Origin of the sequence: Ancylobacter moscoviensis (assembly GCF_007559435.1) — a bacterium.
Lineage (GTDB): Bacteria > Pseudomonadota > Alphaproteobacteria > Rhizobiales > Xanthobacteraceae > Ancylobacter > Ancylobacter moscoviensis.
Genome location: NZ_VMBP01000005.1, coordinates 339,677 through 397,347, shown reverse-complemented (window position 1 = coordinate 397,347; position 57,671 = coordinate 339,677). Strand labels below are relative to the sequence as shown.

General features: G+C 67.6%; 49 protein-coding genes (1 of these 49 cut by a window edge). 25 read left to right on the top strand and 24 right to left on the bottom strand.

Features of this window, described 5'->3' with window-relative positions:
• Positions 1-124: 124 nt before the first annotated feature.
• From FO470_RS16485 to FO470_RS16475, 3 genes are all read left to right on the top strand, one after another.
• Positions 125-1,003 (top strand): lipid kinase, encoded by an 879-nt coding sequence (locus tag FO470_RS16485; RefSeq protein WP_144344056.1) that lies wholly within the window; start codon positions 125-127, stop codon positions 1,001-1,003.
• Between the two features lie 176 nt (positions 1,004-1,179).
• The gene (locus FO470_RS16480) at positions 1,180-1,698 is read left to right on the top strand and encodes a hypothetical protein (RefSeq protein ID WP_144344055.1); all 519 of its coding nucleotides are present in this window, start codon (positions 1,180-1,182) and stop codon (positions 1,696-1,698) included.
• A gap of 318 nt (positions 1,699-2,016) precedes the next feature.
• A complete protein-coding gene (locus FO470_RS16475; RefSeq protein ID WP_144344054.1) occupies positions 2,017-2,922 on the top strand; it encodes a helix-turn-helix domain-containing protein in 906 nt (301 codons plus the stop codon).
• A 293-nt stretch (positions 2,923-3,215) separates the two neighbouring features.
• Here the strand turns inward: FO470_RS16475 and FO470_RS16470 are convergent, their stop codons facing one another.
• Both FO470_RS16470 and FO470_RS16465 read right to left on the bottom strand, forming a co-directional pair.
• Positions 3,216-3,929: an LrgB family protein gene (locus FO470_RS16470; RefSeq protein ID WP_144344053.1), complete on the bottom strand. Its 714-nt coding sequence runs from the start codon at positions 3,927-3,929 to the stop codon at positions 3,216-3,218.
• Positions 3,901-4,314, bottom strand: coding sequence for a CidA/LrgA family protein (locus FO470_RS16465; RefSeq protein ID WP_144344052.1), 414 nt, complete (start codon positions 4,312-4,314; stop codon positions 3,901-3,903). Before FO470_RS16465 ends, FO470_RS16470 begins: the two co-directional genes overlap by 29 nt.
• 89 nt (positions 4,315-4,403) lie before the next feature.
• Here FO470_RS16465 and FO470_RS16460 point away from each other — a divergent pair, with 89 nt between their 5' ends.
• Together FO470_RS16460 and FO470_RS16455 are read left to right on the top strand one after the other, a co-directional pair.
• On the top strand, positions 4,404-5,306 hold the full coding sequence (locus FO470_RS16460) for a LysR family transcriptional regulator (protein WP_144344051.1): 903 nt from the start codon (positions 4,404-4,406) through the stop codon (positions 5,304-5,306).
• Positions 5,307-5,382: 76 nt separating this feature from the next.
• Entirely contained in the window at positions 5,383-6,228 is an 846-nt protein-coding gene (locus tag FO470_RS16455) for an aldo/keto reductase (RefSeq protein ID WP_144344050.1), read from the top strand.
• A 22-nt stretch (positions 6,229-6,250) separates the two neighbouring features.
• Here the strand turns inward: FO470_RS16455 and FO470_RS16450 are convergent, their stop codons facing one another.
• Positions 6,251-6,463: a hypothetical protein gene (locus FO470_RS16450; protein ID WP_144344049.1), complete on the bottom strand. Its 213-nt coding sequence runs from the start codon at positions 6,461-6,463 to the stop codon at positions 6,251-6,253.
• 97 nt (positions 6,464-6,560) lie between these two features.
• Positions 6,561-9,074, bottom strand: a complete 2,514-nt coding sequence (locus tag FO470_RS16445; protein WP_144344048.1) for a hypothetical protein — start codon at positions 9,072-9,074, stop codon at positions 6,561-6,563.
• 423 nt (positions 9,075-9,497) lie between these two features.
• Between FO470_RS16445 and FO470_RS16440 the strand changes: the two genes are divergently transcribed.
• A complete protein-coding gene (locus tag FO470_RS16440) occupies positions 9,498-10,379 on the top strand; it encodes a response regulator transcription factor (protein ID WP_144344088.1) in 882 nt (293 codons plus the stop codon).
• Positions 10,380-10,395: 16 nt separating this feature from the next.
• Here FO470_RS16440 and FO470_RS16435 read toward each other — a convergent pair whose 3' ends face one another.
• Positions 10,396-11,004: a LysE/ArgO family amino acid transporter gene (locus FO470_RS16435; protein WP_144344047.1), complete on the bottom strand. Its 609-nt coding sequence runs from the start codon at positions 11,002-11,004 to the stop codon at positions 10,396-10,398.
• 95 nt (positions 11,005-11,099) lie between these two features.
• Here FO470_RS16435 and FO470_RS16430 point away from each other — a divergent pair, with 95 nt between their 5' ends.
• The 7 genes from FO470_RS16430 to FO470_RS16400 all read left to right on the top strand — a co-directional run bounded on the left by FO470_RS16430 (position 11,100) and on the right by FO470_RS16400 (position 17,317).
• On the top strand, positions 11,100-12,128 hold the full coding sequence (locus tag FO470_RS16430) for a LysR family transcriptional regulator ArgP (protein ID WP_144344046.1): 1,029 nt from the start codon (positions 11,100-11,102) through the stop codon (positions 12,126-12,128).
• The gene (locus FO470_RS16425) at positions 12,125-12,679 is read left to right on the top strand and encodes a sigma-70 family RNA polymerase sigma factor (protein ID WP_144344045.1); all 555 of its coding nucleotides are present in this window, start codon (positions 12,125-12,127) and stop codon (positions 12,677-12,679) included. Before FO470_RS16430 ends, FO470_RS16425 begins: the two co-directional genes overlap by 4 nt.
• The gene (locus tag FO470_RS16420; RefSeq protein ID WP_144344044.1) at positions 12,669-13,451 is read left to right on the top strand and encodes an anti-sigma factor family protein; all 783 of its coding nucleotides are present in this window, start codon (positions 12,669-12,671) and stop codon (positions 13,449-13,451) included. The genes FO470_RS16425 and FO470_RS16420 overlap by 11 nt, the downstream gene beginning before the upstream one ends.
• Positions 13,452-13,463: 12 nt before the next feature.
• On the top strand, positions 13,464-13,862 hold the full coding sequence (locus FO470_RS16415; protein WP_144344043.1) for a DUF2076 domain-containing protein: 399 nt from the start codon (positions 13,464-13,466) through the stop codon (positions 13,860-13,862).
• The gene (locus FO470_RS16410; protein WP_144344042.1) at positions 13,859-14,524 is read left to right on the top strand and encodes an exopolysaccharide biosynthesis protein; all 666 of its coding nucleotides are present in this window, start codon (positions 13,859-13,861) and stop codon (positions 14,522-14,524) included. Before FO470_RS16415 ends, FO470_RS16410 begins: the two co-directional genes overlap by 4 nt.
• 27 nt (positions 14,525-14,551) lie before the next feature.
• A complete protein-coding gene (locus FO470_RS16405) occupies positions 14,552-16,105 on the top strand; it encodes a TerC family protein (protein ID WP_144344041.1) in 1,554 nt (517 codons plus the stop codon).
• A 186-nt stretch (positions 16,106-16,291) separates the two neighbouring features.
• Positions 16,292-17,317, top strand: a complete 1,026-nt coding sequence (locus FO470_RS16400; RefSeq protein WP_186291996.1) for a GGDEF domain-containing protein — start codon at positions 16,292-16,294, stop codon at positions 17,315-17,317.
• Between the two features lie 19 nt (positions 17,318-17,336).
• Here the strand turns inward: FO470_RS16400 and FO470_RS16395 are convergent, their stop codons facing one another.
• Positions 17,337-18,974, bottom strand: coding sequence for a B12-binding domain-containing radical SAM protein (locus FO470_RS16395; protein ID WP_144344039.1), 1,638 nt, complete (start codon positions 18,972-18,974; stop codon positions 17,337-17,339).
• Between the two features lie 285 nt (positions 18,975-19,259).
• Between FO470_RS16395 and FO470_RS16390 the strand changes: the two genes are divergently transcribed.
• The 10 genes from FO470_RS16390 to FO470_RS16345 all read left to right on the top strand — a co-directional run bounded on the left by FO470_RS16390 (position 19,260) and on the right by FO470_RS16345 (position 34,479).
• A complete protein-coding gene (locus tag FO470_RS16390) occupies positions 19,260-20,321 on the top strand; it encodes a polysaccharide pyruvyl transferase family protein (RefSeq protein ID WP_244616507.1) in 1,062 nt (353 codons plus the stop codon).
• Between the two features lie 167 nt (positions 20,322-20,488).
• On the top strand, positions 20,489-21,721 hold the full coding sequence (locus FO470_RS16385) for an aminotransferase class III-fold pyridoxal phosphate-dependent enzyme (protein WP_144344038.1): 1,233 nt from the start codon (positions 20,489-20,491) through the stop codon (positions 21,719-21,721).
• Between the two features lie 41 nt (positions 21,722-21,762).
• Positions 21,763-23,373 (top strand): ABC transporter substrate-binding protein, encoded by a 1,611-nt coding sequence (locus FO470_RS16380; protein WP_144344037.1) that lies wholly within the window; start codon positions 21,763-21,765, stop codon positions 23,371-23,373.
• A 17-nt stretch (positions 23,374-23,390) separates the two neighbouring features.
• A complete protein-coding gene (locus FO470_RS16375) occupies positions 23,391-24,407 on the top strand; it encodes an ABC transporter permease (RefSeq protein WP_144344036.1) in 1,017 nt (338 codons plus the stop codon).
• Entirely contained in the window at positions 24,407-25,291 is an 885-nt protein-coding gene (locus FO470_RS16370; RefSeq protein WP_144344035.1) for an ABC transporter permease, read from the top strand. Before FO470_RS16375 ends, FO470_RS16370 begins: the two co-directional genes overlap by 1 nt.
• 10 nt (positions 25,292-25,301) lie before the next feature.
• Positions 25,302-26,300, top strand: coding sequence for an ABC transporter ATP-binding protein (locus tag FO470_RS16365; protein ID WP_144344034.1), 999 nt, complete (start codon positions 25,302-25,304; stop codon positions 26,298-26,300).
• Between the two features lie 2 nt (positions 26,301-26,302).
• Positions 26,303-27,295, top strand: a complete 993-nt coding sequence (locus FO470_RS16360; RefSeq protein ID WP_144344033.1) for an ABC transporter ATP-binding protein — start codon at positions 26,303-26,305, stop codon at positions 27,293-27,295.
• A gap of 63 nt (positions 27,296-27,358) precedes the next feature.
• Positions 27,359-28,111, top strand: coding sequence for a helix-turn-helix transcriptional regulator (locus FO470_RS16355; protein ID WP_246659618.1), 753 nt, complete (start codon positions 27,359-27,361; stop codon positions 28,109-28,111).
• Between the two features lie 529 nt (positions 28,112-28,640).
• On the top strand, positions 28,641-33,497 hold the full coding sequence (locus FO470_RS16350; protein ID WP_144344032.1) for a rhamnan synthesis F family protein: 4,857 nt from the start codon (positions 28,641-28,643) through the stop codon (positions 33,495-33,497).
• Between the two features lie 70 nt (positions 33,498-33,567).
• Positions 33,568-34,479, top strand: a complete 912-nt coding sequence (locus tag FO470_RS16345) for an NAD-dependent epimerase/dehydratase family protein (protein WP_144344031.1) — start codon at positions 33,568-33,570, stop codon at positions 34,477-34,479.
• A 46-nt stretch (positions 34,480-34,525) separates the two neighbouring features.
• Here FO470_RS16345 and FO470_RS16340 read toward each other — a convergent pair whose 3' ends face one another.
• The 11 genes from FO470_RS16340 to FO470_RS16290 all read right to left on the bottom strand — a co-directional run bounded on the left by FO470_RS16340 (position 34,526) and on the right by FO470_RS16290 (position 48,985).
• Positions 34,526-37,600 (bottom strand): efflux RND transporter permease subunit, encoded by a 3,075-nt coding sequence (locus FO470_RS16340; protein ID WP_144344030.1) that lies wholly within the window; start codon positions 37,598-37,600, stop codon positions 34,526-34,528.
• Positions 37,601-37,609: 9 nt separating this feature from the next.
• Positions 37,610-38,710: an efflux RND transporter periplasmic adaptor subunit gene (locus FO470_RS16335; RefSeq protein ID WP_144344029.1), complete on the bottom strand. Its 1,101-nt coding sequence runs from the start codon at positions 38,708-38,710 to the stop codon at positions 37,610-37,612.
• A gap of 228 nt (positions 38,711-38,938) precedes the next feature.
• Positions 38,939-40,390: a gamma-aminobutyraldehyde dehydrogenase gene (locus tag FO470_RS16330; RefSeq protein ID WP_144344028.1), complete on the bottom strand. Its 1,452-nt coding sequence runs from the start codon at positions 40,388-40,390 to the stop codon at positions 38,939-38,941.
• Between the two features lie 10 nt (positions 40,391-40,400).
• Positions 40,401-41,201: an ABC transporter permease gene (locus FO470_RS16325; protein WP_144344027.1), complete on the bottom strand. Its 801-nt coding sequence runs from the start codon at positions 41,199-41,201 to the stop codon at positions 40,401-40,403.
• A gap of 141 nt (positions 41,202-41,342) precedes the next feature.
• Positions 41,343-42,290 (bottom strand): ABC transporter permease, encoded by a 948-nt coding sequence (locus tag FO470_RS16320; protein WP_144344026.1) that lies wholly within the window; start codon positions 42,288-42,290, stop codon positions 41,343-41,345.
• Positions 42,287-43,327 carry an ABC transporter ATP-binding protein gene (locus FO470_RS16315; protein ID WP_144344025.1) on the bottom strand — a complete coding sequence of 347 codons (1,041 nt, stop codon included), beginning with the start codon at positions 43,325-43,327 and terminating at the stop codon, positions 42,287-42,289. Before FO470_RS16315 ends, FO470_RS16320 begins: the two co-directional genes overlap by 4 nt.
• 228 nt (positions 43,328-43,555) lie before the next feature.
• Entirely contained in the window at positions 43,556-44,725 is a 1,170-nt protein-coding gene (locus tag FO470_RS16310; protein WP_144344024.1) for an ABC transporter substrate-binding protein, read from the bottom strand.
• A gap of 129 nt (positions 44,726-44,854) precedes the next feature.
• Positions 44,855-45,766: a LysR family transcriptional regulator gene (locus tag FO470_RS16305; RefSeq protein ID WP_144344023.1), complete on the bottom strand. Its 912-nt coding sequence runs from the start codon at positions 45,764-45,766 to the stop codon at positions 44,855-44,857.
• A 220-nt stretch (positions 45,767-45,986) separates the two neighbouring features.
• Positions 45,987-47,258, bottom strand: coding sequence for an NAD(P)/FAD-dependent oxidoreductase (locus FO470_RS16300; RefSeq protein WP_186291995.1), 1,272 nt, complete (start codon positions 47,256-47,258; stop codon positions 45,987-45,989).
• Positions 47,255-47,977 carry a lysophospholipid acyltransferase family protein gene (locus tag FO470_RS16295; protein WP_144344022.1) on the bottom strand — a complete coding sequence of 241 codons (723 nt, stop codon included), beginning with the start codon at positions 47,975-47,977 and terminating at the stop codon, positions 47,255-47,257. Before FO470_RS16295 ends, FO470_RS16300 begins: the two co-directional genes overlap by 4 nt.
• A gap of 111 nt (positions 47,978-48,088) precedes the next feature.
• Positions 48,089-48,985, bottom strand: coding sequence for a LysR family transcriptional regulator (locus tag FO470_RS16290; protein WP_144344021.1), 897 nt, complete (start codon positions 48,983-48,985; stop codon positions 48,089-48,091).
• A 128-nt stretch (positions 48,986-49,113) separates the two neighbouring features.
• Between FO470_RS16290 and FO470_RS16285 the strand changes: the two genes are divergently transcribed.
• Both FO470_RS16285 and FO470_RS16280 read left to right on the top strand, forming a co-directional pair.
• Entirely contained in the window at positions 49,114-50,118 is a 1,005-nt protein-coding gene (locus FO470_RS16285; RefSeq protein WP_144344020.1) for an MBL fold metallo-hydrolase, read from the top strand.
• A 44-nt stretch (positions 50,119-50,162) separates the two neighbouring features.
• Positions 50,163-50,834 carry a pyridoxamine 5'-phosphate oxidase family protein gene (locus FO470_RS16280; RefSeq protein WP_144344019.1) on the top strand — a complete coding sequence of 224 codons (672 nt, stop codon included), beginning with the start codon at positions 50,163-50,165 and terminating at the stop codon, positions 50,832-50,834.
• Between the two features lie 32 nt (positions 50,835-50,866).
• On the opposite strand, the gene ade is transcribed toward FO470_RS16280, so the two are convergent.
• The 7 genes from ade to FO470_RS16245 all read right to left on the bottom strand — a co-directional run.
• Positions 50,867-52,579 (bottom strand): adenine deaminase, encoded by a 1,713-nt coding sequence (gene ade / locus FO470_RS16275; RefSeq protein WP_144344018.1) that lies wholly within the window; start codon positions 52,577-52,579, stop codon positions 50,867-50,869.
• Positions 52,580-52,617: 38 nt separating this feature from the next.
• Positions 52,618-53,577, bottom strand: coding sequence for an aldo/keto reductase (locus FO470_RS16270; RefSeq protein ID WP_144344017.1), 960 nt, complete (start codon positions 53,575-53,577; stop codon positions 52,618-52,620).
• 89 nt (positions 53,578-53,666) lie between these two features.
• On the bottom strand, positions 53,667-54,452 hold the full coding sequence (locus FO470_RS16265) for a DeoR/GlpR family DNA-binding transcription regulator (protein ID WP_144344016.1): 786 nt from the start codon (positions 54,450-54,452) through the stop codon (positions 53,667-53,669).
• A 102-nt stretch (positions 54,453-54,554) separates the two neighbouring features.
• Positions 54,555-55,676, bottom strand: a complete 1,122-nt coding sequence (locus FO470_RS16260; protein WP_144344015.1) for a thiolase family protein — start codon at positions 55,674-55,676, stop codon at positions 54,555-54,557.
• The gene (locus FO470_RS16255; protein WP_144344014.1) at positions 55,673-57,094 is read right to left on the bottom strand and encodes an AMP-binding protein; all 1,422 of its coding nucleotides are present in this window, start codon (positions 57,092-57,094) and stop codon (positions 55,673-55,675) included. Before FO470_RS16255 ends, FO470_RS16260 begins: the two co-directional genes overlap by 4 nt.
• A gap of 4 nt (positions 57,095-57,098) precedes the next feature.
• The gene (locus FO470_RS16250) at positions 57,099-57,656 is read right to left on the bottom strand and encodes a biotin transporter BioY (RefSeq protein ID WP_144344013.1); all 558 of its coding nucleotides are present in this window, start codon (positions 57,654-57,656) and stop codon (positions 57,099-57,101) included.
• Between the two features lie 10 nt (positions 57,657-57,666).
• Positions 57,667-57,671, bottom strand: the final stretch of a protein-coding gene (locus FO470_RS16245) for an energy-coupling factor transporter transmembrane component T family protein (RefSeq protein WP_144344012.1). Its footprint extends 607 nt past the window's final position; the window shows 5 of its 612 coding nt (coding positions 608-612); the start codon falls outside the window, past its right edge; its stop codon occupies positions 57,667-57,669.

Below are 57,671 nucleotides of genomic sequence, written 5' to 3'. Positions count from 1 at the left end.
TCGGCGCGCGGAAGAGAGTTCCAAGACCCCTTGAGTTGCCCCGGCGGAACAGTCGAGCCCCCTCGTCGCCGTGCCGCCACAGTCGTCACCCGATAATGCCGCCTCCTCCCATTCAGCGAGCCCCATGACAAGACGCCGCGCGCTCCTCCTCCGCAATCCGAAGGCTCGTCGTGGGCAGGAAGAAATCGGGCCCGTCATCCGCGGGCTGGAAGATGGCGGCCTCGACGTCCGGGTCGAGACGTTCGAGGCCCTGCCGGAGATCGCGCGCGACATCGTCCGGCTTCAGGAAGAGGCGGATCTGATCATCGTCTGCGGCGGGGACGGATCTGTTTCCTCGGCCGGCATGGCGGTGATGGAAAGCGGCCTGCCCATGGGGATCATCCCGATGGGCACGGCGAATGATCTCGCCCGGACCCTGGAACTCCCCGACGATCTGGTCGCCGCCGCCGCCGTCATCGTGAAGGGCGAGACGCGGAGGGTCGACCTCGGCACGGTCAACGGCCACGCCTTCTTCAATGTCGCGAGCATCGGCCTCAGCGCCAGGCTCGCCGAGGGGCTGGACCCGGTGCTGAAGAAGCGGTTCGGCCGGCTGGGTTATTCGCTCGCCGCCCTGAAGGTTCTGGCGAAGGCCCGCCGCTTCCACGCGACCATCACCGAGAAGGGGCAGGCGGTCGAAGTGGACACCTACCAGATCTCGGTCGGCAACGGACGCCATTACGGCGGCGGCAATGTCGTTCAGGAGGACGCGGAGATCGACGACGGCCACCTCGATCTCTACAGCCTCGAGATGACCAATCTCTGGAAGATGGCGCTGATGCTGCGCTCGTTCCGCTCCGGAACCCATGGTGCCTGGCGGGAAGTGCGAACGGCGCGCTGCGTGGAGTTCGACATCGCGACGCGCAAGCCCATGCCCGTGAACGCCGATGGCGAGATCGTCACCTCGACGCCGGCCCATTTCAAGGTTCACCCGAAGGCCATTTCCGTCTTCGCGCCGCTGATGTGACGGACTGAGTCGCGCTCTTTCCTCGTGGATGCCGCCTCGGCGGAGGGCTCTCGCCCGCGCCGGCCGGGCGGACATTGCCACGGCTCTCCGCGCCGAGCCCCCCTGCAAATCCGGGCGGACGGCACCATCTGTCACCAGAATATACCTAAGCTGCGGATGACAACCGGGGCCTCGGGATGATCAGCTTGCTTCGGCAGAGTCGTATTGCCACACCTCGACGACGTCCACGAAAGGGCGGCGTCAACAAACCGAGCCATCCCCCGGCACTCGAGCGCGAAGAACGCTACGGCATGCGTAACGCACGGATAGAAGAAGCCCTTTCCCATCTCGAAGCCGCCCTGGCCGATCATTCGCGCGATATCGCCAAAGCGAGGGGAATGACGCTGACGGACGAGGACCGCCGCCGCTACGTCGTCGCCAGCCGGCGCTCATGGGCACGCCTCGAGACAAGACGGCGGGAACTGGACGAGGCCACCGGCGGGCATGTGCCCGCTCCGGCGCCGCCGCCCTCCCCCTCGGAAACGGACGAATTGGCGGCGCTCCATGCCCATCTGCTCAAGGCGCAGCGCGACCTCATCCGCGCCACGGCACGCGCGGGCGCGATGCCGTCCGACAATGCGCTGCGAAAGATCGCCGACATCGCGGCCGCGATCGGCGCCATCGAGACGATGATCGAAAATCAGGCGAGAGGCTGAGGCGCCGGGAACCCTGCGTCCCCTCCGCCCCGGAGGGCGGGAAGCCTTTGTCTGCCATGCCTTACGCTGGCCCTCCGCGCCGGCTGACGCGCAATTCATGCTGCCGGTTTGATCGCACCCTGCTCCCAACTTATGAGCAGCGGAAAAGCGGCATCTTGTTAGAAACCACGCATCGATTGATATGTGGATTCCGATCCACGAAACCGGGAGGGCGACGCAGGAGAGGCCCTGCAACCCCGACCGGGGGCCCATCTGCCGCCGGGAGATCGAAAACGGCAGGTGGCGATCGGTTCATCTTGGGTGCGGGGAGATGCAGGCATGATGCTGCAGGGTGTGCCGGACAAGTGGGGACCCAAGTTCGAGTTCGAGGGCGGGGCTGTCACCCGCACGCATACGGGGCCGAACTCCATTCACTTCACAGCCCCCTCGCATATGGCCCTGGTGCTGTTCACCGCGCAGCCGGAACGCCAGATGGCGCTCAACAGCGACCGCCGGACGCCCGGCTTCGCACCCGTGGGATCGCTGGAGATCGTCCCGGCCGACAGCGAGCTCTTCGCACATTGGGGAGTGGAGAAGCAGAATCTTCTGGTCGCGGTGGAGCCCGAGCGCCTGCAGCGTCTGGCCGGCGCGGAGTTCGACAGGGACACGTTCGAACTGCGGCCGCCGAAGCTCGGCATCATCGACGAAAGGGCCCATAACCTCGCCCTGCACATGCGATACGAGGTCGAGAATGCCGAGATGGGCTGCGCGGAAAGCCTTGACGCGCTCGTCACGCTGTTTGCGACGCATCTGCTGCGCAACTATTCGTCGCTGAAGCCGACGATGCTGCGGCCGCACGCCGGGGGGCTCTCGCCGAGCGCCTGGCGGCGCGTGAACGACTACATCCAGGCCAACCTCGGAAAACCGCTGCCGCTGCACGAGCTGGCCGATATCGCCCGGCTTTCGCCGGCCCATTTCGGGCGGGCATTCAAGAGGACGACGGGGCAGACGACGCATCAATATGTGATCTCCGCGCGCCTCGCCTGCGCGCGGCACCTGATCATCAACACCGAACAGGCCCTAAGCGATGTCGCACGGCAGGCCGGCTTCAGCTCGAACAGCCATCTCGGCTCGATCATGCGGCAGATGTGGGGGGTCCAGCCCTCCTACTGGCGGAAGAACATTCACGAGGCAGACTCCGCGCCCGACCTGATGCCGACCGAAGCGGCCGAAGGGTCTTTGTGAATGTTTTCTGATAGTTAACTGCGATGTCGACAGACAGGCGCGTTGACTCTCCGGGCGCCTCGTTGGGTTATGCCGGGCAGTTTCGGCACGCGGCGACACCCGATGGGCGCGGCCGACCGGCCCCGCCTCCCCGCCTGTTCCAGCCGGCCTGGTCACGGGCGCAGCCCAATTGCCGGACCCACCTCCGGCCAACGCGGAGAGCGTCCCCCAAAGCTCCTCGCATATCGACTGGCCCCGCTCCTGTTTCGCAGGACGGGGCCTATTTTTCAGGGGAAGCGCGCAGGCCCCCCGCCCTATCCCAGGAGACGGGCGACAATCGGCGCGAGCAGCACGTTGAGCAGGCCGACCAGCACCATGACGAGACCGGCCACCGCGCCCTCGGTCTCGCCGAGCTGGTGCGCCCGGGCGGTGCCGGCGCCATGCGCGCCGACGCCGAAGAGCGCGCCGCGGGCGAGAGCCGAGACGAGCGGAACGCGCGCCAGGATCATGTCGCCGATGACGGCGCCGGCGATGCCGGTGACGACGACGAACACCGCCGTCAGGTCGGGAACGCCGCCGATGTCCCCGGACACCTCCATGGCGAAGGGCGTGCTGATGGAGCGGGGAAGCAGGCTGAGCAGGAGCGTGTGATCCAGCCCCACCATGGCGGCCAGCGCCCAGCTGGAGGCGATCGCCGTGAGGCTGCCGGCGACCATTCCCACGAGCAGCACCGGCCAGTGCCGGCGAATGAGCCCGCGCTGCTCATAGATCGGGATCGCGAAGGCGACGGTCGCCGGGCCGAGCAGCAGCACCAGCCACTTCGTCCCGCGGATATAGTCGTGATAGCTCGCATGCAGCAGAAGCACGACGACGGCGACCAGCACCGGCGTCACCGCCAGCGGCATGAGCCACCAGCGCGGCCATCGCGCATAGAGGCGCTTGGCGGCCCAGTAGAAGCCGATCGTCACCGCCGACCAGAGCAGCGCCTGAAAGACGGGCTCAGCGATGAGCGGCTTTAGCCCCGACATGGCTGAGCCTCCAGCGGTAGCAGCAATCGACGGCAAGGGCCGTCACCATCATGACGGCCGCGGTGCTGACGAGAATGACGAACAGGATCTTCAGCCCGACCAGCCCGAGAAACTCCCGGTGATCGAGCACGGCGAGAACCGCCGGCACGAAGAACAGCAGCATGTCGGCCAGCAGCCGCTGGGCCCCGCGCCGCATGCTGAACACGCTCACCCTGCGGGTGGCGAGCAGGACCAGCAGAAGCGCCAGTCCCACCACGCCACCGGGAAGCGGCAGCGCAAGGGCGCGCACGCACGCCTCGCCGGCCAGCCAGAAGGCGGCCACGAGGCCGATCTGCAGCCAGGCGCTGCGATGGATGAAACGAGCGAGCCTGTAATGCGTGCTCATCGGGGTATCTCCTCTCGACAAGCTATGTCGCATTGCAGCATGATGAAAATGAATTGATTGACTAATGATCATTCCAAATCGGACTTTAAATGGAATTCCGCCCGCTCCGTGCCTTCGTCGAAGTGGTCCGCCAGGGCGGCTTCTCGCAGGCGGCCAAGACCGTGTTCGCCACGCAATCCACGGTGAGCAAGGCGGTCAAGCAACTGGAGGAGGAACTCGGCACGCCGCTGCTCGACCGGATCGGCCATCGCAGCGTGCTGACCGCCGCCGGGGAAGCGGTGTATCGCCGGGGCGTGAAGCTTCTCGCCGACCGCGACGATCTCCTCGCCGAGCTCGACGAGATACGCGGGCTGAAGCGCGGCTCCCTGCGGCTGGGCCTGCCGCCGGTCGGCAGCAGCACGCTGTTCGCGCCGCTCTTCGCCGTCTATCGCCAGCGCTACCCCGGCATCGAGGTCCGGCTGGTGGAGTATGGCAGCTCCCGCCTCGAGGAGAGCCTGCGCGCGGGCGAGATCGACTTTGCCGGCGCCCTGCTGCCGACCACGGAGGAATTCGACTGGCAGCTCGTCCGGCGCGAGCCACTGGTGGCGCTGCTGCCGTCGGATCACCCGCTGGCCACGCGGCGCTCGGTCACCCTCGCTGAGGTCAGGGACACGCCGTTCATCCTGTTCGAGAGCGGCTTCACCCTGCACCGGGTCATCCTCGACGCCTGCCGGCGCGCGGGGTTCGAGCCGGACGTGGTGGCCCGCAGCAGCCAGCTCGAATTCATCGTCGAACTGGTCGGGGCCGGCCTCGGGATCGCGTTCCTGCCCCGCATGATCGCCACCCAGCGACGCAACCCGGCGGTCCGGCACGTGCTCCTGAAGGAGCCGGACACGGAATGGGCCATGGCCATGGTCTGGCGACGCGGAGCCTATCTCCCGGCGGCGGCGCAGGCGTGGCTCGATCTGGTCCGCGAGGTTCACGGCCCCGGCCCCCATTCTCCATCGGACTGAACGCCAATCCACGAATTCGTTTTCATCGCGCGGCGTCGCGGCCTAGCCTGTCGCGATGCAAGCAGAGGAACATTCCATGTCGGCCATCGCCGTTCCCGGCGTCACCCTCAGCGACGGCACGACGCTGCCGAAGATCGGCTTCGGCACCTACAAGCTGAACGGCACCGAGGGCGTGGCGGGGATGGTGAGCGCCATCCATGCCGGCTACCGGCTGCTCGATTCCGCCTTCAGCTACGAGAATGAGGGCGCGCTGGGCGAAGCCGTCCGGCAGGCCGGCGTGCCGCGTGCAGAGCTGCGGATCACCTCGAAGCTGCCCGGCCGACGCCAGCCCTTCCGCGAGGCGATCGCGACCATCGAGGAATCGCTCTACCGCGCGCGGCTGGACTATTACGACCTCTACCTGATCCACTGGCCCAACCCGAGCAAGGGTCTGTATGTCGAAGCCTGGCAGGCGCTGATCGAGGCCCGCAAGCGCGGCCTGCTCCGCTCCATCGGCGTGTGCAACTTCCTGCCGCCTCACCTCGAAAGGATCATCAGTGAGACCGGGGTCGTCCCGGCCATCAACCAGGTCGAGCTGCACCCTTATTTCCCGCAGGCCGAACAGCGCGCCTTCGACAGGGCCCACGGCATCGTCACCGAATCCTGGAGCCCGCTCGGCCGCGCCAATCAGCTTCTCGAGGATCCGACGATCGGGGCGATCGCCCGGCGGCTCGGCAGGACGATCCCGCAGGTGATCCTGCGCTGGCACGTGCAGCTCGACGCGATCCCCCTGCCAAAGGCCGCCAGCCGCGAGCGGCAGGTGGAAAACCTGTCGGTCTTCGACTTCGCGCTGTCCGCCGAGGACATGGCGTCGATCGCCACGTTGGCGCGTCCCGACGGGCGCACCTTCGACCAGGACCCCGCCCGCTACGAGGAGTATTAGGCGCGCGGGCCGAGCGACCCGCTCAGCCCGTCGCCGGGACTTCCTGCTTCTCGAAGCTCTGCGTGCCGAAATCCTGCCGGTGCGTGCAGAAATACTGCCGGGCGATCTCGCCGACGAGCCGGACACGGGTGACGTGCGAGCCGGGGATGATGCGGTCGATCCATTCGTCCGGCACCGTCAGCACCATTCCGCATTCCAGCCGGCACAGGATGTTCTTCAGCTCTTCGCCGTTCAACGGGACCTCCGATATCTGGCCGCGCCATACGGAGCCCGGACGCGCGACAGAGGCTTTTCCCGTCGCGGCACGGTGAGGTCAAGACCGGCCGCCGCGCTCAAGCCGCCGGCCGCGCGGGCGAGAGGTGCCTGCGGCGTGCCCTCGCCTGCTCACGGCGCCGTTGTGCCGGCCCCTGCGGCGAGGTCGGCGTCCATGTGAGGTAGACCGAGTTGTCCGCCTCGAGGACCAGGCCGAAATTCCCCGCGCTGTAGGAGAAGTTGCCGTCGCCGAACCAGATGTCGGCGTAGCCGTTCGGGAACATCATGAACTGCCAGCGACGCGGCTGCTTCCAGAACGGATCGCCGGCATCGGGATGGACGCCGAGCCCGGCGAATTCGAGCAGATACATGGGCGCGTCGCCCGAGACGCCCACGCCGCTGCTCGCATCGTTGAACACATAGCCGTTCCAGCCCTCGCCCGGCCTGGAATCGACATCCGCCACCAGCTTTTCCAGCCGCCAGTAGATGATGCCGGTGCCGGCGATCGTGGTCGTCGCCTGGAACTCCAGAAGGCCGGCCCGCGTCCCCGGACGGACGGTACCGCCGATGGTGACCGCGCCGGAGATGACGCCGGCGCCTTCGAGGGTGCCGCCGGGCATCGGGCTGTCGGTGCCGATGCCCGCGATCGAGACGGCGCCGGAGAGCGTCCCGTTGTTCAGATACAGCGTCGCCCCCTGCGTGACCTCGACCGGCCCGGCGATGCTGCCGGGAACCTCGAGCCTCGCCGCGGAGCGCACCCGGACATCCCCGGAACCCGTCGCGGAGGCGCCGGCGGCGACGAGGGTCCCGGCGTTCACGTTCACCGCGCCGGAAAGGCTGGAGCCATTGTCGGCGGAGAGGGTGAGCGTGCCGGGGCCGAAGATGCTCAGGCCGCCGCTGCCGCTCAACGTCGAGGCGATCTCCAGCCCGTCCGATGCTGCGCCGTAGACGACCGCCTCGGCGGCGCCGAACACCAGCGTGTCGACGCTGATGCTGCCGGCATTCATCACCACGCCCGCCACATGGCCGGACGCCTGGCTGCCGACCAGAAGCTCGGCATCGCCGCCGGACACGGCACCGCCATTCAGCTCCAGCGCCGCCACCTGCGGGGCGCCGCCGCTATCGACCGTCTGGTCGTCCACGACCTCGTAGACCGTGCTTGCCGTGACGCCGTTGATACCGAGGCTGGAGGACAGCGTCGGCGCGGCCGCGATGAAGCCGTTCGAAGTGTCGTAGGTCAGGAAGCTCGCCGAGGCGGCGGCGTCAGTGTCGACGGCGAGAATGGCGGGAGAGACGATGCCGTCGACGAGCGGGGGAAGGTTGTCGCCGGTGCCGGCGACGAGCACCTTCTGGCTCGTGCCCAGCGCCGCGATGCCGCCGCCGGGGGCAAGGGTCAGGGTGCCGGCATTGTCGCGCACGATGTTCGGCAGTTTCCCGTCCTCGCCCCCGCCGATGGTGGTGGCATAGCTGTTGACCCCGTTCAGCCGCAGCGTGCCGCCGCCGGCCTCGACGACGAAGCGCGCGAGATGCCCCGGGGCGATCCGCACAGTCACGAGGTCGGAGGTTTCCGGCGCGAGCGCCAGCGTGCCGCCGTTGCGCAGGACGACGGTCCACGTGCCGAAGGGCGTGTCGGTCGTCAGCGTGCTCGCCAGCGTGCCGTTGCAGACCTCGTTGCGGCCCATCAGCCGGTTGGACGCGGCGAGCAGCAGCGTTCCCTCGCCATACTTCACGAAGCCGCCCTGGCCGGCGAGCGGGGCCAGCACGGTCAGCGTCGCCTCGTTGGTGTTGAGACTCTTCGGGCCATCGATCTGCCAGGTCGCCGGCGCGTAGCCGGGCGTGGTGGGAAGCGCCGAGGCCGCGATGGTCCAGCTCGCGGCGAGCCAGAGGATGGCAAAGTTGTCGCCGCTGCCGAGAATGTCGGTCATGACCTCGCTGTACTGCTGCGGGTCGTCGAGCCCTTCCACCGTCATGCCCGCCGGCACCAGCTGGAGCGCCACGGTCTGCGGGTTGCTCGACGGCTCGTTCGGCACGTCGAGGAAGGACATCGGATAGGCGTTGTTGATCGTGACCTTCTGCGTGAACAGGTCGACCTTGAGCGGCGCCAGCGTGTGGCCGCCGTCATTGCAGAGGGTGCAGCCGCAGCCCGGGTCGTCCTCCTTCGGTTTGTAGAACCAGCCCACCGAGAAGACGGTGAGCGAGATCCATTGCGGATCCTCGGCGTCGTTGGCGGCGAGCTGGGTGTCGAGCCATTCGAGATCGGGCACGCCCGTGCTGATATAGGTGTACTGGTCCAGCCCGAGGCCGCGGGCGGCGAAATAGTCGGCGAGGCCCGACAGGACCGTGGTGCCCTGGGTGGGCGAGGTGCCGAGCATGCCGGCGATCAGCCGCTCGAACAGGATGCTCTCGCGGTCATCCGGGCCGGCATAGCGCGCCGGGGCGAGCTGGGTGAAACCGTTGCTGCCGAGATAATAGAGCCCCATCACGACCGAGGTCGGGGCGCAGTAACTCTCCCCATCAGCCGGAAGCGACGTGCCCCAGGGGCCGAAATTGGTCTGGACGATCGACGGCGTGTTGGCGACCGGGTCGTTCCACATGCTTGGCTCCATCGGTCCGTGGGAAATCCCCAGCAAAGAGGTGCGCGCGGACGGACGAGGGCCGGTCCGCGCGTTCGAGGAGGCTCCCCTGCCCGCTGGCGGCGCGATCTAAGATGAGCGGCATGCGCGCTGCCATTACCCGTAAGGGTGAAGCCCGGAAAATGCTGTCGACGGACAACTATTGGCACCCGCCACGGTGAGCATAGCGCTTCAGAAACAAGGGAAGCTACTTTTCCGACCCAAGGAAAGAAGGGGCGCCATGGGGACTATACGAAAATTGATACAAATCATTCGTATTCCAGAACGCCTTAAAAAATTGGGATGCGTGCCCAGCACAAGCGCAAAAGCCGTCGCGCGCCCCCCGACCGTGCGCTAGCATGGTGAAGGGGCGTGGCTACACATCGCGCGACGGGTAATGATGCAATGCAGGCGGCGGAACGTGCCATTACCCCAAAGAGTAGACCGCATGATGCGGGGCTCGCGCAGGAAATCATCGTCCTCTACGAGGCCGAGCCCGACCTGCTGAGCCTGCCGGGCGCGCTGTTCGCCGGTGTCGGCCGGCTGATCGACGCCGATGTCGTGACCTATTCCGAATTCCATCACACGAGCGGCGAATTCCGCTCGATGCTGTCGATCGAAGACGACCCGGCCCGGCGGGCCCAGGGGATCGCGGCCTTCGCGCGCCACATGCACAGCCACGCCTTCTGGGGCTACGATCCCGCCTTCTTCGGCGAGCGCGCGCTGCGCGAATCCGACTTCTTCAGTGACGAGGAGTTCCTCGCCCTGCCGATCGCGCAGGAGGTATTCCTGCCCTCCAACGCCCGGCACATCATGTCGATCGTGATGCAACACGAGGATTATGTGCTGACGATCAACGGATACCGGGTGATCGGGCGCTCGGCTTTCGGCGACGCCGAGCGCGACCGGCTGGAGGCCTTCCGCCCACATATCGTGCGCAGCTATCGGCAGGCCTTCCAGCGCACCCTCGCCACCCTGACACCCGCCGACCGGCTGCGCATCGCCTTCCCCGAGCTGACGCCGCGCCAGCTGGAAGTCGGCTCGTGGATCGCCCGCGGCAAGTCGAACGAGGATATCGCGACGATCCTCGACGTCGGCGTCGACACGGTGAAGGCGCACGTCAAGGCGATCCACGCCAAGCTCGGCGCCGACGGGCGCCTCGCCATCGCGGTCATCGCCCACACGATCCCGCCCTTCACCCGGATGCCGCCGCTGTGGCGCATCGGCGAGGACGTCTGGGCCGGCGCGGCGCGGCGCGAGCGCAGCCGGCAACCGCGGATATCCTGAGGATCGGCGGCCGGGCTCACACACCTGTCAGAAGCTTGAAGGCGATGACCCACATGGTCAGCGCGATGAGCCCTTCCAGGCAGCGCCACGCCGCCGGGGTCGCGAAGACCGGCTGCAGGCGGATGGCGCCGTAGCCGAGCGAGAAGAAGAACAGGAAGGAGCCCGTCATCGCGCCCGCCGCGAAGGAAGCCTCGTCTCCGGGGAAGCGGGTGGAGATGGTGCCGAGCAGCACCACCGTGTCGAGATAGACGTGCGGATTGAGCCATGTGAGGGCGAGGCACATCATCAGGGTGCGGCGGAAGCTCGACGCGCCCGCCTCCCCCGCCGCCAGCGTTCCCGAGGAGAACAGCGCGGAATAAAGGCTGCGGGCGCCATACCAGATGAGAAACGCCGCCCCCGCATAGCGCATCGCCGGATCGAACCATGGCAGCAGCGCGGCGATCTGCCGGAAGTTGGTCACGCCCAGCACGATAAGCAACGCATCGGACAGCGCGCAGGTGAGGCAGACGGCGAACACATGCTCGTTGCGCAGCCCCTGACGCAACACGAAGGCGTTCTGGGCGCCGATCGCCACGATGAGGCTCAGGCCCATCAGAAGGCCCGTCACATAAACCGGAAAATTCATGACCACACAGTTCCAAGCGAGTGGTCGTTCCGGTAGCGCGACGACGCCATTCAGGATAGTTAATGCTTCTAATCCTGATTAAGCTATACTAATCCATGCTCGATTATTCCGCCCTCCGGGCCGTCGCGGCGGTCGTCCAGACCGGCAGCTTCGAGAAGGCCGCGCGGAGCCTCAACGTCACCCCCTCGGCCATCTCGCAGCGGGTGAAGCAGCTGGAGGAACGCCTCGGCGTCGTACTGATCGCGCGCGGCACGCCCTGCACGGCGACCGAGAAAGGGGAATGGCTCTGCCGTCATATGGAGAATGTCGGCATGCTGGAAGGCGAGCTGCTGGAGCAGCTGCCGGCCCTCGCCGACCCCGGCGAGCCGCCGCAGCGGGTGACGCTGCACATCGCGACCAGCGCGGACAGCCTTGGAACGTGGTTCCTGTCGGCGCTGGCGAACTTCGCCAAGCGCTCGTCCTATCTCGTGCACGTCACCACCGACGACGAGGAGCATACCGCCGAATGGCTGCAGCGTGGGCGGGTGATCGCGGCCGTCACCAGCGTGGAAAAGCCGATACAGGGCTGCCGGCGCCTCTCGCTCGGCGCGTTGCGCTACCATGCGACGGCGAGCCCGGACTTCATGGCCCGGTACTTCGCCGGAGGTGTCACCGCGGCGGCGATGGCCAACGCCCCGGCCCTGACCTTCAACCAGAAGGACCGGCTGCAGGGCCGCTGGATACGCCAAATGCTCGGCGCCGACCTCGCCTTTCCCACCCACTGGCTGCCCTCGACGCAGAGCTTCGTCGACGCCAGCCTGTCCGGCATGGGATGGGGGATGAACCCGGCCCAGCTCGTGCACGCGCATCTGCAATCCGGCCGGCTCGTCGAACTGGTGCCCGGCACGCCGCTCGATGTGCCCCTGTACTGGCAGGTGAACCGCCTTGCCGCCGACCGGCTGGCGGAGCTCACGCGGGAGGTGGTGGAGACCGCGAAACGGCACCTGCTGGCAGGCGCTGCGGCCACCGACGCCCGGATGGACCAGCCCGGCGGGTCCTCTCCACCGGCCTCCGGGACAGCACTGGTCAAAAAACCCCCGCGGCGAGGGAATAAAATGCCCGCCTCGTCCGTTAATGGGCGATGAGCAAATCCGCCCGCTTCGACGTCGTCGGCCACCTGCCGGCCCTGCACCGCTACGCGCTCGCCCTGACGCGACACCGTGCCGATGCGGACGACCTCGTCCATGACGTGCTCGTGCTGGCCTATGAACGGCGAGCTTCGTTCCGGCCAGAGAGCAACCTGCGGCTCTGGCTGTTCGCCATCCTCCACAACCGTTTCATCGACGACGCCCGCGCCCACTCCGTGCGCGCGGCCCATGCGACGCGCGAGGCGCAGACGCGGGAGGATGTCGTCGAGCCGGTTCAGGAGCAGGGCGTATGGCTCGGCCAGGTGCGCCGCGCCGTCGAGGATCTGCCGGAAGACCAGCGCGCCGCGCTCCATCTCGTCGCGGTCGAGGGCATGAGCTACACGCAGGCGGCCGAGGTGCTGGGCGTCCCCGCCGGCACGCTGATGTCGCGCCTCGCCCGCGCCCGCATGGCGCTTCGCATCATGGGCGAGGCGGGCGAGAGCGCCGGAGCGGAGACGGGGCGTGCTCAAAGGCGGCTGAAGCTGGTGAGGGGTGCCGATGACATCTGACCCGATCCCCGAACACGACCTTCAGGCCTATCTCGACGGCGAACTGCCGCGCGCGCGGATGATCGAGATCGAGGCGCACCTGTCCGGCAATGCCGATGCCGCCGTCGCCATGATGGCGGACATGCGCAGCTGGAATGAGGTCCGCCTCGCTTATGGCGGCGCCGGCGATGCTCCCGTCATCGGGAACGTCGCGGCGGCGCGGCGGCTGGAGCGCGGCCTCACCCGCCAGCTGTGGATGCGGCGCCTGCGCAAGGGTGCGGCGGTGATGGCGCTGATCGGCAGCGGCTGGCTGGCGCATGCCTATCTCGGGCCCTGGGTGGTGAGCCGGGTTGCCGCGCGCGATCTTCCGCCCGCCTATGTGGAGGACGCGGTGCGCGCCTATCATGCCACCGAACTGCGCCTCTCCATGGCCTCGCAGATCGAGACGCGGGCCCTCGACGCCAGCGAGATCCGCGCCGCCACCGAGATCATCGTCCCCGACCTGCCGCCGAGCTGGGAGATCGAGGACGTGCAGGTCTTCCCCTCGACGCAGGGGCCGAGCCTGCAGATCGCCATCCAGACCGGCGCCTTCGGCCTGGTCACGCTGTTCGCTGTGCGCTCCGACACCGCCTCGATCGCCGCCCCGACGCTGCTGCGCCGCGACGGCTTCACCACCGCCCACTGGCAGGCCGGCCACATCAACTACGCGTTCGTCGCCAAAGTCGACACGCCGCTGCTCGAAGGAGCGATCGGCACCCTCGCCGACCGTCCCGCCACATCCGACGCGCATTGAGGTTCCACGGCCATGAAGCCACATGAGAAGCAGGCCATCGAGCAACTCTTCGCGCGTCTGGCGGAGGCGCGCCGGCTGCCGCTCCGCTGGGATGCGGCGGCGGAACGGCTCATCGCCGAGCTCGTCGCCCGGCAGCCCGATGCGCCTTATCTGATGGCGCAGACCATACTCGTTCAGGCGCGGGCGCTCGGTGAGGCCCAGGACAGCCTCGACGCCGCCCATGCCGGGCAGGCTCGCCCACGACGTGCGAACGGCACCACGAAGGGGCCGAGCGGACCGACTTTCATCCCTCGCCCAGCCGCCGCACCGGCGCCGGAAGCGCCCGGCGCCTCCGATGGCTTCCTCGAGTCCGCGGCCAGCGTGGCCCTTGCTGTGGGTGGAGCGATCGTCGTGGAGACCGGCCGATCATGAGCGTCGACGACCTCGGATCGGGCGCCCGGCCATCCGCCGCCACCGACGGCGAGGACATAGACGGCGAGAGTCGTCTCTCCGACCTGCTGGCAGCGCTGGCCGCCGACAAGCGCCGCGAGCGTATCGCCATACGCGACCTGCTCACCGCGCTGGAAGACCGGGCGCTGGCGGCGCTGCTGTTCATCTTCGCCTTCCCCAACGCGCTGCCGGCGCCGCCCGGCCTGTCGGCGGTCCTCGGTGCGCCGCTGATCTTCCTCGCCGCCCAACTCGCCCTCGGGATGCGGCCCTGGCTGCCCGGCATGATCGCCAACCGCTCGATGGCACGCGCCGATTTCGAGGCGGTGGTGATGCGCGCGCGGCCATGGCTGGCGCGCGGCGAGGCCCTGCTGGCACCCCGCCTCGGCTGGATGAGCACCATGCCGATGGAGCGGCTGGCCGGCATCGTCTGCTTCCTCCTCGCGGTCGTCCTCTTCCTGCCCATCCCGCTCGGCAACATGCTGCCGGCCTTCGCCATCTGCGTGATGGCGCTCGGCGTCCTCGAAAGGGACGGGCTGTGGATCGCGGCCGGCCTGCTCTTCTCGGTGCTGTCCGCCGGCCTCGTGTGGGGCGTCGTCTATGCGCTGGTGAAAACCGCGCTCTTCCTCATCGCCCAGATCTTCTGATGTCCTTCATATCCCGGAACTGAACCGATGCTCTTCGAATGGATGGCCGATCCCGCTGCCTGGGCCGGCCTTGCGACGCTGGTCATCCTCGAGATCGTCCTCGGCATCGACAATCTCGTCTTCATCGCCATCCTCGCGGACAAGCTTCCGCCGCATCAGCGCGACAAGGCCCGCATACTGGGGCTGTCGCTAGCGCTGATCATGCGCCTCGTCCTGCTTGCCTCGGTCTCGTGGATCGTCACCCTCACCTACCCGCTCTTTACGGTGCTGGGCAGCGAGATTTCCTGGCGCGACGTCATTCTGATCCTCGGCGGCCTGTTCCTGCTCTTCAAGGGCACGATGGAACTGCACGAGCGCCTCGAAGGCGCGCACGAGGCCAAGGCGTCGAACGCCGCCTATGCGGTGTTCTGGCAGGTGATCGCCCAGATCGTCGTGCTGGACGCGGTGTTCTCGCTCGACAGCGTCATCACCGCCGTCGGCATGGTGCGCGAGCTGTCGATCATGATGATCGCGGTCATCGTCGCCATCCTCGTCATGATGCTGGCGAGCCGCCCGCTGATGGCCTTCGTCAGCCGCCACCCGACCGTGGTCATCCTGTGCCTCGGCTTCCTGCTGATGATCGGCTTCAGCCTCATCGTCGAGGGCCTCGGTTTCCACATTCCCAAGGGCTACCTCTATGCGGCGATCGGCTTCTCGATCCTGATCGAGGCCGCCAACCAGGCCGGCCGGCGCAACGTGCGCAAGCGCGTGACCACGATGGACCTGCGCGACCGAACCTCGCGCGCGGTGCTGCGCCTGCTGCGCGGCGGCGGGAGCGCGCCCGAGGCCTCGGAGGAACTGGCCGTCATCGCCTCGACGGCCGGCGGGGTGCCCGCCTTCAGCGCCGAGGAAAGCACCATGATCGAGCGTGTGCTGACGCTGGCGGAGCGCCACGTCCGCTCGATCATGGTGCCGCGCGTCGACACGGTCTGGCTGGACATCGAGGATCATCCCGATGCCATCATGGACGAAATCCGCCGCAGCGGCCGCTCGCGCTTCCCGGTCTGCCGCAGCGAGGTCGACGAGGTGCTGGGCGTCGTCCATGCCAAGGACCTGCTCGCCCAGCACCGCACGGACGGCACGCTGGACATCGGCAAGGCGCTGCGCCAGCCGCTCTATGTCAGCGAGACGCTGCCGATCCTGAAGCTGCTCGACCAGTTCCGGGGCTCACCCGTCCACATGGCCATCGTGGTCGACGAGCACGGCGCCTTCGAGGGCATCGTGACGCCGACCGACATCCTCACCGCCATCGCCGGCGACCTGCCGGAACTTGCCGGCGAGGAAGCGCCCTACGCGGTGCCGCGCGAGGACGGCTCGTGGCTGCTCGATGCACGCATGCCGGTCGACGAGGTCGAGCGGACGCTGGCGCTGGAGGACATGCGCGGCGGTGACGACTTCGAGACGCTGGCCGGCTTCGTGCTGGCCCGGCTCGGGCGCCTGCCCACCGTCGGCGAGGCGCTTGAATGGGGTGGCTGGCGCTTCGAGGTGCTCGACCTCGACGGCCACCGCATCGACAAGGTGCTTGCCGCCCCGGCGACCTGACGAAGCTGCGACCTGACGAACCTGCGACTCCGGCCGGGCCGGTTTGTCAGGAAGCCGCTGCCGCCGGCACACATAATGTGATATTCGATCTAATATCTAACCATATGCCGTCCCCCATGCGCGATGTGGGCGCTCGGGCGCGGCCGCTGCGACGCCAGCCTACATATCCTCGAGACGAGTGGGCCCATGGTCATCTCCGGCGCCATGTACGATGGCATCTTGCAGTACATGCAAGGCGGCGTGGTGGTGCTCGACCTTCAGGGCTATGTCCGGGTCTTCAACCCCGCCGCCGCGCATCTGCTCGGCGTCGACAGCGGGCATGCCATCGGGCAGCCCTTCGCCTCGCTGTTCTTCGACCACGCGGCGAACGACGACTTCTCGCAGGCCGTGCTGGACGCGATCTACGATCCCGCGCTCCAGCACGCACGCGACCTCGCCTTCTACCGCGAGGATGGACTGATCTGGCTCAACGTCATCACCTCCTTCCTCTGGGCGTCGCCGGCCGCGGGCGAAGCGGCACGGAAGATCGGGCTCGTGGCGCTGTTCGTCGACATCACGCAGCACAAGCATGCCGAGCAGGAACTGCGCCGGAACAACCAGGACCTCGAGGAGCGCGTGCGCCAGCGCACGCAGGAACTGGCGGACGCCAATCACCAGCTCCATGAACGGCTGGCCATGCAGGCCGAGGAGCAGAAGCAGCTTTCCCACCTCGCCCGGCACGATGCCTTGACCGGCCTGCCCAACCGCCGGCTGTTCGGCGAGCGCCTGACCGACGCGCTGGCCGGCGCGGCGAGCTTCGCCATCGCCTATCTCGACCTCGACGACTTCAAGTCCGTGAACGACACCCACGGCCACGAGGTGGGCGACTGGCTGATCGCGGCCGTGGTGGAGCGGCTGAAGACCTGCCTGGAGCCGGAGGACACGCTGGCGCGCGTCGGCGGCGACGAGTTCGCGCTGATCATCGGCGATCCGAAGCGGGCCGAGGCGGTGATGGAAGCCATCATCGCCCGGGTCGGCGAGCCCTATGCCTATGAGGACGGGACCAGGCTCGATATCGGCGCCAGCGCCGGGCTGGCGCTTTATCCGCAGGCCGGCGACACGGTGAGAAGCCTCATCCGGGTGGCCGACGCCGCCATGTACGATGCCAAGCGGGCGGGCCGGCGCACATGGCGGCGGGCGGCGACCCGCATCGACGGCGAGCTGGCCGGCTGAAGCCGCGAAGCGGCGGCCGCTATCCCTGCGCGAGGGCCGGCATCAACTCCGGCTCCGGTACCGGCACCCGCTCCGGCATCGACCATGAGCCCTCCTCTATGGCGCCGATCTGCGAGGAGATCTCGTCGCAGATAAAGCCGCTGAAGGGGCCGAGATGGGCGTAGAGCATCGCCATCTTCACCATCGGCGGCAGCGATGTCGGGTGGGTGAACAGCCCCCGGGCGATGAGCCAGGCGATGCGGCCCGCCAGCCGCGGATGCTTGACCGTGGCGGTGGCCATGAAGCGGATCAGGTGCTTGGCGTCCGCCATCGCGCGGCCGAGGTTGAAGCCCCCCTTGATCGAGCGCACGCGCAGCTTGCCCCCGGCCCGCGCCACGCGCTCGAAGAACACGTCGGGCGCGTAGATCCTCGATATGACTCCGTGGAAATCGCGCAGGATCTCCTCCCGCCGGCGGCGCGTGACGAAATTGAGCCCGGCCACGCACTGGTCGGACCCCAGCCCGTCGTCAATGTCCACGCCGTGGCCGGCGAACAGCCGTCCCTCGCGGGTCAGCCGGGTGGTGAGCTGCGTGTTGGGCAGGGCGTAGAGCAGCCCAACCATGCTGATGGGGATCGGCGCGTCCTCGATCAGCGCCGTCATACGCTCCCCGGCCCCCGGCTTCTCGTCGTCGAAGCCGAGGATGAAGCCGGCGATGACCACGATGCCGGCCGCATAGATCTTCTCGATGCTGGCGACGATGTCGCGCCGCGTGTTCTGCTTCTTCAGCGCCGTCCGCAGCACGTCCTCGTCCGGGCTCTCGATGCCGACGAAGACGGTGAAGAAGCCGGCCTCGGCCAGAAGATCGAGCAGCGCCGCGTCGTCGGCGAGGTTGATGGAGGCTTCCGTCGAGAACTCGAACGGATAACGGCGCGCCTTCTGCCACGCGATCAGCGAGGGCAGGAACGCCTTCACCGCCTTCTTGTTGCCGATGAGGTTGTCGTCGACGAAATCGACATGGCCGCGATAGCCGAGGGCGTAGAGCGCGTCGAGCTCGGCAAGCAGCTGGCCGGTGGTCTTGGTGCGCGGCACGCGGCCATAGAGCTCGATGATGTCGCAGAACTCGCAGGTGAACGGGCAGCCGCGCGAGAACTGCACGCCGATGAAGAGGTAGTTGCGGAAATCGAGCAGATCGAAGCGGGGCACCGGGGTGCGGGTGACATCCGCCTGGAACTTGGGGGCGATGAAGTCGCCCGAGGTCTCGCCGGCGTTCCAGGCGGCGATGAAGGCGTCGATGACGCCCTCGGCCTCGCCCAGCACGCGGAAATCGGCGGAGGCATAGAGCTCGGGGCTGGAGGTCGCGTCCGGCCCGCCGATGGCGACCGGCTTGCCCGCGGCATGGGCCATCTCGACGATGTGCAGCGTGTCGCTCTGCTGGGGCAGCATGCCGCCGGTGAGCACGAGGTCGGCCCAGGCGATGTCCTGCTCGCCCAGATCCTCCACATTGCGATCGACGAGCCGCACTTCCCAGCTCACCGGCAGCATCGCCGCCACGGTGATCAGGCCGAGCGGGGGCGACGGGTAGCGGGCTCCCGCCAGCGTGCACGTCTCCCTGAAATTCCAGAAAGAAGGACCAGAAAATCTCGGATATACGAGTAATATTCTGGTGTTCTCCGGCATTTTTATACCTCTTTCGATCCGTCGAATACCATGACACCTCAAAGAAGCATGACGAATACGATCTTATGCAGGTAAAGCCGCCGGGAGACACGCCCAAAGGGTTGTGTCCACACCGCACTGCAATCAGAGCGGAACGGCACCGCAGCATAACGAGGCGCGATCGGGGCGGATTGATGAGATTTTCCGGAGATAAATCATAACGCCGCGTCATTGCGCGGCAGATCGAGACCGACGACTATATGTGCCGGATAGGCGATGTTTTCTGATCAAGTGTCGGGAGTTCTCATGGCCGCAATACTCGACGAACTCGTGGAACGGACCGGCAGCATACCGCTCGGCTGGGCCGGTTCGACTTTACAAATGAATTATCTCAATTTTGGAGATGCTTTGAGCCCGGTCATGGTGGCGCTGGTCAGCGGCAAGCCGGTGCACCGGCTGCCGACCCAGTCGAACGCGCCGCGCATGGCGGCGGTCGGCACGATCGGGCATGGTTTTTCCGGCGGTGACGTCTGGTTCTGGGGCACCGGCTGCTCGAACTGGCGCAACCCCTCCCGCCCCGAGCCGGAACGCGAGGCCTTCGTGCCGCCGCCGGGATCGCGCTTCCACGTCAACGCCACGCGCGGCCCGGTCTCGGAAGCGCTGCTGAACGGCGGCGGGCGCGGCTCCGGCGTCTATGGCGATCCCGTCTGGCTGCTGCCGCGCTTCCACGCGCCGCCGGTGGCAAAGAAGTGGAAGCTCGGCTGCATCCTGCACCTCTCGGAACTGGCGGACCGCGAGCTGGAAGCCCATCCGCGCGAGGAACTGCTGCGCTACCGGATCCCGGCCGAATTCCGCGACGACGTGCACCTGATCACCACGGTGACGCCGATCTCGATCGACGGGTTGCGCGACAAGATCGACGAGATCCGCGCCTGCGAGCGCATCGTCTCCACCAGCCTGCACGGCATGGTGATCGCCGAGAGCTACGGCATTCCGTGCCTCTACTTCTCGCCGGCGACGGCGGGCACAGGAGCCGGCGACCTCGATCTGGGCGCGGATTCCACCGTCGACCTGCGGATCATCGATCTCTATCGGGGGCTGGGACGCGAGCGGCTGCGCGCCTATCTCCAGCCGCGCGGAGCGCCGACGGACTGGGCGGCGCTGATGGCCGCGATCGACGCCAACTGGACCCCGGTCGACCTGCCGGACGCCGACGCGCTGGTCGAGGCTCTGCCCGTCACCCCCTCCCCGCTCGCGGCGCCGGCCGGCGGCACGATCTGGGATCACCCGATCATCCGCGGCCTGACGCTCCAGCACGACGTGACACAGCTCCGCCGCGACGAAAAGCGCCGCGCGGCGGCTGGGTGAGAGAGGGAGGGGCGCGCGAACGCCGCCGGATCGAAGCGGCAATCGTAGCTTTCGCGGGAGAACCCCCCATCGAATGCGCGGGGTCTTACTTTCGGTAGATTGACGCTCCGGCCTCGCCCGAACACCTTTGCGGCTGAAATTTAGGCATGCACAGGTGAGAAGCGACGATGAGCAATTCGCTTGATCGCGCATTGCGTGAACGGGCAATGAAGGTGGTTCCGGGCGGCATGTGGGGACACATGCACGCCAAGGATCTGCCCGAGGGCTACCCCCAGTATTTTGCTCGTGCCGAGGGCACGAAGCTGTGGGATGTCGACGGCAACGAATATCTCGACTTCATGTGCAGCTGGGGGCCGATCATTCTCGGCCACCACCATCCCGAGGTCGACGCCGCCGCCTTTGCCCAGTACCAGCGCGGCGACGCCATGAACGGCCCCGCCGAGGCGATGGTCGAACTGGCCGAGCTGATGGTGGAGTTGATCCCCCACGCCGACTGGGCCCAGTTCGAGAAGAACGGCACGGACGCGACGACGACGGCGGCGACCATCGCCCGCGCCGGCACGGGAAGACGCAAGATCCTCGTCGCCAACGGCGCCTATCACGGCGCCGTGCCGTGGTGTTCGCCTTCGCTCATCGGCGTCACAGCCGAGGACCGCGCCCACATCCTCACCTACGACTACAACGACATCGAGAGCCTGCGTGCCGCCGTCGCCAAGGCAGATGGCGATCTCGCCGGCATCATCGTCAGCGCCTTCAAGCACGATTACGGCAAGGACCAGCAACTGCCCACGGTGGAGTTCGCGACTGCCGCCCGCGCCGCCGCCGATGATGCCGACGCCGCGCTGATCGTGGACGACGTGCGCGCGGGCTTTCGCCTGTCTCTCGGAGGCAGCTGGGAACGGGTCGGCGTACAGCCCGACCTCGCCGCATGGTCCAAGTCCATCGCCAACGGCTTCCCCCTGGCGGCGGTGACCGGCAATGACCGCTTCCGCGCCGCGACGCAGTCCATCTTCACCACCGGATCCTTCTGGTGCGGCGCGATGTCGATGGCCGCCGCCGTGGCGACGCTGAGCATCCTGCGCCGCGACGACGCCATCGCGCATATGGAGCGCATGGGCACGCTGCTGCGCGAGGGGCTCGCCTCGCTGAGCGCCACCTACGACATCCCGATCCGCCAGACCGGCCCCGTGCAGATGCCGCTGATGCTGTTCGATGACGATGCGGATGCCCGCAAGGGCTTCGCCTTCTGCTCGGCGGCGATCAAGGCGGGAGTCTACTTCCATCCGCTGCACAACATGTTCCTCAGCGCGGCGCACACGCCCGGGGACATCGCCCGAGCGCTCGAAGCCGCCGAACTGGGATTCCGCAGCGTGCGCGCGCTCACGCCGGCCACCGCCTAAGCGTTCCCGCCCTTCCGCCCCATTCGTCCGGAGATACCGCCATGGCCAGACGTTCCCGTCCCGCTCTCTCGACACGCCTCGCCGCCGCGCTGCTGGCGTCCGTCTTCCTCCTGCCGTTCGGTTCGCCGAAGGCAGGAGCCGCCGACGGGCCGATCGTCGTGGCCCGCGACATGGACATCAACTCGCTCGATCCGGCGCGTGCTTACTGCGACACCTGCCAGATCTATCTCTCGTCGGTTTATGCGACGCTGCTCACGCTGGCGGCGGACAACCAGACCATCATCCCCAGCCTTGCCAAGAGCTGGGAGGTGAGCCCGGACGTCACCACCTTCACCTTCCACCTCGACCCGGCCGCCACCTTCTCCGACGGGAGCCCGGTGACCGCGGCCGACGTGAAATGGACGCTGGAGCGCCTGAAGAACATCAAGGGCGGCCCGGCCTACCTGATGGACAGCCTGAAGTCGGTCGAGGCGAAGGACGACAAGACCGTGGTCATCACCGCGACCACGCCCAACTCCGAATTCCTCGGCATCCTTGCGGCGCCCTATACCGGGATCATCAACTCCAAGCTCGCTTCGGCCAACGGCGCCAACGCGAAGGACGACGCGGCGACCTCGGACACCTCCGACACCTGGTTCCTTGCCAATTCGGCCGGTGCCGGCCCGTTCGTGCTGGAGAAATACACCGCTGACGATTCCCTGCGCCTCACGCGCAATGACAAATACTGGGGGAAGAAGCCGGCCATCTCCGGGGTCGTGCTCAAGCAGACCGCCGACGCGGTCACCCAGGCGCAGATGCTCCAGTCCGGCGCCGCCGACATCGCCATGCAGGTCGATCCCGATACGGCGAAGACCGTCTCCGCCCCCGACGCGACCTTCAAATCCGTTCCATCCTTCAACTATGTCTATGCAGCCATCAGCCCGGCGGCCAAGAGCGCCCCGGTTCCGCTGACCAAGGAGGTGCGCGAGGCCATCGCGCTCGCGCTGGACTACAAGGGCATCATCGACTTCACGGTCGGCGGCGACGGCAAGGAGCAGCCCTCCGCCATACCGAACGGCTACCCCGGCACGACGGACCTGCCCGCGCCCGTCTCGAACATCGAGAAAGCGAAGGAATTGCTCGCCAAGGCCGGTCATCCGGACGGCTTCGCCATGGAACTGGAGTTCCCGGCGATGAACGTCTACGGGGTCGACCTGTCGCTGTTGGCACAGAAGGTGCAGCAGGATCTCGGCAAGATCGGCATCAAGCTCTCGCTGAAGCCGGTTCCCTTCACCGTATGGGCGAGCGACATCGACAATCCCGGAGTTCCCTTCGCGCTCGGCTTCTTTGCGCCGGACTATTTCGGCAGCGCCCAGTACGTCCAGTATTTCGGCATGCTGCCCGGCATGCCCTGGGCCAAGCGCGCCGGCGTCGGAAGCCAGCCGGGTCTCGACGGCAAGGAACAGCTCGAAATGTACCATAAGGCGCTCGCCGCCACCGACGCCGCGGCGCAGGAGAAGGCCTATCACGACCTCGCCCTCAGGATGATCGACGACAAGATCATCGTGCCGCTGGTCAGCCCGAACCTTGTCCTCGCCTACCGCAACGACGTCAGCGGCGTGCGCTACAGCGCCTGCTGCAACCTGCCGCTTGGCGAAATCGAGAAGAAGTAAGGGCCTGAGACTGCGCCATGCTGAAGGTCGTCGTACAGCGATTGTTCGTGATGCCGTTCCTGCTCCTCGGGATCGTGACGGCGACCTTCCTGCTCGCGCAGTTCACCAAGGGTAATCCCCTCGTCTCGATCATCGGCGCGCGCAATCTCGACAACCCCGAGATCGTTGCCGCCGCCAAGGCCCGCTGGGGGCTCGACGGCTCCGTCCCGGAACGCTACGCCGTCTACGTCTGGAATCTCGTCCACGGCGACCTTGGCACCTCGTTCCGCACCAAGCAGCCGGTGCTGACCGATCTGCTCCAGCGCCTGCCGGCAACGCTCGAGCTCGTCATCTGCGCGATGATCGTCGGCACCATCGGCGGCATCGTGCTGGCAATCATCTCGGCCGAATTCAGGAACACGTTTGCCGACCACCTCGCGCGACTGATCGCGCTGACGGGTTCATGCCTGCCGGTATTCTGGCTGGGCCTCATCGCGCTGTTCCTGTTCTCGGTGCAGATGAAACTGCTCCCCGGCCCCGGTCGGCTGGACATCCGTGCCGTCGCCCCGCCGACCGTGACCGGCTTCATGCTGATCGACACCCTGCTGGCCCGCGACGGGTCGGCTTTTCTCGACGCGCTGCGCCACCTCGTGCTGCCGTCGCTGGTACTCGGTTGGTCGGTCGTCGGCATCATCGCGCGGATGGTGCGGGCCTCCATGCTCGACGTGCTCGGGCAGGACTACATCACCATGGCGCGGGCAAAGGGCGCCGGGCGGCTGCGGGTGCTCATCCACCACGCCCTCGCCAATGCGCTGATACCGGCGCTGACCATCCTCGGCTTCACCTTTGCCTATCTCATCACCGGCTCGGTGCTCGTGGAGACCATCTTCTCCTGGCCCGGCATCGGTTCCTACGCGGTGGATGCGGCGCGCAGCCTCGACTACCCCGCGATCACCGGCGTGACGATCATCGGCGGGCTCGGCTTCCTCATTGCAAACCTGCTGACCGATATCGCCTATGCGGCGGCGGATCCGCGCATGCGGGAGGCCGGCTGATGCTCTTCAGCCCCGCCCGCACGCTCGAACGCCCGCGTCCGCGCCTCTCGGCCTCCGTTGGCCGTTTTGTCCGCCACCTTGGCTGGCGGCAGGCCCCGGTGATCTTTGCCGTGGCTGTCCTTGTCAGCCTCGTCGTCATCGCCGTCACCATTCCCTGGTGGACGCCCTACGACCCGATCGGCCTCGCCGGGCGGCGCCTCCAGCCGCCAAGCGCCGCCCACTGGCTCGGCACCGACGCCCTTGGCCGCGACGTGCTGGTCCGGACGCTCTATGGCGCGCGCTACTCGCTCCCCATCGCCGTCTCCGTCCTGATCGTCGCGGTGGGCATCGGCGTTGCGGTCGGGGCGCTGGCCGGCTTCCTCGGCGGCATCGTCGACAACGTGCTGATGCGGCTTGCGGACATCACCCTCGCCTTCCCGCCCGTGCTCCTCGCCATGGCGATCGCCGCCTCGCTCGGTCCGGGCCTCGTCAACACGGCACTTGCGCTCATCATCGTCTGGTGGCCGATCTATGCACGCCTGATGCGCGCCCAGGTGCTGAACGTGAAGAAGCTCGACCATGTCGACGCGGCGATCGTCGGCGGGGTCAAGCCCGGCCGGCTTCTGGTCAAGCACATCATGCCGCTGTGCTGGAGCCCGATCCTCGTCAACATGACCATGGATGTCGGGCAGGTGATCCTGCTCGCCGCCGGCCTCAGCTTCATCGGCCTCGGGGCGCAGCCGCCGACTCCGGAATGGGGCCAGATGATCGCCGAGGGCGCGTCCAATTTCTATTGCTGGTGGATTGCGCTCGGGCCGGGCATGGCGATCTTCCTCGTTTCGCTGAGCTCGAACTTCCTGGGCGACGCGCTGCGCGACGTCTCCGATCCGCGCGGCCGCCAGTGAGGAAGAGAACATGAGCCTTCCTCTCCTCGACATCCGCGGCCTCGCCGTGACCATTCCCACCCGTGACGGCGAGCGGACGGCCGTGTCCAATGTCGACTTCTCGGTCCAGCGCGGGGAAGTCGTCGGCCTCGTCGGCGAATCCGGTTCGGGCAAGAGCCTGTCGATGCTGGCGGTCATGGGACTTCTACCCCGTCATTTCGGGATATCCGGCTCCATCCGGTTCGATGGCGAGGAGATCTGCGGTGCCTCCGAGCGGCGACTGCGTGCCCTGCGCGGAAAGCGCATCGCCATGGTCTTCCAGGACCCGATGACGGCGCTCAACCCGGTGAAGACCATCGGGACGCAGATCGTCGAGATGGTCCGGCTGCACAATCCGGGGCTTTCGCGGCGCGAGCTTCGCGCTAAGGCCCTCTCCCTGCTGGAAGCCGTTGCCATTCCGGCACCGGAGCGCCGTTTCGATCAGTATCCGCACGAATTCTCCGGCGGCATGCGGCAGCGGGTGGTCATCGCCATCGCCATCGCCAACGATCCCGACCTCCTGATCGCCGACGAGCCGACCACGGCGCTCGACGTGACGATCCAGGCGCAGATCGTGGAGATCTTCGCCCGGCTGCGCGAGGAGCGCGGCATGGCGATCGTGCTGATCACCCACGATCTCGGCCTGGTGGCAGGCCTCGCCGATCGCATGAGCGTTCTGTATGCCGGCCGCGTGACCGAGAGAGGCCCGGTGGAGCCGCTTTTCGCGACGCCACGCCACCCATACACGGCCAGCCTGCTGGCGGCCGTACCATCCATCGACGACGTGAGCGAACGTTTGCACGCCATTCCCGGCACGCCGCCCTCGCTCGCCGACCGCCCGCCCGGCTGCCCCTTCGAGCCCCGCTGCGGCTTTGCCGTATCTGCGTGCCGGATGAGCGAGCCCGACCTGCTCCGTTTCGACCGTTCGGTCGTCGCCTGTCACCGCGCCGGCGAGCTGTCCCTCGCTACGCTGATGCAGGAGCCAGCCTGACCATGCGTACCGAGACTGTCGAACTACCGCCCCTTCTGGACGTGCAGGACCTGCGGGTGGAATTCCCGGTGCACCGGGGGCTCGTCTTTTCCCGCGTGGTCGGCACCGTCGGCGCCGTCGCCGGCGTCTCCCTGCATGTGGAGCAAGGCGAGACGCTGAGCATCGTCGGCGAGTCCGGCTGCGGGAAGTCGACGCTCGCCCGCGCCATCATGGGGCTTGTCCGGCCGAGCGCCGGACACATCCGTTTCCGCGGCAACGACCTCTCGGGTCTCTCGCCAGCGAAGATGAGGCCGTACCGGCGCGACATCCAGCTCGTCTTCCAGAATCCCTATGCCTGCCTCAATCCGCGCATGACGGCCTACGAGAACATCGCCGAGCCGCTGCGCATGCTGGATCTCACCAGCCAGGAACGCCACGCGAGGGTCGTGCGGGCCATGGAGCAGGTGCAGCTCCTGCCCGAACAGGCCGACCGCTATCCCTTCGCCTTCTCGGGCGGCCAGCGCCAGCGCATCGGCATTGCCCGCGCCCTGGCCGTGAAGCCGGACGTGATCCTGCTCGACGAGCCGGTCTCCGCTCTCGACGTGTCGGTGCAGGCCGGAGTGCTCAATCTGCTTAAGGACATCCAGAAGCGCACCGGCATCGCCTATATCTTCATCGCCCATAACCTCGCCGTCATCCGCCACATGTCCGATCGCATTGCGGTCATGTATCTCGGCCGGGTGGTGGAAACCGCAGGACGCGACCGGCTCTACGGTGCCCCCGCCCATCCCTACACGCAGGCTCTCCTCTCCGCCGCTCCGATCCCCGACCCCGTGCGCGAGCGCTCGCGCCGGCGCATCGTGCTGGCCGGCGACGTGCCCAACCCCGCGCAGCGGCCCTCCGGCTGCGGCTTCCGCACCCGCTGCCCGAAGGCGCAGGCGATCTGCTCCACGACCGATCCGGAGCCAAGGGAGATCGCGCCCGGCCACACGGCCTGCTGCCATTTTCCCGGATAAACCCGGACGCATGGCAGCATTCTTGCTTGGGACGCAGGCAATGCCCCTTTGATTGGGAGGACGATGATGTCCCAACTCTCGGGAGCCGCTCCCTCGCGTGCCACCGACGAGCAGATCGCCCGCATCCGCGACGTGGCAATGCGCACATTCCAGGCCTCCTCGACGGTCGTCTACTGGATCGACGACCGTCGCCACATGGTGGTGGCCGACGTTGTCGGCCCGGGCATGCGCTACATCGACCGCTACATCCGCGACATGAAGCCATTCGACCCGCTGAACATCGAACGGCTTGTCGCCTCCGGCAAACGGATCGCCACGATCAGCCAGGACCGGCATCTCGCACCGGCATGCGACTTCGAGCATTATCGGGGTTATCTGCGGGACAGCGATGTCACCGATGTGCTGGACTTCGTGTTCTGGTGCGACGACGAGCCCTTCGCCGGCCTGGGTATCCTCAAGTCACCGGACGATCCTTCGATCAGTGAGGAGACGCTGAGAATCGCCACGTCTCTCCAGCCCTATCTCGAATTCAATCTCGGCAACCATCCCCGCCACCGCCTCTGGCGGCGCCACCGGCAGATGCGGCTGATCTACGGGCTGACCGATCGCGAGATCGAAGTCGCCGAACTGATCGGCAACGGCTCGACCAATCAGGACATCGCCGATGCGCTGGAGATCGGACTGGGCACGGTGAAAACTCACTTGCTGCGGATCTTCCGGAAGATGGACGTTTCCAACCGCACCAGGCTGTCAGCCCGACTCGCCGGCATCGATATCGACGCGACAGCCTCCACCGTCCGGCACGGCATGCTGTAGATACGCGTACGTACCGCGCCGCGGGGAGCTCGGGCGGATGACGATTTGGAAAAGGCGGCTCCCGCTGGGCCGGAATTGATTTCCTGCAGCCGACAGACCGCAAAACACGCGGCATGTCGTTTATCTCTTACGAATCGTGCAAATCCTATTGCGTCGATCCATCCGAATCTCGCACTGACCATGTGTCACACACCCGACATCGGAAACCGGGTTGAATGAGATGAAAATCAAACGGGAACACCTGCCGAAAATCGGACAGCGCCCCGAGCAGGGAAAATAGCAAATAAGTATTATATTAATATTTTATCCGCATGAGGCGGAATTTCATTCCGAAAATTCAACCCGTCACATTATCATATTCCGATCATTCTTTGGACTATATAAGCTATTTCCAGTTTTGTGCCTTCAATGGAAATTTCTATTGTAACAATTCCATTTCATGCACGATCGCCTGAACCAACCTACACGACAATGCCCGACGCCCTTATGATGACGCGACTGTACGTAGCTGTGGCGGAGCACTTGTCTCGTGGCTGAACAGGGTTATGGGGAAGAGTATTTCCTCTCGCATTGCGGCCTGCCCTATCACCGTGACGAGCCTCACTGGTTCAGGTTCTTCGGCGAGGTAGCCCGGCGGATCGACGAGACCCTTAGCCCCAGGACGGTCTTCGACGCGGGCTGCGCTATCGGTTTCCTCGTGGAAGCCCTGCGGAGCCGGGGCATCGAGGCTTTCGGGCGCGACTTTTCGAGCTATGCCATCGAACAGATTCCCGTCGGCCTTCGCCCGTTCTGCGAATGCGGGTCCATCGCCAAACCGATCGAGGGCAGCTATGACCTGGTGACCTGCATCGAGGTGCTGGAGCACATGCCCGCCGACGAGGCGCGGCGCGCTGTCGAGAGCATGTGCCGCGCCTCCTCTCGAATCCTGTTCTCGTCCAGCCCGACGGATTTCACCGAAGAAACCCACATCAACGTCCAGCCACCGCGCTACTGGATGCAGATGTTCGCGGAGCAGGGGTTCGGACCGCGCGCGGACTACGACGGCTCCTTCCTCTGTCCCTGGGCCATCCTCTTCGAACGCAGATCAGTGCCGCCCGAACCCGCCGAACTCGATGCCCAGGCGCATCTCGTGCTGGCGCGGATGAGGATCTCGGACAACAAGGCGTCCGCCGAAGCCGGAATGCGTTCGCTGCTTGCTCAACTGCAAGGAGAGATGAACGATCTGCAGAACCGCTTCACCGCACTGCAGGCCGGCAATGTCGAGGCGCTGAAGGGCATCGAGACACACCAGAGCGAGGTCACGCTGGGCCTGCGGGCACGAGGGCAGGACGTCGTTCAGTATAGCGAGCACTCCGCCCATATCGAGAAGGCGGAAGCTGAGCTGAACGCGCTGCGCGATCAACTTGCACTCCTTCAGGCGAGTTGCGCGAACAACCGGGCGACCCTGGAAGAGCAACGGGCCAAGGCGAGCCGCAACCAGCAGGCGCACGAACGCGAACTCGCCTTCTCGAAACGTCAACTATCCCGTAATGAGACCGAGATTGCCGAGCTCCGGAACCGGATCTCGGCCTTGGAGAACCGTCGAAGCATGTTCCGCCTGCGCATTGGCAACAAGTCCCGGAAGCGTAACGCTCTAACCCTGTCCGCCCCCCGCCCCGAAGAGATCGAAGTACTTTCGTCCGGACTTTTCGATGCGGAATGGTACCAGGCCAACAATCCGGATATAGGTCACTATGACGGCGGCCCGCTGCGGCACTATTTCGAATTCGGTGCTCATGAGGGGCGGGATCCCAACCCGCATTTCTCGACGAACTGGTATGTGGCGACTTATCCGGCAGTCGTGGAGAGCGGACTGAACCCGCTGCTGCACTATGTCCGGATCGGCTCGGAAATTGGGTTCAGGCCGTCGGCAGACTTCGATCCGGCGTGGTATCGCAAGACCTATCCCGACATCGACGGTTCCGGCTTGGATCCTCTGCTGCACTATCTCAAGTACGGGCACGCGGAAAGCCGGCGCCGGCACGCGACCGACCAGTCCCGCGATGTCGCGGATGCCCAAATCACCGTGCTCAAGGCACCGGTGCCCGCATCCGAACTGGTGCTGTTCGTAACCCATGCCCCGAAGGGGAAGATCAAGCCGCATGTCCCGCTCTACCTTGAGGCCCTGAAGCAAGCTGGTCTATCGACCGTCGTGATCGTCGCGGCCGCGCCCTCCGACAAGGTGGATACGACGGGATTGATCGAACATGCCGACGGGTTCCTTCTGCGCGAGAACGATGGCTATGATTTTGCCGCCTGGTCACATGCGCTTCGCTACCTCGATCTATCGGGCATTAATCTTCTCTGCTTGGCCAATGACAGTCTGATCGGACCTTTCAGCGCGGGTGCGTTGCGGACGATCATGGATCGGGCGCGCTCCTCGACCGCCCAGCTGGTCGCTCTAACCGACAGTCACGAACTCAAGCATCACTTCCAAAGCTATTTCCTCGTCGCCAAGAACGATGCTGTCCGAGTTCTCGCAGACTTTCTCGGGAAAGTCCGCGCCCTGAATGACAAGCACCAGGTCATCATGGCCTACGAGCTGCAGGTCCTCGATGCGCTCGAAGCCGAAGGAATAGTCGGGGAAGCCCTGTTTCCGACGACCGATGCCAAGAACAACACGCTCACCGACTGGCGAGAGCTGGTCGAGGCCGGCTTTCCATTCGTCAAAGCCGCCGTCCTTCAGCTTCCCGAGGCGCAGGGTTGGCAGGAAATACTTGCCGCCAAAGGCTATGATCCCGCCATTGCCGAGGAGAGCCTTGCGATCATCCGCAGCGGCTGGCCTGTCCTGCCGAAGCCGGCCGCCGATGCAGCGCATCCAGCGATCGTCCCCACGCCGCGGAACGTTGCCGCGATGTCGGACCTCGCCGCGGTCCATATCGCGGAGCTCGAACGTGAACTGATCCGTGCCAGGAACCGCCCTTGGAAACAGGTTCGCAATAAGTTCAAGTTCAAGCTTTACCGGTCGATGGCGCGCCTCAGCTCATCCTGGTCCGCAAAGGCAGCGGCCAAGTATGAGCGGCGCGCGCAGAAGCGTGACCCGAAGCGGCCGCCCTCTCTGCCGGGTCAAGCCGACCTCGCTTTCGTCAGCGCAGCCGTCGCCGGGCACACGCGGGAATATAGTGGTGCCGTCCCTCACGATCCCCATAAACCCAACATGCTTGTCGTCAGCCACGAGGCCAGCCGGTCGGGCGCTCCGATCCTCGCCCTCAACATCGCCCAGGCGCTCGCGTCCCGCTACAATGTCACGACGGTGAGCCTTCTGGGTGGGGAACTGATCGACGACTTCTGCGCCATTTCCCAGAAAGTATTCGACGCGAACCTTCTCAGCATGAACGCGTCGAGCTACGAAGCCCTGCTCCAGCGTATCTGCGGCGAACACCGCTACGAATTTGCCGTCGTAAACTCGATACAATCTCACGCTGTCCTGCCCGTCCTGCATGAGCTGGGGGTTCCCTCCCTTGCACTCCTGCATGAGTTCGCAGCCTATATCGGCAAGAAGGCAGCTTTTCCCGAGGCCATGCGGTGGGCAAGCGAAACGGTCTTCTCTACCCGGCTCACCTTGGAAAGTGCGCTCGACTACGTTCGGGATTTCACCCCCCGCGAGCACATTCTGCCTCAGGGCAAGTGCGAGGTTCCCTACCAAAAGCGCAGCCGCGAATCCCGCGAGGCAGCCAGACGGCAATTGCTCGACGTGTTCCGTTCCGGAGGGGAGAAGAAGCGCCGGTTTACCGTGCTCGGAGCCGGAACGGTGGAGATCCGCAAGGGCGTCGACCTTTTCCTGGAAGTGGCGGCGCAAGTCCGGCATGCCGACGGCGGAGAAAAGGTCCATTTCGTATGGATCGGGGGAGGATACGATCCGGAGCACGATTTCGGCTACTCGGTCTTTCTTCGTGATCAGCTCAAGCGGGCCGGACTCGAGAATCACGTCACCATGCTGCCGGCGACATCGGAGATCGAGCTAGCCTACGAGCTGTCCGATGTGCTGCTAGTTTCCAGCCGTCTCGACCCGCTTCCCAATGTCGCCGTCGATGCTCTCTGTGTCGGCCTGCCGGTGATCTGCTTCGAGAACACCACGGGCATTGCTGACATCCTCTCCGCCGCGAACCTCAAGACGGACTGCGTCGCGGGCTACCTCGATACAGGCGATGCGGCGCGGAAAATCCTGCAATTGGCGGCATCGGAAGATGCCTATGCGCGGGTTTCGTCCGAGGCGAAGAGGGTGGGACAAACGACCTTCGACTTCGAGCACTATGTTTGCCAGATCGAAACGCTCGGCCTTAACGCCAAGGCTCGCAAGGTCAACTTCGCCGCCGATGTCGACGAAATCCTGTCCGCCGGAAAATTCCGGGGCGACTTCTTCCACCCTCCTCTGGAGCCGATGCCGTCCCCCACGCAACTGGTGCACGACTATTTCGCACGGCTCCAATGGATACCCGGCCCCCGCAAACCGGAGCCGGGTTTCAATCCCTTCATCTACGCAACATCCCAGGACAGCGGCTACGACCATACCCGCGAAGCCTACGCGGATTTCCTGCGGAAAGGCCGGCCGGCCGGCCCCTGGCTCACGCCTGTGCTCGAAGGAGGGCTCGACGCGACGAAGGGCCTTCCCGCGACCGCTCTGCGGAGTGCCTTGCACATTCACGCCTATTTCACCGGTCAGCTGCAGGAAATCATCGAGAGACTGGAGGTCAACGACGCCCGGCCGGACCTCTTCGTCAGCACAGGATCTCGGTCTTCTGCCGACGAGATAGAGCGCATACTGGCGCGGTACAGCGGCCGTGTCGCGGCGCTGGAAGAGGTGCCGAATGCTGGCCGCGACATCGGTCCCCTACTGACCCAGTTCGGGCCTCGTCTCATCGCGACCTACGACATGGTCGGCCATGTTCACATCAAGAAAAGCCAGCACGTGACCGATTTGGACATGGTGCGCGTCTGGAGCGAGTTCCTGTTCGAGAATGTTCTTGGCGGCCCGGTCGGCGGCCGGATGCTCGATCTCATCCTGAACAAGGCCGAAAGTGACGAACGAATTGGCGTCATCTATCCGGATGATCCGCACGTCATCGGCTGGACGCGTAACATGGCGATTGCCGAGCGGCTGGCAGCCCGCATGGGGCACCCAAGTCTCGCCCGCTCGATCAACTTCCCGGTCGGCACCATGTTCTGGATGCGGACGGCGGCGCTAAAGCCGTTTGTCGACCTCGGCTTCGATTGGCCGGACTACCCGAACGAGCCCATTCCCGAGGATGGAACACTGCTGCATGCACTGGAGCGGCTGTTCGGCGTGGTCCCCCCGCTCGAGGGTTGGCGTACCGTCGTGACCAATATACGTGGCGTGTCGCGCTAGGTCGTCGAAACCTGCCGGCGTGTCACGATATCGTCGGCGAACTGCGCCGGCGCGAAAGAAGAGATGTGAAATGAAAGTGCTCGTGATCGGCGGATGCGGCTTCATTGGCTCACACATCGTGGACCACCTGCTGGCACAGGGCCACTCGGTGAGAGTCTTCGACCGCCAGATGGAGCGCCTCCGCACGTCTCTGCCTGAAGTCGAATACATCCTCGGCAGCTTTGGCGATCACATGGCGGTCATCGATGCGCTGGCAGGCGTCGACGCCGTCATGCATCTCGTGAGCACGACTTTTCCCGGCACTGCCGACCTCAACCCGACAATCGACGTGCAGGACAATCTCGTCGGGACGCTGGGCCTGCTGGATGCGATGGTTGGCTTGGGGATCGCGCGTATTCTGTTCCTGTCCTCGGGGGGAACGGTCTATGGCCCGCCCGACATCGTTCCGATTCCGGAGAGCCACCCCCTTCGGCCCATCAATTCCTATGGCATCGTGAAGACGGCCATCGAGCATTACCTCGACATGTATCGCCGGACGCGGGGGCTCTCGACCATCGCGATCCGCGCGTCAAATCCGTACGGTCCACGCCAGGCCCATACCGGGGTGCAGGGCGTGATCTCGACCTATCTCTCACGCATTCGGGAGGGTCAGCCGCTGGAGGTCTGGGGCGACGGAAGCGTCGTGCGAGACTATCTCCATGTGAGCGACCTGGCGGAACTCTGCGCCCTCGCCGTCGCAAGCGACAAGGTTGGCGCCTATAACGCCGGCAGCGGACAGGGAACGTCCATCCGGGAAATCATCGATATCCTTTCCGACGTGACGGGAGCGCCGATCGAACCGGTCTACAAGCCCGGCCGGGCCATCGACGTGGCCCGGTCGATCCTTGATGTATCGCGCGCGCGTGCTGACTTCGGATGGGAAAGCCGGGTGCCACTGCCGGAAGGCATCGCGGCAACCTATGACTGGATGTGCCGCCAGTAGCCCCGTCCCGGCCCTTCCACATAAGGCTTCTCCGCGCACCCGCCTCTCACTCCGCCGGCGTATGCACGAGGCCGGGAGCGATTTCGGCGTGGGCGGTGTGGTGGATGCGGCCGATCAGCGAGTAAACCACCGGCACCACGAAAAGCGTCAGCAGTGTGCCCAGACTCATGCCGCCGACGATGACCCAGCCGATCTGCGCGCGGCTCTCGGCACCGGCGCCGCTCGCCAGCGCCAGCGGCACGGCCCCCAGCACCATGGCGCCGGTGGTCATCAGGATCGGGCGCAGGCGCAGCACCGCCGCCTCGATCACCGCGGCGCGGCGGTCGAGGCCGGCCTCCTGCTGCTGGTTGGCGAACTCGACGATCAGAATGCCGTGCTTGGTGATGAGGCCCACCAGCGTGACGAGGCCGATCTGCGAATAGACGTTCAGCGAGCCGCCGGCGAAATAGAGCGCGGCGAGCGCGCCGGTCATCGACAGCGGCACGGTGAGCATGATGATCACCGGATCGCGGAAGCTCTCGAACTGTGCCGCCAGCACCAGATAGATGAAGCCCAGTGCCAGCACGAAGATGACGGCGAGGCTCTGGCCGGCGGCGCGGAACTCGCGGCTCTGGCCGGAAACGTCGGTCTGCACGGTCTGCGGCAGCACCTCGCGCGCGGTCTGGTCGAGGAAGGCGAGCGCCTGCCCCTGCGAGAAGCCGGGGGCGAGGTTGGCGGAGATGGTAGCAGAGCGTAGCTGATTGAAGCGCTTCAGCTCCTGCGGCGCCACGCTCTCGCGCACCGAGACGAGGTTGGAAAGCTGCACCATCTCCCCGCTCGCAGAACGCAGATAGATGGTGTCCAGCGTCGCCGGCGAGGAGCGGTCGCGGGCGTCGAGCTGGACATAGACGTCGTACTGCTCGCCGGCTACCTCGAAGCGCGTCACCTGCCGGCCGCCGAGCAGGCTCTCCAGCGTGCGCCCGAGCACGGCGACGTCGATGCCGAGATCGGCCGCCTTTGCGCGGTCGACCGTCACCGAGATCTCCGGCTTGTTCAGCTTGAGGTCGCTGTCGATGCTGACGAGGCCGGGATAGTCGCGGATGCGCTCCAGGAAGCGGTCGACATATTCGTCGAGCTGCTCATAGGTCGCCGAGGTCTGGATGACGAACTCGATGGGCCGCGAATTGTTGGAGGCGCCAAGCGAGGGCGGGTTGTTGGCGTAAGCGTTGACGCCGGCGATGCGTCGGAGCTCCGGCGTCAGCTCGGTGACGAGCTCCTGCTGGCGCTTGTCGCGCTCGTCCCAGTCCTTCAGCCGGCCGATCACCAAGAAGCGGTGCACTTCCGGGAAACCGTTGATGATGAGGACGCTGGCGACCTCCGGCTCCTTCGAGAGGATGGACTCGACCTGGTTGGTGTAGCGCGCCGTATAGGCGAGCGTGGAGCCTTCCGGGCCGCTGCCGGTGACGCGGATCATGCCGCGATCCTCCACCGGCGACAGCTCGGAGGGCAGCACGCGCAGGAAGTAGACGCTCGTCGCCGCCACGGCGAGCGCCAGCACGATCACCGCCGGTCGCACGCGCAGCGTGGCGCCGAGCAGCCGGCGATAGCCTTCCTCCATGCCGCGCAGGCGGCGCTCGATGAAGGCCGAGACCCGGCCCGGCTTCTCCTCGTGCTTGAGCAGGCGCGAGCACATCATCGGCGTGAGGCTGAGCGCGACGAAGCCGGAGACGATCACCGCGCCCGCCAGCGTCAGCGCGAATTCGGTGAACAGCCGTCCGGTACGGCCCGGCGCGAAGGCCACCGGCGCATAGACCGCCGCCAGCGTCAGCGTCATGGCGACGACGGCGAAGCCAATCTCGCGCGCGCCCTTGATGGCGGCGGGGATGGGCTTCATGCCGTGCTCGATGTGACGGAAGATGTTCTCCAGCACCACGATGGCGTCGTCCACCACGAGGCCGATGGCGAGCACGAAGGCGAGCAGCGTCAGCGTGTTCACGCTGAAGCCCAGCGCGTACATGAGGGCGAAGGTGGTGATCAGCGAGATCGGGATGGTGACGATCGGGATGATCGAGGCGCGGAAGGACCGCAGGAACACCACGATCACCAGCACGACGAGCACGACGGCCTCGAAGATCGTCTGGAAGACCGCCTTGATCGAGCGGTCGATGAAGACCGCGTTGTCGTTGCCGATGGACGCGCTCATGCCTTCCGGCAGGCTCTCGTTCACCGCCGGCAGCACGGCGCGGGCACCGGCCGAGACGTCGAGTGGATTGGCCACCGCCTGCTTGATCAGGCCGACGATGATCGCCGCGCCGCCGTTGAAGCGGCTCGCGCGGCGCTCGTCGGCGGCACCGAGTTCGACGCGGGCGACGTCGCTCATGTGCACCTGGCCGCCGCCGGCACGCTTCACCACGATGTCGTTGAACTGGTCGACCGTGGTCAGGCCGGTGCGCGAGAGGACAGTAAACTCGCGGTCCACGCTCTCGATGCGCCCGGAGGGAATCTCGACGTTCTGCCCGTTGAGCGCGTCCTCGATGTCCTGGACGGTGAGGCTGTAGGCGGCGAGGCGCTCGCGGTCGATCCAGATGCGCATGGCGTAGCGCCGCTCGCCGAAGATCTGCACGTCGGCCACGCCGCTGATGTTCTTGAAGCGGTCGACGACGTAGCGGTCGATGTAGTCCGACAGCTCCAGCCCCGACATGCGGTCGGAGCGGAAGACGATGAACACCACCGGCTGGGCGTCGGCCTCGACCTTGGAAATCACCGGCTCGTCGATCTCGTCGGGCAGGCGCTGGCGCACACGGCTGACGCGGTCGCGCACGTCGCTGGCCGCGACGTCGGGGTCGATCTCCAGCCGGAAGCGCACGGTGATGCGGCTCGATTCCGAGCGGCTGGTGGATTCCAGCACGTCGATGCCCTCGATGCCGGCGATCGAGCCCTCCAGCACCTGCGTGACCTGGCTCTCGACGATGCTCGCCGAGGCGCCGGGATAAGTGGTGACGACCGAGACCACGGGCTCGTCGATATTGGGGTACTCGCGCACGGTCAGCCGGCTGTAGGAGACGATGCCCACCAGAACCAGCAGGAGGCTGAGCACCGTCGCGAAGACCGGACGGCGGATGCAGAGTTCGGAAAGTCCCATGACGCGGCCTCAGCCCTGCGGCGCCGACGGCGGGGTCACCACCTCCACGGCGGCGTCCGGCTGGAGCCGGCCCTGCCCCGCCACGACGATCACGGCGCCGGCGGGAACGCCCTTCACCTCGACCTCGCCATTGCCTCGCTGGCCGAGCTCGACCTTCGCCTGACGGGCCTTGCCGTCCACGACCTGCCAGACCAGACGATCCTGCCCGCGCGGCACGATAGCGCTCTCCGGCACGAACACGGCGTCGCGGGTCTGCCGGCCCTTCACCACCACGCGGGCGAACAGGCCGGGGCGCAGGACGAGGTCGGCATTGTCGAGCCGCGCCCTGACGCTGAGCGAGCGGCCGTTGACGTCGACCATCGGGTCGATGGCGTAGATGGTGCCGGTGAAGGTGCGCTGGGGCAGCGCGTCGACCGTGACGAGCACGGTCTGGCCGGGCGAGATGCTGGCGAGATGGGTTTCGGGAACCTTGAAGTCGAGCTTCAGCGTGTCGATCTTCTCGAGGTTCACCAGCTCGGTGCCGGTGGCGATATAGGCGCCGTTCGAGACCGAGCGCAGGCCGACCACGCCGTCGAAGGGCGCGGTGATGGTGTGCTTGGCGATCTGCACCCGCTGGGAATTCAGCAGCGCGCGGGAGGTGTTGAGCTCCGCCTGCGCCTCGTCGAGCGCCCGGGCGGTGCCGGAGCCGGATTGCTGGAGCTTCTGGGCCCGGGCGAAATTGGCCTCGGCGAGGTCGAGCCGGGCCTCGTTCTCATCCAGCGAGGCCTTCACCAGCGCGGCGTCGAGCTGCACCAGCGCGTCGCCCGCCTTGACGTGCTCGCCTTCGCGGAAGCGGATTTCCTGGATGCGGCCGGCGACCTCGGAGGCCACCTTGACCGACTCGTCCGACTGCAGCGAGCCGATGGAGGAAATGTCGGTCGTCACCGTCGCCTGACGGGCGGGCGCCACCTCGACCGGCACGCGGTGCGCGGTCTCCGGCTCAGGGGCCGCGTTGGCCTCGCCCTTGCCGCCGAACAGCGCGGTTGCGTCGAACCAGCCCTTTTCCTGCGCGAGCACACCTGCTCCCAGAAGCAGGGCAGCCAACAGCAGTACGCCGGTTCTACGTCGCATCGGGCCCTCATCAAGCTGCGCCGAAACAGAAACACCCAGTGTGCGACACAGCAGATACGGGAAGAAGTTCCAACTTAATTATGTGTCATGTTCGGCAACGCGGATCACATTCGCGCGGTCACGACACCATCACATGCCGGGCATCATACGCCATCGCGCGGCGTTATGCGCGCGCCACCGGCCGCCCGCAGGTGGCCGGTCGCGCTGGACGCTGCGGGGAAGGCGGCCTCAGCCGTTCTTCACCATCACGTGGCGCACGACCGTGTAGTCCTCCAGCGCGTAGGCCGAGAGGTCCTTTCCGTAGCCGGACTGCTTGAGGCCGCCATGGGGCATCTCGCTGACCAGCATGAAATGGCAGTTCACCCAGGTGCAGCCATATTGCAGGCGGGCGGCCGTCGCCATGCCCTTCGACACGTCCTTCGTCCACACCGACGAGGCGAGGCCGTAGTCGCTGTCATTGGCCCAGGACACCGCCTCCTCCACATCGGAGAAGCGCGTCACCGACACCACGGGGCCGAACACCTCGCGGCGCACGATCTCGTCGCTCTGCAGCGCGCCCGCCACCACGGTGGGCTCGTAGAAGAACCCCTTGCCGGAGGCCTGGCTGCCCGCGATCTTGCCGCCGGTCGCGATCTCGATGTGGTTCAACTCGGAGGCCCGCTCGACGAAGGAGGCGACGCGGGCGCGCTGGCGGGCGGAGATGAGCGGGCCGATGTCGTTGGCGCTGTCGTCGCTCTGGCCGAACTTCAGGCCGGAGACGGCGGAGGCGAGGTCCGCCACCAGCTTCTCGTAGACCTTCTCGCCGGCATAGATGCGGCAGGCGGCAGTGCAGTCCTGCCCGGCATTGTAGTAGCCGAAGACCTTCACCCCCTCGACCACCGCCTCGATGTCGGCATCGTCGAACACGATGACCGGCGCCTTGCCGCCGAGTTCGAGATGGGTGCGCTTGACTGTCTTCGCGGCGGCGGTGAGCACCTTCTTGCCGGTGGCGATGTCGCCGGTGAGCGAGACCATCGCCACCTTCGGATGGTTGATCAGCGCGTTGCCGACGCTCTCGCCGCGCCCGACCACGACGTTCACCACACCTTCGGGGAAGATGTCAGCGATGACCTTGGCCAGCTTGAGCATGGTCAGCGGCGTCTGCTCGGAGGGCTTGATGACCACCGTGTTGCCGCCGGCGAGCGCCGGGGCGAGCTTCCATGCCGCCATCATCAGCGGGTAGTTCCACGGCGCGATGGAGGCGACGACGCCGATGGGATCGCGGCGGATCATCGAGGTGTGGCCGGCGAGGTACTCGCCGGCGACCATGCCGTGCTGGGTACGCGCCGCCCCGGCGAAGAAGCGGAAGCAGTCCACCACGCCCGGCAGCTCGTCATTGAGCACGGCGTGGCGGGGCTTGCCGCAGTTGAGCGCTTCAAGCGTGGCGAAGGATTCGGCCTCGGCCTCGATGCGGTCGGCGAGCTTGAGCAGCAGGTAGGAACGCTCCGCCGGCGTGGTGCGCGACCAGCTGGTGAACGCCTTGCCCGCCGCCGTGACCGCCGCGTCGATCTGGTCCGGGGAAGCCTCCGGCAGCTCGATCAGCGTCTCCTCGGTCTTCGGGTTCAGCACGTTCTCCGGCGTCTCCGTGCCCGCGACGAAGCTGGAACCGATGAGCATGTCGGTGTCGGAAAGAGCGGTCATGGAGCGTCTCCTATTTGCCTGAGCCGGCCACCGCCTCGCCCTCGCGGGTGAGGTAGTAGGCGGCGAGGATGGGCAGGAAGGTCACGAGGATCACGAGCACGGCGACCACGTTGGTGACGGGCCGCTGCCGCGGGCGGATGAGTTCGGACAGCATCCAGATCGGCAGGGTGGACTGCTGGCCGGCGGTGAAGGTGGTGACGATCACCTCATCGAAGCTCAGCGCGAAGGCGAGCATGCCGCCCGCCAGCAGCGCCGTGCCGATGTTCGGCAGGATCACCAGACGGAAGGTCTGGAAGGCATCGGCGCCGAGGTCCATCGACGCCTCGATCAGCGAGGGCGAGAGGCGGCGCAGGCGCGCGACCGCGTTGTTGTAGACGACGACGATGCAGAAGGTCGCGTGGCCGAGCACGATGGTCCAGAAGGAGAAGGGGATCTCCATCAGGCCGAAGGCCTGCCGCAGCGCGATGCCGGTGACGATGCCGGGCAGCGCGATGGGCAGCACGAACAAGAGCGAGATCGGCTCGCGCCCGAAGAATTTTGCCCGCGCCAGCGCGCCCGCCGCCAGCGTGCCGAGCACAAGGGCGAGCGCGGTCGCGATCACCGCCACCTTCAGCGAGAGCCCGACCGCCGCCCAGATGTCGGCCCGCTCCCACACCACGCCGAACCATTTCAGCGTGAAGCCGGGCGGGGGGAAAGCGTAGCTCTTCTCCTCGGTGGTGAAGCAGTAGAGCAGGATGAACAAGAGCGGCACATGCAGGAAGGCGAGCCCGCCCAGCGCCGCGATCTTCAGGGAGAGAGGGGCGCGGGTCATGAACGCGCCCTGCCCGTCAGAGCGCCGTCATGGCCGGGCTTGGCCCGGCCATCCATGACTTGAGACCTAGTGCCACGTGGCTCGGAAGGAAGGCGTGGATGCCCGGGCCAAGCCCGGGCATGACGCTGTGCATGGTGAAACTCACAGCGCATCGAACGCTCCCGTGCGCCTGGCGAGGGTCAGGAACAGCGCCATGACGAGGATCGGCACCAGCGAGAAGGCGGCGGCGAGCGGGATGTTTCCGGCCGTGCCCTGCAGCGTGTAGACCGCCTGCCCGAGCACCAGAGCCGAGGTGCCGATAATCTGCGGCACGATGTAGTCGCCCAGCGTCAGCGAGAAGGTGAAGATCGCCCCCGCCACAACGCCGGGCATGGCGAGGGGGAGGATCACCGTGCGGAAGACGAGGCCGGGATGGGCGCCGAGATCGCCCGCCGCCTCGATGAGATTGGGCGGCACCCTCTCCAGCGCCGCCTGCACCGGCAGGATCATGAAGGGCAGCCAGAGATAGGTGAAGGTCAGCACCATGCCGGTATAGCTGACCGAGAGCGAGGGGCCACCGACCACCGGCAGCGCCAGCCATGTCTCCAGCGCCCCGGCGAGGCCGAGCTTGCCGGCGAACCAGCCGATGGCGCCCTCCTTCGCCAGCAGCAGCTTCCAGCCATAGACCTTGACGAGATAGCTCGACCACAGCGGCATCATCACCGCGAGATAGAAGCCCGCCTTCACCTTCGGCCCGGCATAGCGGGCGGCGTAATAGGCGATGGGAAAGGCGAGGAGCGTGCACAGCGCCGTCACCGCCGCCGCCACGCCGACCGTGCGCAGCACGATGTCGAAATTGGCGGGCCGGAACAGCTCCAGCAGCGTCGCCGTCGTCGGCTCGCGCACGATGGTGCCGGAAAACTCGTCGATGGAGAAGATCGACTGGCCGAGAAAGACGAAGAGGCTGCCGAGATAGACGAGCCCGATCCACAGCAGCGGCGGCACGAGGAGCAGAAGCGTCAGCAGCCGCGCCCGCCGCACGAGCACGTCCGAGACGCGGCGCAGGATGCCTTCGCGCGGTTCGGGAAAAGCGAGGGTGGCGAGGCTCATCCTTCGCCCTCCATCGGCTGCACAGCCCCCTTCGGCACGGCGAGCCGGATCGTGTCTCCCGCCGCAACGGCGCTCGCACTGGCCGGCACCGCGGCGGTGAGATGAAGGCCGCTCGCCGCCCGCGCCGTCACCCGGCGCACCGCGCCCTGATAGGACATCTCGACGACCCCCGCCTCGACCACGGCCGCGCCCGTAGGCTCGGGCGCATCGGCCGCGAGCAGGACGATCTTCTCCGGCCGCAGGCTGGAGGGGCGCGCGGCGCCGCCCAGCGCCGCCGCCTCGGCCGGCTCCAGCACATTGGCCGAGCCGACGAAGCCGGCGACGAAGCGCGTCGCCGGGCGTTCATAGACCTCCTCCGGCGGGCCGACCTGCACGATCCGCCCCTCGTTGAACACCGCCACCCGGTCGGCCATGGAGAGCGCCTCGCCCTGATCATGGGTGACGAAGACGAAGGAGAGGCCGAGCGCGCGCTGAAGGCCCTTCAGCTCGCTCTGCATCTCCTCGCGCAGCTTGAGGTCGAGCGCGCCGAGCGGCTCGTCGAGGAGGAGCACCTTGGGCCGCACCACGAGGGCGCGGGCGAGCGCCACGCGCTGGCGCTGGCCGCCGGAGAGCTGGGCCGGCCGGCGCGTCTCCATGCCGGCCAGCTTGACCATGGCGAGCGCCTCGCGGGCCAGCTTCTCGCGCTCCACCCGACCGACGCCGCGCACACGAAGCCCATAGGCGACATTCTCGCCCACCGAGAGATGGGGAAACAGCGCGTAGTCCTGGAAGACGGTGTTCACCGCGCGACGATAGGGCGGCAGGCCCTCGACCTTCTCGCCGAAGATCTCGATATGGCCGGCATCGGGCTGCTCGAAGCCGGCGATGAGGCGCAGGCAGGTCGTCTTGCCGGAGCCGGACGGCCCGAGCATGGCGAAGAACTCGCCGGGCACGATGGAAAGATCGACGCCGTCGACCGCCCTCACCGCCCCGAAATGCCGCATCACGCCCTCGAAGCGGACGGCGGGGGTGACAGGCGGGGGAGCGGGAGCGTGCATCGAGATGGTCGTCCGGTCGGTCCATGGGAGCAGAGCGAGAAGCTCCCTCTCCCTGTCAGGGAGAGGGTTGGGGTGAGGGGACTCAACGCTGCGCGCGCTCGTCGCCCCTCACCAACCCGCGAAGCCCGTCCTCGGGCTCGCCAAAGGCGAGACCCCTGGGCGGGCCACCTCCCCCCAATGGGGAGAGGAGCAGGGCTGGCCCGGCTTCATTCGTGCGGGCGAGGCCGACTACCGCCCGCCGAGAACGGCAATGTAGTCCGAGACCCAGCGGTAATAGGGCACGCAGCCGGCGGCCTGCGTCGCGCATTTGGCGACCGGGGTGCGCCAGAAATGGATGCGCTCGAAATTCTCGATGCCGTTGGTCTTGCAGCCTTCCGCGCCGAGCAGCTCGTTGCCCTTGCAGGCGGCGGGCACGGACGAAACCGAGCCGAACCACGAGGCCAGATCGCCCTGCACCTTCGGGCTGAGCGAATGCTCCATCCACATGTAGGCGCAGTTCGGGTTCTTGGCGTCGACATGCAGCATGGTGGTGTCGGCCCAGCCGGTGGCGCCCTCCGCCGGGAGGGTCGAGGCGATCGGCTTCTTCTGGCTGACCAGCAGGTTCACCTGGAACGGCCAGGAGGAGGAGGCGACGACGCCCTCATTGGTGAAGTCGTCGACCTGGATCATGGCGTCGTGCCAGTAGCGCTGGACGATCTTGCGCTGCTGGCGCAGCAGGTCGAGCGCCGCCTTGTACTGCTCCTCGGTCAGCTCGTAGGGGTCCTTGATGCCGAGTTCGGGCTTGGTCGCCATCAGATAGAGCGCGGCGTCGGCGATGTAGATCGGGCCGTCGAAGGCCTGCACCCGACCCTTGTTGGACTTGCCGTCCGGCAGGGTCTGCTCCTCGAACACGACGTTCCAGCTCTTGGGCGCCTCGCCCTTGAACGCCTCGGTGTTGTACATCAGCACGTTGGAGCCCCACTGGTAGGGCACGCCGTAATGGACGCCGTCCACCGTGTGCCACGGCGCGTTCTGCAGCCGCTCGTCGACGGTGCCCCAGCTCGGGATCAGCTTGGTGTTGACGGGGGCGACCTTCTTGCCGGCGATGAGGCGCAGCGAGGCGTCGCCGGAAGCGGTGACGAGGTCGAAGCCGCCTTCGTTCATCAGCGCGACCATCTCGTCCGAAGTGCCGGCGGTCTTCACATTGACCTTGCAGCCGGTCTTCTTCTCGAATTCCGTCACCCAGTCATAGGCCTTGTCGGTATCGCCGCGCTCGATATAGCCGGCCCAGGCGACGATGTTGACCTCGCCCTCCCCCTTGCCGACCGCGGTCATCTCGGCGGCGAAGACGGGCTGGAAGGCGAGCGAGACGCTGGCGGCGAGCGCCGGCAGATGCAGATAACGGGAAATGGTCGGCATGTTCTGTCCCTCTGTTCTGCGGGCGCTTTCGGCCCTTTGAGGAAAGTGTGCCGTTGCGTCCGGCACCGCGCCACACCAAAGATCAGAAGCCAGATATCGGGAAAATCGATGACTATTTACTGGGCGTCGTCAGCGCCCGCGCCCGGCATGCCGGGTGGCGGCGATGGAGACGAAGCCGGAGGCGGCGGCGGAGAGGGGCGAGCCGCGCCGCCAGGCGGTCGCCACCTCGACCGCCGGCACGTCGTCGACCAGCGTGCGGGCTTCGATCTTGTCGCCTTCCAGCGACCACGGGCGGTAGGTGAGGTCGGGGAGCACGGCGACGCCGGCCCCCGTCGCCACGAGGCTGCGCACGGCTTCCACCGAGCGGGTGCGGAAGGCCACCGGCGGGCGGATGCCGAGCCGGCGCCAGACGATCTCGGAGGCTTCCGCGATCTCGTCGACGGTAAGCAGCACGTGCGGCTCGGCGCTGAGATCGCGCAGGCTCACGCGCTCTTCCGCCAGCGCCGCGTGGCCGAGCGGCAGCCAGACGCGATAGGGCGAGACTTCCACCGTCTCGGTCTGCAAGGCGGCCGATTGCCGGCCCGGCGGCAGCACCATCACCGCCACGTCGAGCTCGCCGCCGACCAGCAGGTGCTCCAGATAGTCGGCCGCGTCCTCCACCGCCTCCACGGCGATGCCGGGAAAGGCGCGGCGGAAGCGGGCGATGAGGTCGGAATAGATGTAGCCGGCGACCAGCGGCGTCACGCCGACCGACAGGCGCCCGGTGAGCGCCGCCGTCTCCGGGCCCGCGAGCGCGCGCCGGGCATCGGCCACGTCGCCGAGGATTTTTCGCGCATGGCGGAGGAAGTGATGGCCCTTGAGGGTGAGGTCGGCGCCGCGGGCGTGGCGCTCCAGCAGCTTGAAGCCAAGGTCCAGCTCCAGCTCGCGCAGCGCCTCGGTGACGGTCGACTGCGAGATGGAGAGCGTATGGGCGGCCGAGGAGACGGAGCCGTTTTCCGCGACGGCCACGAAATACTGGAGCTGGCGCAGCGAGAAGGCCATCGGATTATCCGAGATGAAACGGCTCGGCCGATGGTAGCGTAGGGGTAGCAAAAACGGTAGCGTTGAGTAGCAAAAGCGGTAGCGCCGGGGTCGCAACAGTAGCGTTCGGTGCAACCTGCGACGGCGGGTGGCGCGACCGGTTCCTATCGTTCGGGAAGGCGTGGATGCCCGGACCGGGTCCGGGCATGACGGCGCGCGGGCGTGCTCGCCGATGCTCCCCTCAACGCGCCAGCAGGCTCTTCAGCTCGAAGCTCTCGTCGGCGGCCTGCCCGGGGGTGATGGCCGGCGTGCCGGCGAGCAGGCGGCGGCCGAGCATATGGTCGGCGGGGCGGTTGACGCTCTCGATGGCGGTGAGCACGCCGTCCCGGAAGCGGAACACCGAGAAGCGCCGGCTCGCCGGATCGCCGCGCAGCACGGCGTCATCGGTGGGGGCGGCGAGGCCGACCATCTGCAGCTTCAGATCGGCCTGATCGCTCCAGAACCACGGCACCGCGTCGAAGGGCGCCGGCTCCCCGGACGGCGAGAGCTTGCCGGTGAGGCGATGGGCGAGGCTGCGGGCCTGATCGACCGCGTTCTGCACGGATTCGAGCCGGACCGTGCCGCCGGCGAAGCGGCTGGGATAGGCGACGGCGTCGCCGAGGGCGGAGATCGCCGGGTCCCGCGTGGCGAGATGGGCGTCGACCACGATGCCGTTCGCCACCTCCAGCCCGGCCTCGGCGGCGAGCTCGACATTCGGCACCACGCCGATGCCGACCAGCACGAAATCGGCGGGATGCACGGCGCCGTCATTCGTCTCGACGGCGGTGACGTGACCGCCCTCGCCTTTCAGGGCGACGACGCCCGCGCCGAGCAGCAGCGTCGTGCCCATGGCCGCGTGCGCCTGCGCGAAGAAGGCCGACATCTCCGGCGAGACGGCGCGGCCGAGCGGGCGGGCGGCGGCCTCGATCACCGTGACCGCGTGGCCGAGGGCACGGGCGACGGCGGCGAATTCCAGCCCGATGAAGCCGGCGCCGATGACCACCACGCGGCGCGCCGCGGCGAGCCGGCCCTTCAGCGCGTCGGCATCCGCGCGGGTGCGCAGATAGAACACGCCGGCCAGATCGTGGCCGGGAACCGGGAGCGGCCGGTTGCGGGCGCCGGTGGCGAGGATGAGATGCGCGTAGGGAAGGCGCGCGCCGCCTTCCAGCAGGAGCCGCTTCGCCGCCCGGTCGATGGCCGTGGCGCGGGCGTTCACCAGCTCGATGCGGTGATCGGCAAAGAAGGCGGCAGGGCGCAGTTCGATCTGCTCGATGCCGGCATCGCCCTTCATATAGGCCTTGGAGAGCGGCGGGCGCTGATAGGGCAGGCCCGGTTCCTCGCCGACGAGGACGACGCGGCCCTCATAGCCGGCCTCGCGCAGCGACGCGGCGGCCTGGAAGCCGCCCTGCCCCGCGCCGACGATGACGATGCCTGCTTCCTCGATGCCCGCCTCGTCGATGCCTGCTTCGCTCATGCCGTCCTCCCGGCTTCGGCGACCAGCCGGTCGCGCTCGTCATAGATCGCCGCATCGAGCCGGGCCATGAACTCGGCGTCCGGCAGGCCGGCGGGAATGGGCGGCAGGAAGGAAACGGTGATCTCGCCCGGCCTGATCTCGAAGCTGCGCGCCAGCCAGAACAGGCCGGCATTGTGCACCATCGGCACCACGGGAAGACCCAGCGCCTTGTAGAGCAGCACCACGCCGCGCTGCATCGGCGCACGCACGTCCACCGGCTGGCGGGTGCCTTCGGGGAAGATCAGCAGGCTGCGCCCCTCGGCTGCAGCCTCGCGGCCCTCGCGGAACATCTTCTTCATCGCCGTGCCGCCGCCGGCGCGGTCGATGGCGATCATCGGCGATTTCCGGAGGAACCAGCCGAACACCGGAATCCTGTACAGCTCTTCCTTGAGGATGATGGCGACGTCCGGCACCAGCACGGCGCTGGCGATGGTCTCGAAGGTCGACTGGTGGTTGGCGACGTAGAGCGCCGGCCCGTCCGGCCGGTTGGCCTCGCCGATGGTGCGGCAGGAGACGCCGACGAGGCGCAGGATTTTGAGCACGCCGCCGGCCCAGATCCGCGAGAAGCGCCGGGTCGCCCTCGGCTCGTTGCGCAGCGCGTAATAGGGGATGGTCACGGACAGCAGCAGCGTCCAGAGGATCAGCAGCAGCAGGAAGGCAGACGAGCGCAGGCGGGACATCTTTAGGTCGCGGGGTCTCGGCGGATGGGTCGACGTTCGGGCACAGGGTCTAGCAGATCGCGCCGGAGGGCGGCCAAAGATTCTTGGCGCCCGCCCGACGCCGCCGACGGATCACCGCTCCATCCGGGCGCGCAGGCGCGGCGCCGTCCAGTCGAGGAAGCTGCGGACTTTCAGCGGCAGCGGATTGGATGGCGCATGGAGGAGGTTCACCGGCAGTGACGCGGGTGCATGTTCCGTCAGCACCTCCCGCAAGTCACCCGTGCGCAGGTGATCGGCGACCTGATAGGACAGCAGGCGGATCAGGCCGACACCCGCCAGGGCGGCCTGAATGGCGGCCTCCGTGGTATTGACCGCCAGACGGGGACGCGGGTCGACGGCAAAGGCCACGCCGTCTCCCCGGTACCGCCATTCCGGCGCGGTCGCGAAGCCCTGGAAACTGATGCCGTCGTGACCGGCGAGATCGTCCGGCCGAAGCGGCACGCCGCGACGGTCGAGATAGGCGGGGCTGGCGCAGATCACCCGGCGCACCGTGCCGACCCGCGTCGCGATCAGCGTGCTGTCCGCCAGATGCCCGATCCGCAAGGCCACGTCGATGTGCTCGTCGGCCAGGCTGATCTGCCGGTCCACGAGCGAGAGGCGCAGATCAATCGCCGGATGCTCCTTGAGGAAATCCAGCGCGATCGGCAGCAGGTAGCTCTCGCCGAAGGCGATGGGCGCTGTCACGTGGAGGCCACCCCGCAGGGCGCCATGATCGCCGGAGGCCTGCCGCTCCGCCGCGTCCAGCGCGTCAAGGATACGGCGCGAGGCGGCGACAAAGGCGCGCCCCTCCTCCGTCAGGGCAAGGCCGCGACTGGTACGCAGCAGCAGGCGTACGCCGAGGTGCCTTTCAAGGTCGCCGACCTTCCGGCTGACCGTCGCCAACGGTGCGTTGAGACGCCGGGCCCCGGCCGAAAGGCTGCCCGCCTCGACGACCGCCAGCAGCACGGACATCGCCTCCAGACGATCCACGTCACCCTTCCATTTTTCGAGAGGATACCTCCCAGAATGCCAGGATACTCTCTGAATTCATCATGGCCTAGCCTCCCCGTGGGAAGGCGAGAGGGCTCGCTGATCCAGATTCAGCAACGGAGAGCGCCATGCCTCAACTGTCACGCCGCGCCTTTGCCGGTGGCCTGCCCCTCGGTTTCGTCGGAGGGAGCCTCCTTGGTGGCGGCCTCCTTGGTGGCAGCTTACTGGACGGCGCAACCGCACCTGCGCTCGCGGCCAGCCCGGCGCCGGGGACCCCCGTCAGCGTGACGCCGCTCGCGCAGATCAAGATCGGTCGCTTCACCGTGACGGCGCTAACGGACGGTTATGCCGACATGCCCTACACGTTCTTTCCGGGGCGGAGCGCCGCACAGGTGGAGCAGGCGGCGACCGCGCAGTTCACCGCCCGGACGAGCGGCGTGCGCTTCCTGTTCAACCAGTATCTTGTGGAGGATGGCGAACGCCGCATCCTCATTGATGCCGGCCCCGCCGGCTCGATCGGGCAGACCGGCGCGCTGCCGCAGGCGCTCGCCACGCTGGGCGTCGAGCGCGACCAGATCGACGCGGTGATCGTGACCCATATGCACCAGGACCATATGGGCGGCCTGATCCTCGGCGGTAAGAACAATTACCCGAAGGCGGAACTCTTCATCGACCGGCGCGACGTCACCCACTGGACCGACCCAGCCAAGCGCAACGGCGCGCCCGACTATCTGCAGACCAGCTTCCGCATGGCCGACGAGATCGTGCGCCTCTACCCGAAGCTGCAGGCGATCGACGGCGAGCGCGAGATCGCGCGCGGCGTCTCCATCGTCGACCTCGCCGGCCACACGCCCGGCCATATCGGCGTGCGGATCGAGGATGGCGGCCAGAGCCTCATCATGGTCTCCGACATGATCTTTCCGGTGGTGCACCCCGCAGCGACCGACGTGTTCTTCCTATTCGAGCAGGACCAAGCCGCAGCCAAGGCGATGCGCGACACGTTCTACCCCCGCGCCGCGGCGGAAGGCGCGCTCATCGCGGCGACGCACATGCCCTTCCCCGGCCTCGGCCACGTGGTCAATGATCGCGGAACGATGCGCTGGCAGGTGGCCGACTGGGCCTTGCAGAACTGAAGCGGCCGCCCGAGGCTTGGTCCGATCGGCGGAAAGGTAAAGCCATGGGCAGACGATATCTGGACATCGCCACGACGCCTTCCGTCGCCGCCGCCCAGGAGCATTACGGCGGCGCCGCCCCGTGGGGAGGTCCGCGCGCGCCCGCCGACGCCGAGGCCGGAGAAAGCCAGCAACTGGGGCCGACGGAACTGGCATTTATCGCGACACGCGACGGATTCTATCTCGCCAGCGTCTCCGAGACCGGCTGGCCCTATGTGCAGTATCGCGGCGGGCCCGCGGGATTTCTCACGCCAGTTGACGCCGGCACGTTGGGCTTCGCGGATTTTCGCGGCAACCGGCAATACATCACCACCGGCAACGTGACCGCGAATGACCGCGTCTCGCTGTTCCTGATGGACTATGCCCACCGCCACCGCCTGAAGATCTTCGGCCGCCTGCGCATGACCGACGCCGCCGACAACCCGGAGCTTGCCGCCCGACTGGCCGTGCCGGGCTATCGCGGGCGCATCGAGCGGGTCGCCCTCATCGCGGTGGAGGCGTTCGACTGGAACTGCTCGCAGCACATCACCCCGCGCTTCACGCAGGCCGAGATCGAAGGCGCCCTCACCCCGGTGCGCGCGGAACTCGCGACGCTGCGGGCCGAGAACGAGCGCCTGCGCCGCGAACTGGCAGGACGCGAAACCACCCGCCACGAAGAGCCGGACGGCCCGGCCTGATCGCCGGCACCTGCGAACCGGACCGGGGCCTCTCAGCCCTCCACCAGCGCGAATTTGTCGACGTCGAACATGCCGTAATCGGTGATCTTCAGATGCGGGATCACCGGCAGCGGCAGGAAGGCGACCTGCAGGAAGGGCTCGGGCAGCACGACGCCGAGCGCCTTCGCCGCCGCCCGCAGGGGGATGAGCCCGTCATGCACCTCCTCGAAGCGGCCGGCCGACATCAGCCCGGCGACGGGGAGCGCCAGCTCGGCCGTGACCTCGCCGCCCTCGGCGACGACGAAGCCGCCCTTGAGCGCGATGAGGCGGTTCACCGCCACCGCCATGTCCGCCTCGTCGGCGCCGACGACGCAGATGTTGTGGCTGTCATGACCGACGGAGGAGGCGATGGCGCCGCGCTTCATGCCGAAGCCGTGCACGAAGCCGCGGCCGATATTGTTGTTGGCGCCGTGGCGGGCGACGACGCAGACCTTCACCGCGTCCTTGTCGAGATCGACCTGCTTCTCGCCGCCGACGACGGGCAGGTCGAGGCTCATGTCCTCGGTGATGATGCGGCCGGGCACCACGCCGATGACCCGCGTGGCGGGCGCGCCGGCGGGAATGCGGAAATCGGCGGGCTCCACCGGCGCGGCCTTCATGGAATCGAGGCCGACCGGCTCCACGGAGCCGCGCGCCGCGAACAGCTCGGGCGTCACCAGACGGCCGGCGCTGATGACGTGGCGGACCGAGCAGGACTCCAGATCGTCGAGCAGCACGATGTCGGCGCGCCGGCCGGGCGCGAGAAGGCCGCGATCCGTCAGTCCGAAGGCATTGGCCGCCGACCAGCTCGCCACCCGGTACACATGGTGCACCGGCGCCCCCTGGCGGATCGCCTCGCGGATCATGAAGTCGAGATGGCCCTCCTCCGCGATGTCGAGCGGATTGCGGTCGTCGGTGCAGAAGGCGAGGAAGGCGGAGGTGTCGGGCGAGATGAGCGGGATGAGCGCGTGCAGGTCCTTGGAAACCGAGCCCTCGCGGATCAGCACCGTCATGCCCTTGGCGAGCTTCTCGCGCGCCTCGTTCAGCGAAGTGGCCTCGTGCTCGGTGCGGATGCCGGCGGCGATGTAGCCGTTGAGGTCGCGGCCCGCGAGCAGCGGCGCGTGGCCGTCGATGGGCCCGTCCGAGAAGGCGGCGAGCTTGGCCAGCGCCTCGGCGTCCTTGAACAGCACGCCGGGGAAATTCATGAACTCGGCGAGGCCGATGCCGGAGGGATGGCCGCGCAGGGACACGAGGTCGGCGGCCGAGAGCGTGGCGCCGGCGGTCTCGAACCTCGTGGCCGGCACGCAGGAGGAAAGCTGGACCCGCAGGTCCATCACGGTGTGCTCGGCGCAGCGCTGGAAATAGCGGATGCCTTCCGCGCCCAGTACGTTGGCGATCTCGTGCGGGTCGCAGATCGCGGTGGTCACGCCGTGCGGCAGCACGCAGCGGTCGAATTCCAGCGGCGTGACCAGCGAGGATTCGACGTGCAGATGCGTGTCGATGAAGCCGGGGACGGCGACGAGGCCGGCGCCGTCGATCACCGCCGTACCCTCGTAGCTCTCATGCGTGCCGACGATGCGGTCGCCGACGATGGCGATGTCGGTGGGCGTGAGCGCGCCGGTGATGACGTCGAGCATGCGGACGTCCTTCACCACGAGGTCGGCCGGCGCGACGCCCCGCCCCGCATCGACAAGGCGGCCGATCTCGGCGGGGGTCAGCTTCGTCATCGTCCTGGTTCCTTCACGGTTCGCGGCCGCCGCGCCGCCTATGCCTTCCAGGCGCTGGCCTGGTCGAGCCGGGCGATGTCGCCGCCGGTGAGCTGGAGCGAGGCGCTGGCGAGCAGCTCGCCGAGTTGCTCCACCTTCGAGGCACTGGCAATGGGGGCGGTGACGCTCGGGCGCGCCATGATCCAGGCGAGCGCGACCTGCGTCGGGGTGGCGCCGCGCGCCGCCGCCACCTCGTCGAGCGCGGCGAGGATGCCGAGGCCCTTGGGGTTGAGGTACTTGTCGACGGTGGCGCGGCCGCGCACGCTCTTCTGCGCGTCCGCCGCCTTGCGGTACTTGCCGGTGAGGAAGCCGGCGGCGAGCGAGAAATAGGTGATGACGCCGAGGCCGTTGCCCGAGCAGATCGGCTCCAGCTCCGCCTCGTAGCCGGCGCGCTCGCACAGATTGTATTCGGGCTGCAGCGTCTCGTAGCGCGGCAGCTTCTCGCGGGTGGCCACCGCCAGCGCCTCGAACAGGCGCGAGGCGGAGAGGTTGGAGGCGCCGATGAGGCGCACCTTGCCGGCCTTGATCAGTTCCTCATAGGCGCCGAGCACGTCCTCGAAGGGCGTTTCCGGGTCGTCCCAGTGCGATTGGTAGAGGTCGATATAGTCGGTCTGCAGGCGCTTCAGCGAGGCCTCGACGGCGGTGCGGATGTAGTCCGGCTTCAGGCAGACCTTGCCCAGCCCCATGTCGGAGCCGACCTTGGTGGCGATGACGAGTTTGGAACGGTTGCCGCGCTCCTTCATCCACTTGCCGATGATGGCTTCGGACTCGCCGCCCTCATGGCCCGGCGCCCAGCGCGAATAGACGTCGGCGGTGTCGATGAAGTTGAAGCCCGCCTCGACCAGCCCGTCCAGCAGACGGAAGGAGACGGCCTCGTCGGCCGTCCAGCCGAACACGTTGCCGCCGAAACAGAGCGGCGGGACCAGGATGTCGGAGCGGCCAAGGCGGCGCAGTTCCATTCTTCTCTCCTTCCGGCTTTGTTGGCGGGCCGGAGTTTAGGGCAGGAGGGCGCGGGTGCTAACCACCCATATGTTGTAACCGGAGAGGGTCAGAACCCGTCGTCGTCGAGGCCGCCGACCTCGATGAGCTCGACCTGGTCGCGCTGGCAGACGTTACGCAGCTCGGGCGACGAGACCGTGTCGGTGACGAAGGTGTCGATCTCCGCCATGGCGCCGATGCGCACGGGCGCGGTGCGCTCCAGCTTGGAGCGGTCGGCCACCAGGATGACCTGACGGGCATTGTCGATGATGGCGCGGGCGACCTGCACCTCGCGATAGTCGAAGTCCAGCAACGTGCCGTCCTCCTCGATCGCCGAGGCGCCGATGACGGCGTAGTCGACGCGGAACTGGCGCACGAAATCCACCGCCGAGGAGCCGATCACCGCTCCGTCGGCGTGGCGCACCGGGCCGCCCGCCATGATCAGCTCGATCTTGGGATGGCGGTAGAGCAGCGTGGCGACGTTGAGGTTGTTGGTGATCACCAGCATGTCCTCGTGATCGCCGAGCGCGCGGGCGACCTCCTCGGTCGTGGTGCCGATGTTGATGAACAGCGAGGCGCGGTTGGGCACGATGCTGGCCGCCGCCTCGGCGATGGCGCGCTTGGCGCCCTGCGCCATGGCGCGGCGGGCCTCATAGGCGAGGTTCTCGACGCCCGAGGCCACCACCGCGCCGCCGTGCACGCGCGACATGAGCCGGCGCACGCACAGGTCGTTGAGGTCCTTGCGGATCGTCTGGGGCGACACGTCGAAACGCGCGGAGAGGTCTTCGACGCTCACCCGCCCCTGTGCGCGCGCCAGCACGAGGATGTCCTGCTGGCGAGAGGAGATCGCGTTCATTCGTCCTGGCTGGCCCTGTCCCCCGGAACCCGTTCGCATCGTCTTCTGCGGACGATTCGCGGACCATCCTGCACATTGGAAGGGGTCGCGGCAAACGGCTGCTTAGACGCGCTGCAACATGAGCGCGCTGCCGAGCCCGCCGGCCGCCGCGATAGCGGCGAGGCCGAGCGCGCCGGGGGTCTCCCGCCCGAGCTCGTGGAACAGGCGGACGGCCAGAATGGCGCCGGAGGCGCCGATGGGATGGCCGCGCGCCAGCGCCCCGCCGCCGCGGTTGACGCGGGCCGGATCGAGGCCCAGCGCGGCGATGTTGGCGAGCGCCTGCGCGGCGAAGGATTCCATCAGCTCGACGCAGGCGGGAGCGCGCTTATGGTGCTCCATAAGGCGCCGGGCGGCCGGCACCAGCGCCATCGCCGGCTCTTCCGGCGCGGCACCGGCGGAGGCGGCGTCGAGAAAGGCGATGCCGGGGCGGCGCGCCTCGGGCAGTCCTTCCGGCGCGACGACGAGCACGGCCGCCGCCGCGTCGGCCTCGACCGCGACGCCGGTCGCGTCGACGGCGAACTCCCCCTCCCCGGCCAGCACCGGCGCGCGGGCGCAGAGCCGGGCCTCGAGGGCACGGGTGAAGGCGTCGCGGCCGAGCCCGGCGACGGGGACGATCTCCGGTTCCAATATCGCGCGGGCCGCCAGCGCCGCCGCGTGGCTGGCGACGGCGAAGGCCCCCTGCGCCTCCCGCGCGATGCCTTGGGCGCGGGCCAGCGCCGCCATGGCCGTGACGAGATCCGGGTCGCGCTGCGGCCAGGGCGCGAAGGGCGGGCGCTCGTAGAAGACCGGCTCCTCGCCGGGCGCCTTCGGGCGGCGGGCGCGCAGGGGGGCGCGGCTCCAGCTTTCCACGCCGCCGGCCAGCACCGCCCGCGCCGCGCCCGATTCCACCAGACGCGCGGCCAGCATGATCGCGTCGAGGCCCGAGCAGCACTGCGTGTCGAGGGTGAGCGCCGGCACGCTGTCGGGCAGGCCAGCCGCCAGCGCCGCGAGGCGGGCGACATTGCCGCCGCCGGACAGCGCGTTGCCGAGGATGACGTGATCGACGGCTACCGGGGCGAGGCCGGCATCGGCGAGACAGGCGTGCAGCACCGGCGCGGCGAGATCGTGCGCCTCCACCTCGCGGAAGGCGCCACCGCGCGGAGCGACCGCCGTGCGGCGGGCGGCGAGGAGGAAGGCGCGGCTCACCGCTTCGGCCTCCCCTCCGCCAGCCGGTCGCGGGCGATGGCCTCCAGTGCCCGCAGATCCGCCTTGCCGCCGGAGGTGCGGGGCCATTCGTCCAGCGCCAGGAAACGGCGCGGCAGCTTGGCGGCGGGCAGCCGCGCGCGGCAGGCGGCGCGCAGGGCCGCGTCCTCGAAGCGCCCGCGCAGCACGGCGACGAGTACCACGCCGCGCAGCGGGTCCGGCAGGCCGAACACCGCCGCTTCCTCGATGCCGTCGAGACCGGTCAGCACCGCCTCCACCTCCTCGGGATAGACGTTGAGCCCGGAGGTGACGAGCATGCGCTTCTCGCGCCCATGCAGGTAGAGGAAACCCTCGCCGTCGAGCCGCCCATGGTCGCCGATGGTGAGGAAGCCGCCCTCCCGGCGCGTCTCCGGCGCGCTGCCGCAGGCGTAGCCGTCGAACAGCATGGAGCTGCCGACCCAGATGGCGCCGGCCTCGCCCACGGGCAGGTCACGGCCGTCAATGTCTCGGATGCGCAGGCGGACGCCGTGCGCCGCGCGCCCGACCGAGCCGGCCGGCACCGCCTCGCCCGGGCGGCTGACGGTGACGAAGCTCAGCTCCGAGGCGCCGTAGAACTCGGCGATGCCGGCGCGCGGGAACAGCCTCTCCACCGCCGCGCGGGTCTCCGGCCGCCATTTGGCGCCGCTGATCATGATGACGCGCACCGAGGGGAACGCCTCGCCCTGCGCCGCCTCGACCAGCATCTGGAGCTGGGTGGGCGTGGCGTAGAGCGCGGTGACGCCGTGGCGGGCGAGCAGGCGCAGCGCCCGGCGGGGATGGAACTGGTGCATCATCACCGCCGTGGCGCCGACATGCAGCGCGTGGACGACGCCATAGAGGTGCAGCGAGGCGGCGAGGCCGCCGGGCGCCATCACGATGTCCTGTTCGCCGAGGCAGAACTCGGCCGCGCTGACCGCGAAGCTGTCGATCCAGGAACGGTGGTTGCGGCGGTAGCCCTTGGGCACACCGGTCGAGCCCGAGGTGAAGCCGACATAGAAGGGGGCCAGCGGATCCGGCGCGGGGGGAAACGGCGCGGGCGGCACGTCGGGCGCGGCGTCGAGCGTCAGCGCCGGCATGAGCGCGGCGTCGATGGCGGCGCGATAGGGCGCGGGCCAGGCGGGATCGTAGACGAGGGCCTGCCGGCCGCTCGCCGCGCAGGCGAGGAAGAGCTCGACGAGCGAGGGGGCATTGCCCATGGCGAGCGCGACATGCGCGCCGGGCGCGGTACGCGCGGCCAGCCACGCCGCCAGCCCGCCGACGCGGGCGGCGAGATCGGCGCGGCTGTGCACCTGCGCGTCGCAGACCAGCGCCGGCCGGGCCGGGTTCGCCGCCGCAAGGGCGGGAAGGCCGGCGCCGATGGTGCGCGGGACGCTCCGGCTCATGGCCTCACGCATTGCGCGAGAGCAGCGCCTCCGGCATGCCGCGCGCCACGGTCTGCGCCACCAGCGCGACCAGCACCGCCTTGATCGTGTCGCCGGGGATGAAGACGAGGCAGGCCTTGGCGGCGTCGAGGAGCGACAGGCTGCCCATCGCCGACATGCCGACGATGCCGAAGGCATAGAGCACGAGGATGCCGCCGACGACCGAGGCGACCAGCGCCGCCGGGAAGACCGGCGCCCGGCGCAACGCCTGCATGATCAGCCCGGCGACGAAGGCGGCGGCGATCCAGCCGAAGATGAAGCCGACCGAGGGGCTGAAGAACACGCCGAGGCCGCCGCGCCCGCCCGCCAGCAGCGGCGCGCCGAGGGCGACGACGAACAGCAGCAGCACGATGGAGAGCGCGCCGCGCCACGCGCCGAGCATCACCCCGGCGAGCATCGCGCCCATGCTCTGCGCGGTGATCGGCACGCCGCCGGCCAGCGGCAGGTCGAAGCGCGGCAGCAGGCCGAGCACGGCGAAGATGGCGGCGTAGAGGGCGATCTGGACGAGGCTGCGATCCTTCATCGGACATCCTTCATC

Excerpts from the sequence above, each read along its gene's own strand:
- FO470_RS16485 (WP_144344056.1), top strand. The coding sequence starts at position 125 with ATGACAAGACGCCGCGCGCTCCTCCTCCGCAATCCGAAGGCTCGTCGT.
- FO470_RS16480 (WP_144344055.1), top strand. The coding sequence starts at position 1,180 with ATGATCAGCTTGCTTCGGCAGAGTCGTATTGCCACACCTCGACGACGT.
- FO470_RS16475 (WP_144344054.1), top strand. The coding sequence starts at position 2,017 with ATGATGCTGCAGGGTGTGCCGGACAAGTGGGGACCCAAGTTCGAGTTC.
- FO470_RS16470 (WP_144344053.1), bottom strand. The coding sequence starts at position 3,929 with ATGTCGGGGCTAAAGCCGCTCATCGCTGAGCCCGTCTTTCAGGCGCTG.
- FO470_RS16465 (WP_144344052.1), bottom strand. The coding sequence starts at position 4,314 with ATGAGCACGCATTACAGGCTCGCTCGTTTCATCCATCGCAGCGCCTGG.
- FO470_RS16460 (WP_144344051.1), top strand. The coding sequence starts at position 4,404 with ATGGAATTCCGCCCGCTCCGTGCCTTCGTCGAAGTGGTCCGCCAGGGC.
- FO470_RS16455 (WP_144344050.1), top strand. The coding sequence starts at position 5,383 with ATGTCGGCCATCGCCGTTCCCGGCGTCACCCTCAGCGACGGCACGACG.
- FO470_RS16445 (WP_144344048.1), bottom strand. The coding sequence starts at position 9,074 with ATGTGGAACGACCCGGTCGCCAACACGCCGTCGATCGTCCAGACCAAT.
- FO470_RS16440 (WP_144344088.1), top strand. The coding sequence starts at position 9,498 with ATGCAGGCGGCGGAACGTGCCATTACCCCAAAGAGTAGACCGCATGAT.
- FO470_RS16435 (WP_144344047.1), bottom strand. The coding sequence starts at position 11,004 with ATGAATTTTCCGGTTTATGTGACGGGCCTTCTGATGGGCCTGAGCCTC.
- FO470_RS16430 (WP_144344046.1), top strand. The coding sequence starts at position 11,100 with ATGCTCGATTATTCCGCCCTCCGGGCCGTCGCGGCGGTCGTCCAGACC.
- FO470_RS16425 (WP_144344045.1), top strand. The coding sequence starts at position 12,125 with ATGAGCAAATCCGCCCGCTTCGACGTCGTCGGCCACCTGCCGGCCCTG.
- FO470_RS16420 (WP_144344044.1), top strand. The coding sequence starts at position 12,669 with ATGACATCTGACCCGATCCCCGAACACGACCTTCAGGCCTATCTCGAC.
- FO470_RS16415 (WP_144344043.1), top strand. The coding sequence starts at position 13,464 with ATGAAGCCACATGAGAAGCAGGCCATCGAGCAACTCTTCGCGCGTCTG.
- FO470_RS16410 (WP_144344042.1), top strand. The coding sequence starts at position 13,859 with ATGAGCGTCGACGACCTCGGATCGGGCGCCCGGCCATCCGCCGCCACC.
- FO470_RS16405 (WP_144344041.1), top strand. The coding sequence starts at position 14,552 with ATGCTCTTCGAATGGATGGCCGATCCCGCTGCCTGGGCCGGCCTTGCG.
- FO470_RS16400 (WP_186291996.1), top strand. The coding sequence starts at position 16,292 with ATGGTCATCTCCGGCGCCATGTACGATGGCATCTTGCAGTACATGCAA.
- FO470_RS16395 (WP_144344039.1), bottom strand. The coding sequence starts at position 18,974 with ATGCCGGAGAACACCAGAATATTACTCGTATATCCGAGATTTTCTGGT.
- FO470_RS16390 (WP_244616507.1), top strand. The coding sequence starts at position 19,260 with ATGGCCGCAATACTCGACGAACTCGTGGAACGGACCGGCAGCATACCG.
- FO470_RS16385 (WP_144344038.1), top strand. The coding sequence starts at position 20,489 with ATGAGCAATTCGCTTGATCGCGCATTGCGTGAACGGGCAATGAAGGTG.
- FO470_RS16380 (WP_144344037.1), top strand. The coding sequence starts at position 21,763 with ATGGCCAGACGTTCCCGTCCCGCTCTCTCGACACGCCTCGCCGCCGCG.
- FO470_RS16375 (WP_144344036.1), top strand. The coding sequence starts at position 23,391 with ATGCTGAAGGTCGTCGTACAGCGATTGTTCGTGATGCCGTTCCTGCTC.
- FO470_RS16370 (WP_144344035.1), top strand. The coding sequence starts at position 24,407 with ATGCTCTTCAGCCCCGCCCGCACGCTCGAACGCCCGCGTCCGCGCCTC.
- FO470_RS16365 (WP_144344034.1), top strand. The coding sequence starts at position 25,302 with ATGAGCCTTCCTCTCCTCGACATCCGCGGCCTCGCCGTGACCATTCCC.
- FO470_RS16360 (WP_144344033.1), top strand. The coding sequence starts at position 26,303 with ATGCGTACCGAGACTGTCGAACTACCGCCCCTTCTGGACGTGCAGGAC.
- FO470_RS16355 (WP_246659618.1), top strand. The coding sequence starts at position 27,359 with ATGATGTCCCAACTCTCGGGAGCCGCTCCCTCGCGTGCCACCGACGAG.
- FO470_RS16345 (WP_144344031.1), top strand. The coding sequence starts at position 33,568 with ATGAAAGTGCTCGTGATCGGCGGATGCGGCTTCATTGGCTCACACATC.
- FO470_RS16340 (WP_144344030.1), bottom strand. The coding sequence starts at position 37,600 with ATGGGACTTTCCGAACTCTGCATCCGCCGTCCGGTCTTCGCGACGGTG.
- FO470_RS16335 (WP_144344029.1), bottom strand. The coding sequence starts at position 38,710 with ATGCGACGTAGAACCGGCGTACTGCTGTTGGCTGCCCTGCTTCTGGGA.
- FO470_RS16330 (WP_144344028.1), bottom strand. The coding sequence starts at position 40,390 with ATGACCGCTCTTTCCGACACCGACATGCTCATCGGTTCCAGCTTCGTC.
- FO470_RS16325 (WP_144344027.1), bottom strand. The coding sequence starts at position 41,201 with ATGACCCGCGCCCCTCTCTCCCTGAAGATCGCGGCGCTGGGCGGGCTC.
- FO470_RS16320 (WP_144344026.1), bottom strand. The coding sequence starts at position 42,290 with ATGAGCCTCGCCACCCTCGCTTTTCCCGAACCGCGCGAAGGCATCCTG.
- FO470_RS16315 (WP_144344025.1), bottom strand. The coding sequence starts at position 43,327 with ATGCACGCTCCCGCTCCCCCGCCTGTCACCCCCGCCGTCCGCTTCGAG.
- FO470_RS16310 (WP_144344024.1), bottom strand. The coding sequence starts at position 44,725 with ATGCCGACCATTTCCCGTTATCTGCATCTGCCGGCGCTCGCCGCCAGC.
- FO470_RS16305 (WP_144344023.1), bottom strand. The coding sequence starts at position 45,766 with ATGGCCTTCTCGCTGCGCCAGCTCCAGTATTTCGTGGCCGTCGCGGAA.
- FO470_RS16300 (WP_186291995.1), bottom strand. The coding sequence starts at position 47,258 with ATGAGCGAAGCAGGCATCGACGAGGCGGGCATCGAGGAAGCAGGCATC.
- FO470_RS16295 (WP_144344022.1), bottom strand. The coding sequence starts at position 47,977 with ATGTCCCGCCTGCGCTCGTCTGCCTTCCTGCTGCTGCTGATCCTCTGG.
- FO470_RS16285 (WP_144344020.1), top strand. The coding sequence starts at position 49,114 with ATGCCTCAACTGTCACGCCGCGCCTTTGCCGGTGGCCTGCCCCTCGGT.
- FO470_RS16280 (WP_144344019.1), top strand. The coding sequence starts at position 50,163 with ATGGGCAGACGATATCTGGACATCGCCACGACGCCTTCCGTCGCCGCC.
- ade (WP_144344018.1), bottom strand. The coding sequence starts at position 52,579 with ATGACGAAGCTGACCCCCGCCGAGATCGGCCGCCTTGTCGATGCGGGG.
- FO470_RS16270 (WP_144344017.1), bottom strand. The coding sequence starts at position 53,577 with ATGGAACTGCGCCGCCTTGGCCGCTCCGACATCCTGGTCCCGCCGCTC.
- FO470_RS16265 (WP_144344016.1), bottom strand. The coding sequence starts at position 54,452 with ATGAACGCGATCTCCTCTCGCCAGCAGGACATCCTCGTGCTGGCGCGC.
- FO470_RS16255 (WP_144344014.1), bottom strand. The coding sequence starts at position 57,094 with ATGAGCCGGAGCGTCCCGCGCACCATCGGCGCCGGCCTTCCCGCCCTT.
- FO470_RS16250 (WP_144344013.1), bottom strand. The coding sequence starts at position 57,656 with ATGAAGGATCGCAGCCTCGTCCAGATCGCCCTCTACGCCGCCATCTTC.